General features: G+C 68.7%; 48 protein-coding genes (1 of these 48 running past the window's edge). 27 read left to right on the top strand and 21 right to left on the bottom strand.

The features are described from left to right. Together E0H50_RS39110 and E0H50_RS39115 are read left to right on the top strand one after the other, a co-directional pair. Nucleotides 1-310, top strand: the final stretch of a protein-coding gene (locus E0H50_RS39110) for an ABC transporter permease (protein WP_131296203.1). 1016 nt of this gene lie to the left of the window's left edge; 310 of the gene's 1326 nt are visible here — the last part of the coding sequence; its start codon lies off the left edge, out of view; the stop codon is at nucleotides 308-310. Then, the gene (locus E0H50_RS39115; protein WP_202868528.1) at nucleotides 267-1232 is read left to right on the top strand and encodes a nucleoside hydrolase; all 966 of its coding nucleotides are present in this window, start codon (nucleotides 267-269) and stop codon (nucleotides 1230-1232) included. Before E0H50_RS39110 ends, E0H50_RS39115 begins: the two co-directional genes overlap by 44 nt. Here the strand turns inward: E0H50_RS39115 and E0H50_RS39120 are convergent. Beyond that, nucleotides 1229-1804 (bottom strand): CGNR zinc finger domain-containing protein, encoded by a 576-nt coding sequence (locus E0H50_RS39120; RefSeq protein WP_131296204.1) that lies wholly within the window; start codon nucleotides 1802-1804, stop codon nucleotides 1229-1231. The two genes, E0H50_RS39115 and E0H50_RS39120, sit on opposite strands and share 4 nt — an antisense overlap. Before the next feature lie 86 nt (nucleotides 1805-1890). On the opposite strand from E0H50_RS39120, the gene E0H50_RS39125 reads away from it, so the two are divergent. After that, the gene (locus E0H50_RS39125; RefSeq protein WP_131296205.1) at nucleotides 1891-3054 is read left to right on the top strand and encodes an MFS transporter; all 1164 of its coding nucleotides are present in this window, start codon (nucleotides 1891-1893) and stop codon (nucleotides 3052-3054) included. On the opposite strand, the gene E0H50_RS39130 is transcribed toward E0H50_RS39125, so the two are convergent. After that, on the bottom strand, nucleotides 3051-4256 hold the full coding sequence (locus tag E0H50_RS39130) for a M20 metallopeptidase family protein (protein WP_131296206.1): 1206 nt from the start codon (nucleotides 4254-4256) through the stop codon (nucleotides 3051-3053). The genes E0H50_RS39125 and E0H50_RS39130 overlap by 4 nt on opposite strands. After that, nucleotides 4253-5173 carry a 5'-3' exonuclease gene (locus E0H50_RS39135; RefSeq protein ID WP_131296252.1) on the bottom strand — a complete coding sequence of 307 codons (921 nt, stop codon included), beginning with the start codon at nucleotides 5171-5173 and terminating at the stop codon, nucleotides 4253-4255. The genes E0H50_RS39130 and E0H50_RS39135 overlap by 4 nt, the downstream gene beginning before the upstream one ends. Nucleotides 5174-5253: 80 nt before the next feature. On the opposite strand from E0H50_RS39135, the gene E0H50_RS39140 reads away from it, so the two are divergent. Beyond that, nucleotides 5254-5694, top strand: a complete 441-nt coding sequence (locus E0H50_RS39140) for an Lrp/AsnC family transcriptional regulator (protein ID WP_130385587.1) — start codon at nucleotides 5254-5256, stop codon at nucleotides 5692-5694. After that, a complete protein-coding gene (locus E0H50_RS39145; RefSeq protein ID WP_131296207.1) occupies nucleotides 5691-6353 on the top strand; it encodes an HAD family hydrolase in 663 nt (220 codons plus the stop codon). The genes E0H50_RS39140 and E0H50_RS39145 overlap by 4 nt, the downstream gene beginning before the upstream one ends. On the opposite strand, the gene E0H50_RS39150 is transcribed toward E0H50_RS39145, so the two are convergent. From E0H50_RS39150 to E0H50_RS39160, 3 genes are all read right to left on the bottom strand, one after another. Beyond that, entirely contained in the window at nucleotides 6347-8080 is a 1734-nt protein-coding gene (locus tag E0H50_RS39150) for a DUF8094 domain-containing protein (RefSeq protein WP_131296208.1), read from the bottom strand. The two genes, E0H50_RS39145 and E0H50_RS39150, sit on opposite strands and share 7 nt — an antisense overlap. 111 nt (nucleotides 8081-8191) lie before the next feature. Continuing rightward, complete coding sequence (locus E0H50_RS39155) at nucleotides 8192-9181, bottom strand: DUF8094 domain-containing protein (protein ID WP_131296209.1); 990 nt, start codon at nucleotides 9179-9181, stop codon at nucleotides 8192-8194. Between the two features lie 166 nt (nucleotides 9182-9347). Next, nucleotides 9348-10823 carry a KamA family radical SAM protein gene (locus tag E0H50_RS39160; protein WP_131296210.1) on the bottom strand — a complete coding sequence of 492 codons (1476 nt, stop codon included), beginning with the start codon at nucleotides 10821-10823 and terminating at the stop codon, nucleotides 9348-9350. Between the two features lie 158 nt (nucleotides 10824-10981). On the opposite strand from E0H50_RS39160, the gene kdd reads away from it, so the two are divergent. The 7 genes from kdd (at nucleotide 10982) to E0H50_RS39195 (ending at nucleotide 18994) form a co-directional block, all read left to right on the top strand. Continuing rightward, nucleotides 10982-12025 (top strand): L-erythro-3,5-diaminohexanoate dehydrogenase, encoded by a 1044-nt coding sequence (gene kdd, locus E0H50_RS39165; protein ID WP_131296211.1) that lies wholly within the window; start codon nucleotides 10982-10984, stop codon nucleotides 12023-12025. 3 nt (nucleotides 12026-12028) lie between these two features. Beyond that, the gene (locus tag E0H50_RS39170) at nucleotides 12029-13612 is read left to right on the top strand and encodes an amidohydrolase (protein ID WP_131296212.1); all 1584 of its coding nucleotides are present in this window, start codon (nucleotides 12029-12031) and stop codon (nucleotides 13610-13612) included. Further along, entirely contained in the window at nucleotides 13609-15171 is a 1563-nt protein-coding gene (gene kamD, locus E0H50_RS39175) for a lysine 5,6-aminomutase subunit alpha (protein WP_131296213.1), read from the top strand. Before E0H50_RS39170 ends, kamD begins: the two co-directional genes overlap by 4 nt. Continuing rightward, nucleotides 15168-15938 (top strand): lysine 5,6-aminomutase subunit beta, encoded by a 771-nt coding sequence (kamE, locus tag E0H50_RS39180; protein WP_131296214.1) that lies wholly within the window; start codon nucleotides 15168-15170, stop codon nucleotides 15936-15938. Before kamD ends, kamE begins: the two co-directional genes overlap by 4 nt. A 2-nt stretch (nucleotides 15939-15940) precedes the next feature. Continuing rightward, nucleotides 15941-16330, top strand: coding sequence for a 3-aminobutyryl-CoA ammonia lyase (gene kal, locus E0H50_RS39185; protein ID WP_131296215.1), 390 nt, complete (start codon nucleotides 15941-15943; stop codon nucleotides 16328-16330). A gap of 542 nt (nucleotides 16331-16872) precedes the next feature. After that, nucleotides 16873-18441 (top strand): apolipoprotein N-acyltransferase, encoded by a 1569-nt coding sequence (gene lnt / locus E0H50_RS39190; protein WP_131296216.1) that lies wholly within the window; start codon nucleotides 16873-16875, stop codon nucleotides 18439-18441. Nucleotides 18442-18514: 73 nt separating this feature from the next. Beyond that, the gene (locus E0H50_RS39195) at nucleotides 18515-18994 is read left to right on the top strand and encodes an FxsA family protein (RefSeq protein WP_131296217.1); all 480 of its coding nucleotides are present in this window, start codon (nucleotides 18515-18517) and stop codon (nucleotides 18992-18994) included. Nucleotides 18995-19118: 124 nt separating this feature from the next. Here the strand turns inward: E0H50_RS39195 and E0H50_RS39200 are convergent, their stop codons facing one another. The 3 genes from E0H50_RS39200 to E0H50_RS39210 form a co-directional block, all read right to left on the bottom strand. After that, complete coding sequence (locus E0H50_RS39200) at nucleotides 19119-20273, bottom strand: SGNH/GDSL hydrolase family protein (RefSeq protein ID WP_131296218.1); 1155 nt, start codon at nucleotides 20271-20273, stop codon at nucleotides 19119-19121. A gap of 1 nt (nucleotide 20274) precedes the next feature. After that, entirely contained in the window at nucleotides 20275-20847 is a 573-nt protein-coding gene (locus tag E0H50_RS39205; RefSeq protein WP_131296219.1) for a TetR/AcrR family transcriptional regulator, read from the bottom strand. A 90-nt stretch (nucleotides 20848-20937) separates the two neighbouring features. Beyond that, nucleotides 20938-21309 (bottom strand): RNA polymerase-binding protein RbpA, encoded by a 372-nt coding sequence (locus E0H50_RS39210; RefSeq protein WP_131296220.1) that lies wholly within the window; start codon nucleotides 21307-21309, stop codon nucleotides 20938-20940. Nucleotides 21310-21555: 246 nt separating this feature from the next. Here E0H50_RS39210 and E0H50_RS39215 point away from each other — a divergent pair, with 246 nt between their 5' ends. Genes E0H50_RS39215 through E0H50_RS39230 form a run of 4 tightly spaced genes read left to right on the top strand, consistent with a single transcriptional unit; the run spans nucleotide 21556 to nucleotide 25401 of the window. Next, nucleotides 21556-22920 carry an efflux RND transporter periplasmic adaptor subunit gene (locus E0H50_RS39215; RefSeq protein WP_131296221.1) on the top strand — a complete coding sequence of 455 codons (1365 nt, stop codon included), beginning with the start codon at nucleotides 21556-21558 and terminating at the stop codon, nucleotides 22918-22920. Next, complete coding sequence (locus E0H50_RS39220) at nucleotides 22910-23602, top strand: ABC transporter ATP-binding protein (protein WP_131296222.1); 693 nt, start codon at nucleotides 22910-22912, stop codon at nucleotides 23600-23602. Before E0H50_RS39215 ends, E0H50_RS39220 begins: the two co-directional genes overlap by 11 nt. Beyond that, complete coding sequence (locus E0H50_RS39225; protein WP_131296223.1) at nucleotides 23602-24831, top strand: ABC transporter permease; 1230 nt, start codon at nucleotides 23602-23604, stop codon at nucleotides 24829-24831. The genes E0H50_RS39220 and E0H50_RS39225 overlap by 1 nt, the downstream gene beginning before the upstream one ends. A gap of 12 nt (nucleotides 24832-24843) precedes the next feature. Next, complete coding sequence (locus tag E0H50_RS39230) at nucleotides 24844-25401, top strand: hypothetical protein (RefSeq protein WP_131296224.1); 558 nt, start codon at nucleotides 24844-24846, stop codon at nucleotides 25399-25401. 94 nt (nucleotides 25402-25495) lie between these two features. On the opposite strand, the gene E0H50_RS39235 is transcribed toward E0H50_RS39230, so the two are convergent. After that, a complete protein-coding gene (locus E0H50_RS39235; protein ID WP_131296225.1) occupies nucleotides 25496-26236 on the bottom strand; it encodes a class I SAM-dependent methyltransferase in 741 nt (246 codons plus the stop codon). Between the two features lie 94 nt (nucleotides 26237-26330). Between E0H50_RS39235 and E0H50_RS39240 the strand changes: the two genes are divergently transcribed. The 4 genes from E0H50_RS39240 to E0H50_RS39255 all read left to right on the top strand — a co-directional run bounded on the left by E0H50_RS39240 (nucleotide 26331) and on the right by E0H50_RS39255 (nucleotide 29624). After that, nucleotides 26331-26915: a TetR/AcrR family transcriptional regulator gene (locus tag E0H50_RS39240; RefSeq protein ID WP_131296226.1), complete on the top strand. Its 585-nt coding sequence runs from the start codon at nucleotides 26331-26333 to the stop codon at nucleotides 26913-26915. 216 nt (nucleotides 26916-27131) lie between these two features. Next, the gene (locus tag E0H50_RS39245; RefSeq protein ID WP_131296227.1) at nucleotides 27132-27326 is read left to right on the top strand and encodes a hypothetical protein; all 195 of its coding nucleotides are present in this window, start codon (nucleotides 27132-27134) and stop codon (nucleotides 27324-27326) included. Beyond that, nucleotides 27323-28207, top strand: a complete 885-nt coding sequence (locus E0H50_RS39250; RefSeq protein ID WP_131296228.1) for a helix-turn-helix domain-containing protein — start codon at nucleotides 27323-27325, stop codon at nucleotides 28205-28207. The genes E0H50_RS39245 and E0H50_RS39250 overlap by 4 nt, the downstream gene beginning before the upstream one ends. 10 nt (nucleotides 28208-28217) lie before the next feature. Then, entirely contained in the window at nucleotides 28218-29624 is a 1407-nt protein-coding gene (locus E0H50_RS39255; protein WP_131296229.1) for a polysaccharide lyase 6 family protein, read from the top strand. Nucleotides 29625-29672: 48 nt separating this feature from the next. Here E0H50_RS39255 and E0H50_RS39260 read toward each other — a convergent pair whose 3' ends face one another. Together E0H50_RS39260 and E0H50_RS39265 are read right to left on the bottom strand one after the other, a co-directional pair. After that, the gene (locus E0H50_RS39260; RefSeq protein WP_131296230.1) at nucleotides 29673-31046 is read right to left on the bottom strand and encodes an MFS transporter; all 1374 of its coding nucleotides are present in this window, start codon (nucleotides 31044-31046) and stop codon (nucleotides 29673-29675) included. Between the two features lie 65 nt (nucleotides 31047-31111). Next, nucleotides 31112-31864, bottom strand: coding sequence for a glycerophosphodiester phosphodiesterase family protein (locus tag E0H50_RS39265; RefSeq protein ID WP_202868530.1), 753 nt, complete (start codon nucleotides 31862-31864; stop codon nucleotides 31112-31114). 25 nt (nucleotides 31865-31889) lie between these two features. On the opposite strand from E0H50_RS39265, the gene E0H50_RS39270 reads away from it, so the two are divergent. Beyond that, nucleotides 31890-33017: an aminotransferase class V-fold PLP-dependent enzyme gene (locus tag E0H50_RS39270; protein WP_238151652.1), complete on the top strand. Its 1128-nt coding sequence runs from the start codon at nucleotides 31890-31892 to the stop codon at nucleotides 33015-33017. Beyond that, nucleotides 33014-33643: a class I SAM-dependent methyltransferase gene (locus E0H50_RS39275; protein WP_131296232.1), complete on the top strand. Its 630-nt coding sequence runs from the start codon at nucleotides 33014-33016 to the stop codon at nucleotides 33641-33643. The genes E0H50_RS39270 and E0H50_RS39275 overlap by 4 nt, the downstream gene beginning before the upstream one ends. Here the strand turns inward: E0H50_RS39275 and E0H50_RS39280 are convergent. The 4 genes from E0H50_RS39280 to E0H50_RS39295 are packed head-to-tail and all read right to left on the bottom strand — an operon-like array spanning nucleotide 33633 to nucleotide 39596. After that, a complete protein-coding gene (locus E0H50_RS39280; protein ID WP_131296233.1) occupies nucleotides 33633-34484 on the bottom strand; it encodes a carbohydrate ABC transporter permease in 852 nt (283 codons plus the stop codon). The two genes, E0H50_RS39275 and E0H50_RS39280, sit on opposite strands and share 11 nt — an antisense overlap. Then, nucleotides 34481-35407, bottom strand: a complete 927-nt coding sequence (locus E0H50_RS39285) for a carbohydrate ABC transporter permease (RefSeq protein WP_131296234.1) — start codon at nucleotides 35405-35407, stop codon at nucleotides 34481-34483. The genes E0H50_RS39280 and E0H50_RS39285 overlap by 4 nt, the downstream gene beginning before the upstream one ends. Before the next feature lie 4 nt (nucleotides 35408-35411). Continuing rightward, the gene (locus E0H50_RS39290) at nucleotides 35412-36743 is read right to left on the bottom strand and encodes an ABC transporter substrate-binding protein (protein WP_131296254.1); all 1332 of its coding nucleotides are present in this window, start codon (nucleotides 36741-36743) and stop codon (nucleotides 35412-35414) included. Nucleotides 36744-36797: 54 nt separating this feature from the next. Beyond that, nucleotides 36798-39596 carry an alpha-L-rhamnosidase gene (locus E0H50_RS39295; RefSeq protein WP_131296235.1) on the bottom strand — a complete coding sequence of 933 codons (2799 nt, stop codon included), beginning with the start codon at nucleotides 39594-39596 and terminating at the stop codon, nucleotides 36798-36800. A gap of 180 nt (nucleotides 39597-39776) precedes the next feature. Between E0H50_RS39295 and E0H50_RS39300 the strand changes: the two genes are divergently transcribed. Further along, complete coding sequence (locus tag E0H50_RS39300; protein WP_131296236.1) at nucleotides 39777-40673, top strand: helix-turn-helix transcriptional regulator; 897 nt, start codon at nucleotides 39777-39779, stop codon at nucleotides 40671-40673. On the opposite strand, the gene E0H50_RS39305 is transcribed toward E0H50_RS39300, so the two are convergent. Next, nucleotides 40654-41343 (bottom strand): TetR/AcrR family transcriptional regulator, encoded by a 690-nt coding sequence (locus E0H50_RS39305; protein ID WP_131296237.1) that lies wholly within the window; start codon nucleotides 41341-41343, stop codon nucleotides 40654-40656. The genes E0H50_RS39300 and E0H50_RS39305 overlap by 20 nt on opposite strands. Nucleotides 41344-41427: 84 nt before the next feature. On the opposite strand from E0H50_RS39305, the gene E0H50_RS39310 reads away from it, so the two are divergent. Next, nucleotides 41428-42609 carry an FAD-dependent monooxygenase gene (locus tag E0H50_RS39310; protein WP_131296238.1) on the top strand — a complete coding sequence of 394 codons (1182 nt, stop codon included), beginning with the start codon at nucleotides 41428-41430 and terminating at the stop codon, nucleotides 42607-42609. Here E0H50_RS39310 and E0H50_RS39315 read toward each other — a convergent pair. Together E0H50_RS39315 and E0H50_RS39320 are read right to left on the bottom strand one after the other, a co-directional pair. Continuing rightward, nucleotides 42577-43035 carry a PGPGW domain-containing protein gene (locus E0H50_RS39315; protein WP_131296239.1) on the bottom strand — a complete coding sequence of 153 codons (459 nt, stop codon included), beginning with the start codon at nucleotides 43033-43035 and terminating at the stop codon, nucleotides 42577-42579. The genes E0H50_RS39310 and E0H50_RS39315 overlap by 33 nt on opposite strands. Nucleotides 43036-43055: 20 nt before the next feature. Continuing rightward, nucleotides 43056-45188, bottom strand: coding sequence for a peptidoglycan DD-metalloendopeptidase family protein (locus tag E0H50_RS39320; protein ID WP_131296240.1), 2133 nt, complete (start codon nucleotides 45186-45188; stop codon nucleotides 43056-43058). A 97-nt stretch (nucleotides 45189-45285) separates the two neighbouring features. Here E0H50_RS39320 and lpdA point away from each other — a divergent pair, with 97 nt between their 5' ends. Beyond that, entirely contained in the window at nucleotides 45286-46683 is a 1398-nt protein-coding gene (gene lpdA / locus E0H50_RS39325; RefSeq protein WP_131296241.1) for a dihydrolipoyl dehydrogenase, read from the top strand. A gap of 53 nt (nucleotides 46684-46736) precedes the next feature. On the opposite strand, the gene E0H50_RS39330 is transcribed toward lpdA, so the two are convergent. Continuing rightward, a complete protein-coding gene (locus tag E0H50_RS39330; protein WP_131296255.1) occupies nucleotides 46737-47132 on the bottom strand; it encodes a RidA family protein in 396 nt (131 codons plus the stop codon). Nucleotides 47133-47191: 59 nt separating this feature from the next. Here E0H50_RS39330 and E0H50_RS39335 point away from each other — a divergent pair, with 59 nt between their 5' ends. Next, nucleotides 47192-48175 carry a helix-turn-helix transcriptional regulator gene (locus E0H50_RS39335; RefSeq protein WP_131296242.1) on the top strand — a complete coding sequence of 328 codons (984 nt, stop codon included), beginning with the start codon at nucleotides 47192-47194 and terminating at the stop codon, nucleotides 48173-48175. On the opposite strand, the gene tsaA is transcribed toward E0H50_RS39335, so the two are convergent. Then, nucleotides 48152-48562, bottom strand: a complete 411-nt coding sequence (tsaA, locus tag E0H50_RS39340) for a tRNA (N6-threonylcarbamoyladenosine(37)-N6)-methyltransferase TrmO (protein WP_131296243.1) — start codon at nucleotides 48560-48562, stop codon at nucleotides 48152-48154. The genes E0H50_RS39335 and tsaA overlap by 24 nt on opposite strands. Nucleotides 48563-48665: 103 nt before the next feature. Between tsaA and E0H50_RS39345 the strand changes: the two genes are divergently transcribed. Further along, nucleotides 48666-48868 (top strand): hypothetical protein (locus E0H50_RS39345; protein ID WP_131296244.1); only part of this gene is annotated, 203 nt, incomplete at its 3' end.

A 48868-nucleotide genomic window follows, 5' to 3' on the forward strand; every position in this document is an offset into this window, starting at 1 on the left:
CCGCGCGTGGATCGGGGGTGGGGCGACCGATGCGCGGCTTGCGGAGGTCCTCGACTCGTTTGTGTATCGAGCGGACAACCAGCAGGTAGAGGCGTTGCAGAAGACGTTGGATCGTGCCCAGGTGCCGGAACGTGACCGGCAAGCGATCTGGGAGTCGTACGAGCGGTGCGGGAGCGACAGCGACAAGCGGGTGTTCGTTGAGAATGTGTTCGGCTCGATGCGGAGAGGCGGCGGTGGTGGTGGGCGAGGGCAGGGACGAGGATCCGGTGGACGAGTGGATGGCGCTCGCCTGGACGACCGCGAACGTTGAGGGCCTCGAGGATCTTGCCGACGAGATGATCCTCGCTGGGCCCCCACCCGCGGTCGGTGTGCCCGCTATCGCGAAGGCGCCGATGGTTATTGATACGGATGCTGGTGGGGATCCGGATGACAGTGTTGCGGTGGTGGCGGCGGCTCGGTTGGTGCCTGAGTTGGCGTTGGTGGTCACCAGCGACGAGTACGGCGGGGAGCGGGCTCGGTTCGTGCGGTGGTTGCTGGATCTGGCAGGGCGGTCGGATGTTCGCGTGGTGGCGGGGGCCGATCTGGGGAATCGGAGGGGATTCGTCGTCGGCGGGATGTGTCCGGCGGATGTCCCGCCGCAGGTCACGGACGTGGCGGCGGCGGTCAGTGAGGTCTTCGAGGGGCTGGACGGGCAGGTTCGGTGGGTGGGGATGGGGCCGTTGTCGAATCTGGCGAGCCTGCAGCGGGAGCGGCCGGAGCTGGTGGCGCGGATGGCCGTGACGCAGATGGGTGGGGCGATCAACTACCGGGATCCGTCGCGGGCCGAGCACAACTTCCGGGCGGATCCGGACGCGGTGATCGAGATCCTGCCGACCTTGGAGCGTTGGGGTCCGCCGACGTTCGTGCTGTCCGACGTCACGTTCAACCCGGCCATCGAGATCACGGCGAAGTCGCCGCTCTACCGGAGGTGGGCCGCCCCGGACGCGAGGCCGTGGGAGCGCGTGTTGCGCGAACAGTTCGATCGCTGGACGGCGAAGTACCCGGCCCTGCAGCACGACGCGCTGGCGCTGGCGGCTGCGATGCTTTGGCCGGGGGTGCGGTTCGTGCGGGAGCACGTGGTGCTCGACGACGTCGCGCGGATGAGCCTGAACGCTGACGGCGCCGAGATCAAGATGTCGATCTCGGCCGACTACAGCGCCTTCATGTCCTGGCTGGAGACCGCGCTGGGCTAGCTTTGAGCTGTCCGTCGGGCGTAGGCGCGGGCTGCGCGGACTCGGTCGCCGCAGCGGGTGGAGCACCAGTGGCGGCGGCCGTGGCGGATCAGGTAGCGGTTGCAGGGCGTGGACTCACAGGCCGTGAGAGCTTCCTCGCTGGTGAGGAGGTCCGCGGCACTGGCGGAGATCGTAGCCAAGGCGTGTTCGAGGATCTCGTTCGTGGGGCAGGCGTGGGCTCGATACGGGCCGGTCTTGTCGTCCCAGCGCAGCAGTGCGGCGGTCGGGACCCGGGTGAGGGCGTCGTTCACGGCGTCGAGGGCCGCGGGAAGAGCGGGGGCTCCCGTGACGCGGGCCGCGAAGAGCGAGCGGATGTGTTCGCGGAGGGCGCGGAGCTGTGTCGCGCACATCTCTTGTACGTCGGCGTCCTCGGGCGCGAGGTTACGCGCGATGAGCCAGTGGCTGACGGCGGCAGGGCTGCCCAGCAGGTCGACGTACTGGCCGCCGGGCAGCGCGATCGCCGTGTTGGCGAACTCGAGCGCGAGGTAGTCGTCCGCACCGGGAGCGGGCGGCAGCGGCGGGGTCGGGTCCATGGGATCTCATGGTACAGGTTGCGTTCATCCGTGAGAACGATCTACTGTCTCTCACGGATAACCTGACCTGTAACCGTGAGGACGAGATGAAGCTGACGGCGTTGCTGGTGTGCGTGTTCGGAGTGACCACGGGGGAGTTCGTGGTGGCCGGGATCCTGCCGGCCGTGGCGGGGGATCTCGGGGTCTCGATCCCGGCGGCAGGGCTGCTGGTGACGGCGTACGCGCTGGGCATGATCGTCGGCGGCCCGTTGCTGACGGCAATCACCGCCGGGCGGCCGCGAAAACCTCTCGTCCTCGGGCTGCTCGCGGTCGCCGTGACGGGCAACCTGCTGTCCACGGTCGCGCCCGGGTACGGCGTCCTGTTCGTGGCCCGGATCGTGACGGCGCTGGTCACGTCCACGTTCTTCGCGAACGCGATCGTGATCGCGACCGCCTCCGCGCCACCGGAGAAGAAGGCGTCGACCGTCGCGAAGCTCGCCCTCGGGATGAACCTGGCGATGATCCTCGGCGCACCGCTCGGCACCTGGATCGGTGACGTGTTCGGCTGGCGTACGACGTTCGCCGCGATCACCGCCTGCTGCACGGTCGGCCTGATCCTGGTCGCCCGGTTCATTCCGAACGATCAGCCCGGCGTATGCACCCGCGCGCTGGCGGAGTTCGCCGTCTTCCGGAACCGTGAACTGCTCCTCGCGATCGCGATCACCGCTGTCGCCAACATCGGCGCACTGATGGTGTTCACGTACCTGGCGCCGCTGCTGACCGGCCCCGCGTCGTTCACCGCGGGAGCCATCGCCCCCATGCTGCTGGTGTACGGCGTCGGTGCGACGCTCGGCAACCTTGTGGGTGGCCGCCTCGCCGATCGCGCCCTACTGCCTTCACAACTTGGCGCGCTAGCAGTGCTAGTTCTGCTGCTCGTCGCCCTCCGGCTGAGCTCGGCCACGATCCTCATCGGCGTGCTCGTCTTCGCGCTCGGCGCAGTCGCCTTCTCCGTCATCCCCGGTATGCAAACCCGTGTCCTGACGACAGCCGCCGCGGCCCCGACGTTGGCGATCGCGGTCAACGCCTCGGCGTACCAGGTCGCGGCCGCGTTCGCGGGCTGGCTGGGTGGCCGGGTCATCGCCGGGCCCGGCCTGCCGACGATCTACGTCGTTGCCGCAGGCACCACCGTGCTCGGTGCGTTGCTGACCGGCCTCGCATTGCGCACCACGCGGGAGCGCGCCGCGCCGGAGCACGACACGTCGGTGCGTTAGCGCGTCAAGCGGCGTACGGCGAGTTCGGCGAGGAGGGCGGCGCCGTCGGGGAGGACGGAGTCGTCGAAGTTCGCCAGCGGTGAGTGGTTGTCGGCGGCCGCGTCGGGGTCGGGGGAGGCGCAGGCGCTGAGGTTGAGGTAGACGCCGGGGACCTCCTGCAGGATGTAGGAGAAGTCCTCGGCGCCGCACCGCGGGTTGGGCCGTTCGCGGAAGCGGTCCGGGCCGAAGACGTCGACGATCGTCGCGCGTGCGAAGTCGTACTCCGCCTCGTCGTTGACCGTCACCGGGTACCCGACCTGGTACTCCGCCTCGACCTGGAGCCCGTGCGCCGCGGCGAGACTCTCGACTAGCTGGATCGACACCTCCTGGACCTTCGCCCGCGCCGCCTCGGAGAACGTCCGCACGGTCGCGTCGAAGAACGCGTCGTCCGGGATGATGTTCTCCTTGGTGCCGCCCGCGATTCGCCCGACCGTCAGCACCACCGGGTCGAACACGTCGAACTGCCGCGTGATCATCGTCTGCAACGCGGTCACGATCTCGCACAGCACCGGGATCGGGTCCTTCCCCCGGTACGGCGTGGAGCCGTGGGTACCCGCTCCGATGACGCGCACGTGCAACTGATCCGCCGCGGCCATGAACGACCCGGGCCGGCTGCTCCACATCCCCAACGGCTGCGACGACGACCCGACGTGCAACCCGTACGCCGCATCCGCCCGCCGGCCCGCGGCGTCGAGCACGCCTTCGCGGATCATGATCGGCGCGCCGCCGGACGTCTCCTCGCCCGGCTGGAACATGAACACGACGTCACCGGGCAGCTCGTCCTTCAGCGCGGACAGCACCTTCGCGGCACCGACGAGCCCCGCGACGTGCAGGTCGTGACCGCAGGCGTGCATCATCCCGGGATGCTGGGACGCGAACGGCACGGCGGTCCGCTCGGTGACGGGCAGTGCGTCCATGTCACCGCGCAGCAGTACGACGGGGCCTGGGCCGGCGCCGCCCCGCAGCACGGCGGTCACGGACGACAGCTCCTTGCCGAGGGTGATCTCGAGCGGTAGTCCCTCGAGCGCGTCCAGGATCAGCTGCTGCGTCTTCGGCAGGTCGAGGTCGTACTCCGGGACCTGATGCAGCGCCCGGCGCAGGGCGACGATCTCTTCACGAAACAACTCTGCCAACTGCCGCGTCCGCACGCCGTCGGCGCTCATGCCTTCGGGCCCAGGTCGAGGGCTGCCATCACGCGTTGGGCGCTGCTGCCGAGCTCGAGCAGTTCGACGAGGTCCAGCCAGCGTTCCGGGTCCTTGATCGCGCGCGGCAGCGTCGCGTCGTACGTCCCGACCGGCGCGTCCTTCGCCACCGCGACCACCTTCGGAGCGACGTCGAGGTAGTCGGCCGCCGCCACGATCTTCTTCTTCACCCCGGGCGCCATCGGTGTACTCGGGTCGGCCGCCGCGGCGCGGATCGCGTCCAGGTCGCCGTACGCCGTGACCAGCGAGGCGGCCGTCTTCTCGCCGACACCCTTGACGCCGGGCAGCCCGTCGGACGCGTCACCACGCAGCGTCGCGAAGTCGGCGTACCGCTGGGCCGGGACCTCGTACTTCGCGAGCAGCGCCTTCTCGTCGTACACCTCGGCCCGGCCGACGCCGCGGGCGGCCGTGTAGACGACCCGGATGCCGCGGCTGTCGTCGATCAGCTGGAACAGGTCCCGGTCCCCGGTAACCACATCGACCGGCATCGTCGCCTGGTGCGACAGCGTGCCGATCACGTCGTCCGCCTCGTGGTCGGGGGCGCCGACGACGGTGATGCCGATCGCCTCCAGGCAGGCCCGGATGTACGGGATCTGCACCTCCAGGCGGTCCGGCACGTCCTCGACCTGCTCGCCCTTCGCCGACACGAACTCGACCCGCTGCGCCTTGTACGACGGAATCAGCGCCACCCGCCACGACGGCCGCCAGTTGTCGTCCCAGCACGCCACCAGATGGGTCGGCCGGTGGTTCTCGGCCAGCCGGGCGATGAAGTCGAGCAGCCCGCGGATCGCGTTGGTCGGCGTACCGTCGGCCGCCTTCATCGTGTCCGGCACGCCGAAGAAGGCCCGAAAGTAGAGCGATGCGGTGTCGAGCAGCATCAGCCGCTGTGTCCCTGGAACTGTCTCAGCCATAGGGAGATGCTTTCATGCCCGGCGGTCCCGGCAGTAGGGTCTCCAGGATGGAGGACCTGGACCGCAAGATCGTCGGGCTGCTCGCTTCCGACGGCAGGATGAGCTTCACCGACCTGGGCAAGGCGACCGGCCTGTCCACGTCGGCCGTACATCAGCGGGTGAAGCGCCTCGAGCAGCGCGGGATCATCCAGGGGTACGCGGCCACGGTCGATCACACCGCGCTGGACCTGCCGCTGACCGCGCTGATCTCGATCCGGCCGATCGACCCGTCCCAGCCGGACGACTCGCCGGAGCGGCTCCGGGAGGTCCCGGAGATCGAATCCTGCTACTCGGTCGCCGGCGACTCCAGCTACGTCCTCGTCGTCCGGGTCGCCTCACCGGCCGCCTTGGAGAACCTCCTGGCCGTGATCCGGGCGCGCGCGAACGTCTCCACGACCACGACGATCGTGCTGAGCACGCCGTACGAGCGCCGTCCTCCGGCGCTGTGAGGGTCCTGCTCAGCGACCTGTTCAGCACGCTGATCTCGGGCGGTGACGACGAGCGGGACGTGGTCAACGCACGGATGGGCGCGGCGCTCGGGGTCGACGCCGCGGCATTCCAGGCGGCGTTCGACGCATCGTCGTACGAGCGGTTCATCGGCGCGTACGGCGATTTGCCGAGCACACTCCGCGTGATCGCCGAGCGGTGCGGTGGTACTCCGACCGACGAACAGGTGCAGGAGGCAACGGGCCTGCGCCGGGCACTCGCCCAACGGTTGCTCGGCCGGGCGCCCGCGGCGACCCTCGAGACCTTGGCAGCGTTCAAGGCAGCGGGCTGGCGGATCGGGCTGGTCAGCAACATCACCGCCGAAACCCAACTCCAATGGCCGACCAGCCCGCTCGCCCAGTACTTCGACGCGACGGCCTTCTCCGCCGAGGTAGGCGCCGCCAAACCCGAGCCCGCGATCTACCGCAGCGCCTGCACCGCCCTCGACGCCGACCCCACCGACTGCCTCTACGTAGGCGACGGCAACGACAACGAACTCCCAGCCGCCGCAGCCCTCGGCATGCACACCATCCGCACCACCGAACACGCCAACAGCGACCCGACCTGGGCCGGCCCAACAATCACGACGTACGCCGACCTGACGGCCTACCTGGCTCAGTAACCGCCGGCGTCGACGACCTGGGACTCGAAGGACGCGACCTGGATCTTGCCCTTGCCCTTCGGTGGGATCAGGAGCACGGTGTCGTGGATCGTCTCCGACGTGAGGCCGTTGTAGTACTTGACGGACTTCGGACTGAAGGCGTTCTCGGGCATCCCGTCCCACCAGAAGTGCCAGTTGGGTCCGGGGATCAGCGTGTACTCGTGTGTGAGCGAGACGAACACCACCGCCGTACCGGACTTGGTGACGAACGCGGGGGACTGCGGCGGGGCCGTGAACACGTCGGTCAGGCTTCGCGTGGATCCGCGCATCTTCGCCTTCTCGGCCCTGTTGGTCACGATGCCCGCGAGCATCGTCGTGATGTCCGCGTTCGGCTGGAAGGCGGCGGCGCGGGGCGACTTGGCTCCGCCGGTCAGGTACGTGGCCAGGCTGGTCGCGGCGACCTGCGGGGCGACCGCGAGCCGCTTGTCGTCGGCCTTGGTCGCTGCGCGGAGGCCGGTCAGGTCGGGAAGCTTGACGGTCGTCTTCACCCCCGCGGCGAAAGTGATCAGCCAGGGGCTGCCGGCGGTCGCGCGCTCCCAGACGCCGAGGTGGCGGTATGCCTTGTTGGTGGAGATTGCCGAGTTGCTGACGAAACGCATCGGGTAGCCGGCGGACTGCGGAGCGCCGATCACCGGGCTCGTGTAGACGAACGGAGCGGTCGGCTTGTCCTTGGCGACGCGGTCGATCTCGTACCCGGCCTGGCTCTCGCGGACAAGGTTGCCGCCTTCAACGGTCGCGATGAGCTTGCTGTCGCGGACGCTGTTCGCCTTGTTGTTCACCGCGTTGTAGTGCTTGATCACCGCCACCGCGGCGTCGTCATTGATCGCCGGCCGAGTCAGCGCCGACACGCTGTCCGCCTGCGGCACCGCCGCACAACCACTCACCAGCCCAAGAGCCAACCCACCAACAACCACCCGACGAACCGCCCCACCACCCTGCGTCGGTGCTTGCTGCGGCGGCTGACCGTGGGCGGGCGGGTACTGGACCGGCGCGGGATGAGGTTGTGGGTACTGAGCCTGCGGGAACTGGGAGTTGCCCTGAGGGTCGTGGAACTGGGCCGGCTCGGCCTGCTGAGGCTTGGTGGGGCGGCGGCGAAGGAGGACGAGGAGGATGCCGAGGGCAAGCAGAACGATTCCGACGGCGAACACGGCCAGCGCGGTCGCGAACGCCTTCGGGATCTCGATCCCCAGATCGACCTGTACGTCGGGAGCCGTCTTCCCGTCGGCGTTCATGATGACGACGTCGTACGGGCCGTCCTCGATCGGCCACGCGATCGACTGCGTGCCGGCGCCGTTCGCCTTGGCAACCCACCAGTCGAGCGTGTCCGGCGCGGCGAGCGGACCCGCCGTACCCTTCTCGTCCTGCGTCGACAGCGCGATCGGGTACTGCACCTGCACGAGCTTCGTGTGCGCGAACCCCTTGAGATAACTGCTGACGTCGAAGTCCCGAGCCACCCCGACGAACACCGGCTGATCCTTCGTCGACCGTACGTCGACATGCAGCACCGGACCGTTCCGGTTCAGCAGTTCCGGCGTACTCGCGATCGCCAGTCCCTTGCTGGACAGATGCTGCTCACCGGACTGGACCGTGTCGTCCGGCCCGATCAGCCAGAACGCCGCGACCCCACCGACGACCGCGACAACCAACCCGATCAAAGCCAGCAGTACGCCGAATATCCTGCGGATCACCCGCACCAGAACTCCCGAGATCGCGGCATGCCCCAGACAAACCGCCCGACAAACAGACGCGTGATGCTAACCCCACCCCACTCCACCGAGCCCCGCGGGCCCCAACCAGAGTCAGTAACCGCCGGCGTCGACGAGTTGCGCCGTGAAGGACACCACCTGGATCTTGCCCTTTCCTTTCGGCGGCACCAGGAGCACCGCATCGCGGACCGTCGTCGAGGTGAGAGCGGTCTGGTACTTGACCGTCGGAGGGCTGTACACGCGCTCCGGGAAACTGTCCCACCAGAACTCCCAGTTGTTCCCCACCCCGAGCCTGTACTCGTGCGTGAGCGAGACGAACACCACGGCGGTACCGGACTTCGTGACGAATGCGGCGGAATCCGGTGGTGCTGTGAAGGTGTTCGTGATGCTGCGGACGGACACACGATCCTTCATCTGCTCGGCTTTGTCCTTCGCGAGGTCCGTGAGCATCGTCGTGATGTCCGCGTTCGGCTGGAACGCTGCGGCGCGGGGCGACGTGGATCCACCGGTGAGGTACGTCGCCAGGCTGCTCGCGGCGGCTTGTGTGGGGGTTGCGAGCTTGGCGTCGTCGGCCCGGGTCGCGACGCGCAGGCCGGTCAGATCCGGGATCTTGACGGTTGACTTCACCGCGGTGGCGAAGGTGAGGAGCCAAGGGCTGCCGGCGGTGGCGCGTTCCCACACGCCGAGATGGCGGTACTCCTTGTCTCCGGAGAACCCGGCGGAACTGACGAAGCGCATCGGGTAACTGCCGTACTGCGGCGAGCCGATCACCGGGCTGGTGTAGGAGTACGCCGCTCCTGGCTTGGCCTTGGAGGCCCGCGCGATCTCGAACCACGCCTGACTCTGCTGGAGAAGAGCGCCGCCTTCGACCGTCGCAAGGAGATTGCCGTCCAGGGTGCTGTTCGCCTTGCTGTTCACTTGGTTGTAGTGCGTGATCACGGCCGCCGCGGCGGCCGTGCTGATCGCCGGTCGGGTCGGCGTCTGCACGGTGTCCGGTGGCGGGATGGCCGAGCACCCGGTCGTCAGCACGAACACCGATCCCAGAACCGCGACCCGCCGAAGCGCTCCACTGCTGACCCGCACATGAACTCCCGAGATCGCGCCGTGCCCCAGACACGCCGCCCGACAACGCTCCGTGATGCTAACGGTTGCCTAGCGCATCTGGTGCGTCACGCTGTGGGAGTTGCAGGAAGTTGCAGAGCCTTCGGTGCCATCCCCTGCATCGGTGGCACCGAAGGCGGTTTGGGGGTCAATTGATGTCGAGGAGTTTCTGGGCCTCGGCGGCGGTGCGGGAGGCGGCGGCTCGGGCTTCGGCTTCGGCCAGGTGGTTGCCGGCGTGCTGGGTCCACCAGTCCTGGCCCTCGCGCGGGAGGGTGTCGATCGGGTCGTAGTACTCGTACGTCCGGTTCAGTGCCTCGGGGTCCTGCTGTTCGATGCCGGTGCGGTAGTTCTTCTTCCAGTACGAGATGCCGCGGACCTCGTCGTACTCGGACAGCTGGTGCACCCACCGCTTCCCGACGTACGGGACATCACAGACGATGCGCGGCGTCGCGAAGCCGGGGAGGTACCCGAGGATGCCGTGCTGCAGGTGCTGCGCGTCGCGGACCGACACCCGCCAGTGCTCGGAGAACGGGATCATGTCGCACATGTAGAAGTAGTACGGCGTGATGTTCGCCCCGTCGAGCAACGCGAAGCACAGGTCGAGCAGCTGCGGGATCGAGTCGTTCACGCCGCGCATCAGCACGCCCTGGTTGCGGACGTCACGCAGACCGGCCTCGAGCATCGCCTTGGACGCCTCGGCGACCAGCGGCGTCACGGACTGCGCCGCGTTCACGTGGGTGTGCATGGCAAGCATCACGCCCCGGCTGCGCGCCACCGACGCGACGCGTTCCACGCCCGCGAGGACGTCGGAGGACAGCCAGTGCTGCGGCATCCCCATCAGCGCCTTGGTCGCCAGCCGGATGTCTCGGATGTTCTCGATCTCGAGCAGCGACGTCAGGAACGCCTCGAGCCGCGGCCACGGCATGTTCGCCACGTCGCCGCCGGAGACGACGACGTCCCGGACCCCCGGCGTACGGCGCAGGTAGTCGAGCATGTCGTCGAGCCGGGTCTGCGGCTTCGCGACGAACTTGAGCTTGTCGATCACCGGCGTCGAGTTCCCGACCAGGTCCATGCGGGTGCAGTGGCCGCAGTACTGCGGGCACGTCGGCAGGACCTCCGCAAGGACCTTGGTCGGGTATCGGTGGGTCAACCCCTCCGTGGCCCACATCTCGTGCTCGTGCAGGGAGTCCCGGGTGGCGTGCGGGTGCGACGGCCAGTCGGTACGGCGGTCGCTGAACACCGGGAGCATGTACCGGCGGACCGGATCCGCGTAGAACGCCTCGGTGTAGTCGGCCGCACCGTTCGGGACGATCGTGTTCAGCATCTGCGGCGGCAGCAGCATCGACATCGTCGCGCGCTCGGCCTGGTCGCGGGTCAGGTCGTCGTAGAGCCGGTCCTCGAGCAGATCGCCCATCACGTCGCGCAACTGCTTCACGTTCTTCACGCAGTGCGACCGCTGCCACTGCACCGAACGCCACTCCTCGGCCGTCACGTCCTTCCAGCCGGGCAGCCGGGTCCAGTCCGGCTCGACCAGCTCGGCCCGCCGGTACGCGTACGGCTGGCCTCCCAGATTGTTGCGGCCAGGCTCCGAACGAGCCAGCTCCGGGGTGATCAGGTCGGTCACAGGTCCCTCCGAAAGGCCAGTGGTAGATACCGTTGGGGTGATGCGGTCTGATGTGAGGATAGCGATAGAACTTCCTTCAGAGCCAACAGTACGCCGCAAGAATTCTCGTCAGGGTGCTGTATGAGTAGTATTTGGCCTGACCGCACAGAGGAGGACCCGTGTCATCGAGCCCGGTAGGACTGCACCGTGTACTCGCGCCGTCCGGCGTGTTGCCGCAGGCGGCGGAGAAACTCGACGCCAGTCCCGGGATCTGGCCCGACGAGGTCCGCATCGCGGTCGAGCGGCTGAACCTGGACGCCGCGTCGTACCGCCAGCTCGCCGAAGCGCACGGCGGTGACGGTACGGCGATCCGCCGCGCGGTTCTGGACATCGTCGAAACCCGCGGCAAGATGCAGAACCCGGTCACCGGCTCCGGCGGGATGCTCGTCGGCGTGGTCGACGAGGCCGGCCCGGACTCGCCGCTCGGCGTGAAGCCCGGCGATCGGGTGGCGACCCTGGTGAGTCTCACGTTGACCCCGCTGCAGATCACCGACGGGCTGCGGGACTGGGACGGTAAGGGCGAGCAGGTTCCGGCGCAGGGGCACGCGATCCTGTTCGCGCGGTCGATCGTCGCGAAGCTGCCCGACGACCTGAAGCCGGAGCTGTCGCTGGCCGTCATGGACGTCTGCGGGGCGCCCGCGCTGACCGCCCGCGTGGTGCGATCGTATGTCGACAAAGGCATAAAGCCTGTCGTGTCAGTAATTGGCGGCGCAGGTAAGTCGGGTTCGTTGTCCTTGGCCGCGGCCCGCAACGCCGGCGCGGCCCGGACGATCGGCGTTGTGCCTGTGCAGCAAGAGAAAGAACGACTCGAGAGTGCGGCGCTGGCCGACGTCGTCACGCTCGCCGACGCGCGCGATCCCGTCGCACTGGCGACGGCGGTCGAGGACGCCGGGGGACCCGCGGACATCACCGTGGTGTGCGTCGACGTACCGGGATGTGAGCACGGCGCCGTGCTGTCGACTGCAGCCGGCGGCACCGTGATCTTCTTCTCGATGGCGACGTCGTTCTCCGCCGCCGCGCTCGGCGCCGAGGGGCTGGCCGCGGACGTCACGATGCTCGTCGGCAACGGGTACGTGCCCGGGCACGCCGACTATGCGATGGAGCTGTTGCGGACCGAGCCGGGTGTCCGTGGTCTGTTCGAGAGCAGGCTGGCGGAGGATTAGTCCGTGCGCACACTTCTGACGAACGGTTCCGTCTACTCGCCTGCCGACCCCCACGCGACCGCGGTCGCGTTCGACGACGGGGTGGTGACCTGGCTGGGTGACGACACCGGCGCGACCTCGTACGCCGACGGCGCGGACGAGGTGATCGACCTCGACGGCAAGCTCGTCACGCCCGCCTTCGTCGACGCTCACGTGCATGTCGCCGGAGCTGGCGCGGCGCTGACCGGCCTCGACCTGGCCGGTACGTCGTCCCTCGCCGACGCACTCGGCAAGCTGGCGGCGTACGCGGCTGATCTGCCCGAGGACGCGGTGATCGACAGTGCCGGGTGGGACGAGACCAAATGGCCCGAGGGTCGCCCACCGCTGGCCGAGGAGCTGGACCGAGCCGCTGGCGGGCGGCGGGTCTACTTGTCTCGGGTGGACGGTCACTCGGGCGTGGTGTCGTCCACGCTGTTCGAGGTCGCGCGCGGCGAGGGGTTCGACGAGAGCGGGCGCGTCGAGCGGCACGCCAACCATCTGGTCCGCGACGCGCTGAGTGAGCTGGTCGGTCCGGAGCAGCGGCGGCAGGAGATCCGCGCCGCGCTGCAGGCGATGGCCGCGAAGGGGATCGGCGCATTCCACGAGATGGCCGCGCCGCACATCGGGCCGCTGTGGGAGCTGCCGATCGTCCGGGAGGTTGCGGAGGAGCTCGGGCTGTCCGCGACGCTGTACTGGGGTGAGCCGGGCGCCTTCGAACACCTCGGTACCTACGGGCTCGCCGGTCTCGCCGGTGATCTGAACGCGGACGGCGCCCTCGGCTCGCGCACAGCCGCACTGCGGGAGCCGTACGCCGACCGCGCCGACCACCGTGGTCACGCGTACCTGACGGCGGAGCAGATCGCCGAGCACGTGATCGCCTGCACCGAGCGGAACGTGCAGGCCGGCTTCCACTGCATCGGCGACCAGGCGCTCGACAACATCGCGCGCGGTTTCGAGCGCGCCGCCGAGAAGGTCGGCGTCCAGGCGCTGGTCGCCGCGCGGCACCGGCTCGAGCATGTCGAAATGGTGGATGAGGCAACCATCGCGACCCTCGCGCGCTGCGGCGTGGTGGCGAGTGTGCAGCCGATGTTCGACGCCCTGTGGGGCGGTCCGGACGGCATGTACGCCGAACGCGTCGGCGACCGCTGGCGGGGGATGAACCCGTTCGGCTCGCTGGCCCGCGCGGGCGTCGTACTCGCCTTCGGTTCGGACGCCCCGGTGACCGAGCTCGGCGGTTGGGAGGCGGTGAGGGCGGCTGCGTTCCACCACGAGCAGTCGGAGCGGATCACCGTCCGCGCAGCGTTCCAGGCGCACACGCGGGGCGGGTGGCGGGCCGCAGGGATCGACGACGCCGGAGTGCTCGCGCCCAGCACGGCCGCGACGTACGCGATCTGGCACTCCGACGCCGATCTCGTGGTGCAGACGCCGGACACCCGCGTCGCGGCGTGGTCGACGGACCCGCGGGCCGGCGTACCGGTGCTGCCGGACCTGAGCCAGGGAACACCTACCTGCCTGCGAACTGCCGTCGGTGGTCGTGTGGTCTATGAAGCCGAGGGATGGTCGCAATGAGCAAGAAGCTGGACCTCGATCCAGTCACCGTCCGGAAGGCGCGCAGCCTCGCGCGCAAGGCCGGCAAGCCGATCGTCAACCTGGCCCGGCAGCACACCACGGTGTCGGTCGAGCGGGCGGTACTGCGACTCGCCGGGCTGACCGGTGCTGACACCGAGGGCATCCCGTGGGTGAACCGGCTCGCGGACACGGTGCGCGCGGACGTCGGCCTCGAGCACGGTCTCGCGCTGCCCGTGTGGGACGCGCTGCTCCGCGGCGAGGCCGAGGACCTGGCGGTGCTGGCGCAGAAGGCCGCGTCGGGTTCCGTCACGTTCCGGATGCCCGAAGGCCGCGACGCCGTCCGGGCGCGGTCGGCCGCACGCAAGGCGGCGACCACGGGGATGAAGCGGATCGACGGGCGGCGGCGGGAGCGGGACCGGCTGGTCAAGCGGCACGGCGACCCGGAACAGCGGCCGTGGATCTACCTGATCGTTGCCACCGGCGACATCTACGAGGACATCCCGCAGGCGCAGGCCGCCGCGCGGGAAGGCGCCGACATCATCGCGGTGATCCGGTCGACGGGGCAGTCGCTGCTGGACTACGTACCGGAGGGCGCGACCCGGGAAGGCTTCGCCGGCACCTACGCCACCCAGGAGAACTTCCGCCTGATGCGCGCGGCGCTGGACGAAAGCTCGAAGGAGCTGGGCCGCTACGTCCGGCTCACGAACTACGCGTCCGGGCTGTGCATGCCGGAGATCGCGACGCTGGCCGGGCTCGAACGGCTCGACATGATGCTGAACGACTCGATGTACGGGATCCTCTTCCGCGACATCAACCCGATCCGGACCTTCGTCGACCAGCGCTTCAGCCGCCAGATCCACGCCCGCGCCGGGATCATCATCAACACCGGCGAGGACAACTACCTGACCACCGCGGACGCGGTCGAGGCCGCGCACACCGTCACGGTCTCGCAGCTGCTGAACGAGTACTTCGCCAAGGAGGCCGGGCTCGAGGACTGGCAGCTCGGCCTCGGGCACGCGTTCGAGATCAACCCGGACATCCCGGACTCGTTCCGGCTCGAGCTGGCGCACGCGATGCTGGCGCGGCAGCTGTTCCCGAACGCGCCGCTGAAGTGGATGCCGCCGACCCGGCACATGACCGGTGACGTGTTCCGCGGGTACCTGCTGGACGGGTTCTTCAACCTGGTCGGCGCGATGACCGGGCAGGGCATCCTGCTGGTCGGCATGATGACCGAGGCCGTCGTGACGCCGTGGATCTCGGACCGCGACCTGGCGCTGCAGAACGTCCGCTACGTCTTGGGGGCCGCGGGCAACCTTCACGAGGACTTCCGGCCGGAGCCGAACGGGTTCATCGCGTCCCGCGCCCGCCAGGTCCTCGGCGAGTCGGTGGAACTGCTGGACCGGATCGTCGACGACGGCCTGCTGAACGCGATCGGCGACGGCACCTTCGGGTTGATGAAACGCCCGCAGGACGCCGGCCGTGGGCTGGACGGGGTCGCGCGCAAGTCACCGGCGTACTACAACCCGGCGATCGAGCTGCTCGAGGAGGGCGTGGGATGAGCATCATCCGGCCGTACGGCGACACCACGGGCGACGGCATGGTGCAGCTGTCGTTCACGTTGCCGGTCCCGCACGACAAGCGCGCCGAGGGCGCCGCGGTCCAGCTGGCCAACAAGATGGGCATGGACCCGGCCCTGGTCGTGCACTCGAAGCCGATCGGTCCGGACTTCACGTTCTTCGTGGTCTACGGGCCGGTGAACCACCTGGTCGACACGTCGAAGGTCGAGGTGGTCGAGCGCGACTACCCGTTGCTGTCGCCGAAGGAGGTCAACCTCGCGATCCGCAAGGGGCTGCGCCGCCGGCTGACCGTGGTCGGCGCCTGCATCGGCACCGACGCGCACACGGTCGGTATCGACGCGATCCTGAACATCAAGGGGTTCGCGGGCGAGAAGGGCCTGGAGTACTACCGCGAGGTGAAGGTCGTGAACCTCGGCGCGCAGGTCGCCGTACCGGAGCTGGTCCGGCGGGCCAAGGCCGACAAGGCCGACGCGATCCTGGTGTCGCAGGTGGTGACGCAGCGCGAGGCGCACGTTCTCAACACCAAGGAGATGTCCGCGGCGTTCCGGGAGGCGTACGCCGAGGACGCCCGGCCCGTACTCGTTGCCGGCGGCCCCCGTTTCACCGAGCAGATGGCCGGCGAGCTCGGCGTCGACCGGGTGTTCGGCCGCGGGACGACACCAGGTGAAGTGGCCAGCTACCTCGTCGACGCGCTGGTCACCCGGCGTCATGCCTACAGACAGCACTCAATTCGAAGCGGGGTCGCATAAAGGTGTCGAAGGCAACTATCGGTCTGACCGTCACGCATCGTCGGTATGTTCCCTACAGCCACGCGCACTACGCCGGGAACCTGGTCGACGGCGCCTACGTGCTCGCGCTGTTCGGCGACGTCGCGACCGAGGTCTGTATCCAGGCGGACGGTGACGAGGGCCTGTTCGCGTCGTACTCCGACGTGCAGTTCCTGCAGCCGCTGCGGGCCGGCGACGTCGTCGAGGTGACGGCAACGATCAGCCGCGTCGGCAACCGCAGCCGCGACCTCGACTTCAGCGCGTACGTCGTGTGCCGCGGACGTCCGGACCGATCGGAGTCGGCGGCCGAGGTACTGGCCGAACCGCTGGAGATCACCCGGGCCAAGGGAACCGTCGTCGTACCGGTTGGGTGACGATTGGTTGCCCTGGGTAACGATCACGTGGAGTGCCGATATCGCTCTGTAACGTGACTCGGCTGAAGGATCCTCGTTTTCCCTTGTAGGGCAGGCGATAGTGTTACAACGGGCTCAAAGAGCCGGGGGAGAGGTTGACACCGTCGTCGCCAGCGAGCATCGTTTTGGGAGTCGTCATATCCCGTTTGTTCAACGGTCACATGAAGTTCGGCCGCCGGATGATCCCGCGACGCTGACCAGGTCAAAGCCAGGCTTGAGTCGACGGGGGCTGAGATCACCGGAGGTTAGCCCCCCGCGGGGCAGAGGTGGAAGAGGCTCGGCGGCCAGTAGACAACAGCCGGACAGTGCGCAGCCAGCGCATCGACGGTTGGTCCGAAGGCACGCCGAGCCTCTTTCCTCTGGCCGGGCCACGGACTGTCGACACTCCTTCACTTTGCGCGATCGGTGCCGAATGGCTACCGGCCGGATACATTTGCGTGTCCGGGACGTTGTACGGTCGTTCGACCGGCATCCGTCGGTGCGTGAGGCAGAGGGGTTACCGCGTGGACCGGTTGAAGGCTCTGGGGCGGATCATGCCCCGGGTGGTGGCGGCCGCGGCCGCCGGTGCGCTGCTCGGGTTCGCGTTCGAACCACATGATCATCCCTGGCTGACGATCGTCGCCGTACCGCTGCTCCTGGCCGCCCTGAACGGGATCTCGATGAAGGCCGGCTTCCTGGTCGGCGCCGGCTTCGGGATCGCGTACTACGCCGTCCTGGTGCCCTGGCTGAGCGTGATCGGCGGCGACGCCGCGATCGCGCTGGCGATCCTCGAGGGCCTGTTCTACGCGGTCTTCGGGTTGTTCGCGACCCAGGTCCTGAAGCTTCGGCTGTGGGCGCTGTGGATCCCCTGCCTGTGGGTGGCGACCGAGTTCGCGACCGCGTCGGTACCGTTCGGCGGGTTCCCGTGGGGCCGGCTCGCGTGGGCGTTCTCGGACGAGTCCCTGGGCCGGCTGGCGGCGTACGTCGGCATCCCGGGCCTCAGCTTCCTCGTCGCGTTCGTCGGCGTCCTGCTGTACGCCGTACTGCGCCGGGGGACCACGCTGCGGCTGCGGGCCGTGGCGCTCGTCGCGGGGCTGGCGATCGTCTTCGGGAGTGCACTGATCCACCTGTCGATCGAGGGCGACGGGCAGACCGTGCGGGCCGCGATGGTGCAGGGCAACGTGCCCGGCAAGGGCCTGGAGTTCCTCGGCCGGGCGCGGACCGTGACGCGTAACCATCTCCAGGCGACGCTCGACCTGCAGAAGCGGGTCGAGGCCGGCACCGAGCTGAAGCCGGACCTGGTGATCTGGCCGGAGAACTCGACCGACATCGACCCGTACAAGGACGCGGAGACCCGCGCCGACATCGAGACCGCGGTGAAGGCGGTCGGCGTACCGATCCTGGTCGGCGCCGTCACCGAAGGGCCGGGGGAGAACGAGCGCCAGACCACCGGCATCGTCTGGGATCCCGCCACCGGGCCGGGGCAGCGGTACGCGAAGCGGCACCCTGTGCCGTTCGGTGAGTACATCCCCTTCCGCGACCAGTTGCTGCCCTACATCAAGCGGCTGGAGATGATCGGCGCGCAGACCGTGCCGGGCGTGGGTCCGGGGGTGATGCCGATCCGTGGCGTCACGTACGGCGACGTCATCTGCTTCGAGCTCGCGTACGACAACGTCATCCACGACGTGGTCAAGGGCGGCGCCCAGGTGCTGATCGTGCAGACCAACAACGCGACGTACGGCGGGACGGGTCAGCCGGAGCAGCAGTTCGCGATCACCCGGATGCGCGCGATCGAGACCGGGCGCACCGTGCTGATCGCGTCGACCAGCGGGATCTCCGGCGTCATTCGCCCGGACGGCTCGGTCGAGCACAAGTCGGCGCAGTTCGTGCCGGACGTGTACGTCGCGACCGTCCCCGTGCAGAACGGCCAGACGCTGGCGATGACCCTCGGCGGCTGGCCGGAGTGGATCCTCACCGGCCTCGGACTGCTCGGTCTGGTCCTGGCGGTGGTCGCGCGGCGCCGGCAGCGGGTGGACGAGGATCCGCAGAACCCGCCGGCCGCGACGCCGAGCCGCGAGAAGGTCCCGGTCTGAGTCAGGGTTCAGTCAGGGTTTGTTGTTCCCACTCGTTCCGTACGCTGGTGTCTCAGGCTGGAAGGGGTAGGACATGCCGTGGTTCGTGGCACTGGCGTTGCTGGTAGTGCCGATTGCGGAGATCTTCGTGATCATCCAGGTCGGTCAGGTGATCGGCGGGTGGCCGACGGTCGGTCTGCTGCTGGTGGAGAGCGCACTCGGCGCGTGGCTGATCAAGCGCGAAGGCCGGCGGGCGTGGCGGGCGCTGCAGAGCTCGTTCGAGACCGGGAAGATGCCCGGCCGCGAGCTCGCTGACGCCGCCCTGGTCCTGGTCGGCGGGACGCTCCTGCTCACCCCCGGTTTCCTCACCGACATCTTCGGCTTCTTCTTCGTCCTCCCCTTCACCCGCCCCCTCGCCCGCCGCGCCATGACCGCCTTCTTCGGCCGCCGCGTAGCCACCCAACTAGGCACCCCCGGCTTCACCACCTTCATCCCCGGCCCCACCACCCCCGGCCCCCACCGCCCCACCGACGACGTAATCCAAGGCGAAGTAATCGACCCCGACAAGAAGTAGCCGTCAGGTGGGGTAGCCCACCACTCACCAACCTGGATCGATCCCGAGTGATCAGGCTCAGCCATGGGCCCCGAGCGGCTGATCGCACAGGTTGGTGAGTGGTGCCGGTCCGCGCGCCTCCGTCTCAGTCGGTGAACGGGCCCTTCGGGGTGAAGGCGTGGTGGGTGAAGCGGTTTGCGATGAGTTCGAGGGTGGGGGCGTCGGGGTGGAGGTCGTCGGGGAGGGGGTGGGCCAGGTTGTCCTTCTCGCCGTAGAGCTCGAGGCCGTCGAGGTGGTGGAGGTTGGGGTCGGTGAGGGCTCGTTGGGTGAGGATGCGGGCCAGTTCGGTGCGGATGACCGAGAGGGTGAGTTTGCCGGCTGGGATCTCGTCGGGGTTGCCTGTGGCGGTGAAGCGGAGTTCGCCGGCGGCGAGCGCTGAGAGGTCCCAGTTGGTCGGGCCGGGGGTGTTCTCGTGGATCGGGCAGAGGATGGGGGAGACGACCAGCAGGGGCGTGTCGGGGTGGCCGTCGCGGATGGTGTCGAGGAAGCCGTGGACGGCGGGGGTGAAGCTGCGGAGCCGGAGCCCGTCGCTGTTGACGATGTTGATGCCGAGTTTGAGGCTGATCAGGTCCGCGGGCGTGTCCCGGATCGTGCGGGCGATGAACGGCTGCAGGTACGAGCTGCCGCCGAAGCCGAGGTTGACGAGTTCGACACCGGCCTGAGCGGCGACCAGGGCCGGCCAGGTGCCGGTCGGGTGGGTGGCGTTGGACCCGTGGCTGATCGAGCTTCCGTGGTGCAGCCAAACCCGCCGCGCGACCGGTACCGGCTCGACCGGAGCATCGGTGCGCAGGGCAACGAGTTCGGTGGTCTCGTCGTGCGGCAACCAGATCTCGACCGTCTTCGGTACGTCGGCCAACCCGTCGACTCGCAGCGTCACAGGATGCCCCGCGCGGGTCGACGTGGCGCCCGTCATCAGGTCGATGGTGATCACGTCGCCGCCTACTGCACTGAGTTGCGTGACGAGCTGCCCGTCCACGAGTACGTCGTACACGCCGTCCGGACGTGGGGGAGCGCCGACGTAGTCCCGCTTCGTCGGCACTGTCTCGAACTCGATGACGGTGGCCGACGTACGGAAGACGAGGCGTACGCCGGAGGGCTGCGACTCGACCATCGACATCTGGCCGTCGTCGTACTGCGTTCGCGCCCAGGCCGGAAGGCGGTGCGGAAGGACTCCGCGAGCGGTCTGCTCGAGGTCGAGCGCACCGCGAAGCAGTTCGGTGGTGATGGGGGTGGTGTACATGTCAGCTCCAGCTGCGGAGGAGGGTGTCGAGGGCGTCGATGATGCGTGGCCAGCTGTCGCCGGCGCTCGGCTCGCTGTGCGCGAAGGATCCGGCGAGCTCGAGGGTGATGTAGCCGTGGATCGTGCTGCCGAGGAGGCGTACGGCGTCGGTCTGGGCGGGTTCGCCGAGGTCGTATCCTCGGAGGACCGCGCGGACGAGTTCAGAGTGCCGCCGCCCGGCAGCCACGTACTGCTCGCCCAGAACCGAGGCAGCGGCGGTGTGGCGGGTTGCGGCGTAGCGGCCCGGGTGAGCGCGGGCGTAGTCGCGGTAGACGTCGGCGAGGGCGTGCAGGGCGTCGCGGCCGGCTCGCCCGGCGAGGGCGGCGGCGACCTGGTCGGCCAGCTCGGTGAGGGCGACCGTGGCGATGCGGGCCTTCAGGTCGTCGGAGCTGCGAACGTGCGAGTACAGGCTTGCCACCTGGACGCCGAAGCGCCGGGCCAGCGCCGACACGGTGACCTGCTCGAAGCCGACCTCGTCGGCCAGCTCGGCCCCGGCCTGCGCCAGCCGCGCACCGCTCAACCCCACTCTTGCCATAGCTCATTATGGAATTACCTAAAGGCTTTAGGCAAATCAGATCAAGAAGAAGCCCTCACCGCGCCATTGCGGTGAGGGCTTCCTGATGGATCAGGCGGTGCGCTTGGTCCGGTGCAGGTGCGCCGGGCCGATCTCGCCCTTGCGGAGCAGCTCGACCCGCTCGGCCAGCAGCTCCTCCAGCTCGGAGATACTCCGGCGCTCGCGCAGCATGTCCCAGTGCGTACGCGCCGGCTTCTCCTGCTTCGGCTCCGGCTTCTCGCCGGTGGACCGGGCGGCCTCGCTGCCGCAGTGCGGGCATTCCCAGATCGCGGGAACCTCGGCGTCGTGCGCCATTGTCACCTCGACCACGTGACCGCGGGGGCAGTCGTACGTGATCATCTGGCGCGGCGCGAACTCGACACCGCGGTCATCCTCGAAGCTGACCCCACCCAGCCCCGAACCACGCAGTACGCGATTAGACATGTCAAACCTCCGAGATCGTCATCCGAGCCAACGGTCGGCCGGCCCGGATCATTCCTATTTTGGCATGTCCGAGCAATATGTACGCACCTGACACCGAGGTCGTGACCTGCTGTCATCGACTGTTTACGGACCACGGTGTGTCGCGAGCCGTCCGAAGTACGACGCACCGAATCGATACCTGGTTCACAGCCTGTTGCCAGGATTCGAGGATCTCCTCCTCAGTAATCGTCCCTAGCCTCAGCGTCCATGGTGCTACCCCGCCACAAGCTCCGTGGCCTCAGTTTCGTGAACGTGGCCCTGGTGGCCATCGTCCTCGCCATCGCCCTCACTGCCTACTTCTTGTTCTTCAAGAAGGATCCGCCGGCCGCCAGCGCGACCCGGCCCTCGGTGGCCGTGCAGCGCGGCGAGGTGACCGCGAGCGTCAGCTCTAGCGGCACGCTGCAGAGCTCCCAGACCGCGTCCCCGCAGTTCGAGACGTCCGGCACGGTCACGCAGGTGCTCGTGAAGGTCGGCCAGGTGGTGGCGAAGGGCGCCGCGATCGCGAAGGTCGACCCGGCCGCCGCCGAGCGGCAGTTGCGGATCGCCCAGCAGAACCAGATCGCGTCGGCGAACTCGGTCACCGCGGCCGAGGAGACGCTCAGCGACGCCCAGGAAGCCCTCGAGGCGGCCGAGGAGGCCTCCGCCTCACCCTCGCCGACGCCGACCCCGAGCGACGGCCAGCAACAGCAGACCCAGCAGGCTCAGCAGTCTCAAGGTCAAGGTCAGAGTCAGAGTCCGGAAGTTGCCGTGAGCAACGCCGAGGCGAGTCTGGCGAAGGCGAAGGCGGACAAGGAACAGTCCGACCAGAACGTCGAGGCGGCCCAGGCCGCGGTCGACGCGACCACGCTCAAGGCGCCGATCGCCGGCACGATCACCGCGATCAACGGCGCGGTCGGCTCGGTGGCGGGCGGTTCGAGCTCGAACTCCAGTTCCGGTTCAGCCGGTCAGGGGTCAACCTCAGGTCAAGGTTCAGTCTCAACGTCAACCTCCGCCACCACGTCCGGCACTGGGTTCGTCGACATGGCCGACCTGAAGTCGCTGCAGGTCGTGGCCGCGTTCCCGGAAGCGGACGCGATCAAGATCAAGGCCGGCCAGACCGCGACGGTCACCCTGAACGCCGAGCCCGGTACGACGCTCACCGCCTCGCTGGCGACCGTGTCCCCGACGCCGACCACCACGAACGGCGTGGTCTCGTACTCGGCCACCTTCAGCCTCGCCAAGCTCCCGGCCAACGCCCGGATGGGTCAGACCGCGAACGTCACGGTCCAGACCGCGAAGGCGGCCAACGCCCTGTACGTCCCGAGCACGGCGATCGCGACCAGCGGTACGACGTACACGGTGACGATGGCCGACGGGAGTGGGACGCGTGAGGTGCAGGTCGGCGTCCGCGGCGACAGCTACACCCAGATCACGTCCGGCCTGAACGAAGGCGACCAGGTCGAGCTGCTGCAGGGCGCGATCGGCGGCACCGGGACCCAGAACGGCCAGAACCGGCAAGGTCAGCAGCCGGGCGGCGGCCAGTTCCCGGGCCAGGGCGTCGGTCAGGGCGCCGGAGGCTTCCGTGGCCGCTGAGTCCGTGATCGAGATCCGGGAGGTCACCAAGACGTACGGCCAGGGCGAGACCGCGGTGCACGCGCTCCGGGGCGTGTCGCTGCGGATCGAGGCCGGCGAGTACGTCGCGGTGATGGGCTCGTCCGGATCCGGCAAGTCGACGTTGATGAACATCCTCGGCTGCCTCGACGTACCGTCGCGCGGGGAGTACTGGCTCGACGGCAGCGACGTGGCCCGGCTGAGCGAGGACCAGCAGGCGCTCGTCCGCGGCCGGAAGATCGGGTTCATCTTCCAGTCGTTCAACCTGATCCCGCGGACGACGGCGCTCGCGAACGTCGAACTTCCGCTCACCTACGCCCACCTGCGCCGCGGCGAACGCCGCAAGCGGGCCAACCGGGCGCTCGAACTCGTCGGTCTCGCCGACCGGACCGGGCACCGGCCGAACGAGCTGTCCGGCGGTCAGCAGCAGCGGGTGGCGATCGCCCGGGCGCTGGCCACCGGCCCGCGGATCCTGCTCGCCGACGAGCCGACCGGCAACCTCGACGCCCACTCGACCGACGAGGTACTCGGCATGTTCGACGACCTGCATGCCGACGGCCGCACCATCATCGTGATCACCCACGAGCACGACGTCGCGGCCCGCGCCCGGCGGCTCGTACAGGTCTCCGACGGCCGGATCGTCTCCGACGAGGTGACCCGCTGATGTCTCCCCGCGACCTGATGGGCGCCGCGCTCCGCGGCCTCACGGCGAACAAACTGAGATCGCTCCTCACCGTCCTCGGCGTCTCGATCGGGGTCGGCGCCGTCATCGTGCTGGTTGCGGTCGGCAACGGCTCCGGGAAGGCGGTCCAGGACCGGCTGGAGGCGATGGGCACCAACCTGCTCACGGTCTCCACCACCGGCGGTGGCGGCGGTTTCGTCCGCGGCCAGGCCGGCCCGGCCAACCAGCAGTACAGCCTCACGCTCGACGACGCCACCGCGCTCGCCGACAAGAACCTGGCCCCGGACGTCGCGTCGGTCGCTCCGGTGATGACCAGCTCGGGTACGGCGACCAACGGCGACACCAGCTACACGGTCAACCAGGTGATCGGTACGACGCCGGCGTACATGCCGGCCACCAACACACCGGTGCAGATCGGCAGCTCGTTCACGCAGGCCGATGTGGACACCTCGCAGCGGGTGATCCTGCTCGGGCAGACGGCCGCGACCGAACTGTTCACGCGGCCCGCGAGCGCTGTCGGCCAGACGATCAAGCTCGGGGCGGTCGACTTCACCGTCCTCGGCGTCCTGGCGAGCAAGGACAGCACCGGGTTCAACGACCCGAACGCGACCGCGATCGTCCCGATCACCACGCTCCGGGCGACCCAGGCCGGGTACGGCGCCCTGAGCCAGATCGTGGTCCAGGCGGCCGGGCAGGACCGGGTCGACACGGCGCAGGCCGAGGTCACGCAACTGCTGACCGCCCGGCACCAGGTGCCGGCGACCGAGACGTCGCCGTTCCGGATCACGAACTCCGCGCAGATCCTGCAGACCAGCCAGGACACCGCGGCGACGTTCACCGCGCTGCTCGCGACGGTGGCCGCGATCAGTCTCGTCGTGGGCGGGATCGGGGTCACCAACATCATGCTGGTCACGGTCACCGAGCGGACCCGGGAGATCGGGATCCGCAAGGCGCTCGGCGCCCGGCGGCGGACGATCCTCGGCCAGTTCCTGATCGAGGCGACGCTGCTCAGCCTGATCGGCGGCGCGGTCGGGGTCGGGGCCGCGCTGATCGTCACCCGCTTCCAGCTGGCCGGCGTGCAGCCGGTGCTCGTGCCGTCGTCGATCGGGCTCGCGCTGGGCGTGTCCGCGGCGGTCGGCCTGTTCTTCGGCAGCATGCCGGCGCACCGAGCCGCCGGTCTTCGTCCCATCGACGCACTACGGCACGAGTGAGAGGTCTTTCAGATGAGTAACCAGACGCCCGACGAGTTCGCCCAGATCGGGTCCGACGAGGAAGTCGACGCGGCGCTGAAGCCGAAGAAGACCCTCAGCCTGCCGCTGGCCACAGCGATCCTGACCGGCATCGTCGTACTCGCCATCGGGCTCGGCGGCGGCGCCGGCCTGCATGCGGCGTTCGCGTCCGACAGTTCGTCGAACCAGCCGCAGGCGGGTGGCCGCGGCGCCGGCGGGTACGGCGGGTTCCGCGGCCAGAACGGGTACGGGCAGAACGCGCCCGGTCAGGGACCTGGCGGGGCGCAAGGTGGTGGCGGGACGGTCGGCACGGTCGTCTCGGCGACCGGTTCCGAGCTGGTCGTGAAGACGCAGTCCGGCAACGTCACCGTGAAGCTCACCGGCGACACGACGTACGAGATCACCTCGAAGGGCACCGCGGCGGACCTGAAGGCGGGGGAGCAGGTCGTCGTCAGCGGCCAGAACGCCAACGGCACGATCACCGCGAACACGGTCCGCCAGGGCTCCTTCGGCGGCTTCCGCAACCCGACCGCGACCCCGTCCACGCGCTGAGGATCCCCAGGCCATCACAATCGCGCGCCCACCGGACCGCCAAGCCTGACGTGGGCGGCCTGTGGCCAATTGTGATGGCCTGGCGATCCGCGCGTCACTTGTGGGTGGCGGTGAGGGAGACGGCGACGGAGTCGAGGGTGAACGCGCCGCCGGCGGCGTCGATGGCGGCTCCGGTTCTGGCGAGGAGCGTGTCGAGTTTGCCGGCGGCGGCGAGTGGTTTGGCGATGCCGCTGGTGCGGAGTTGGTCGAGCCACTCGTCGCGGGTGTAGGTGCGGGACCAGGGGAAGGTCGCGCGGGAGATGTCTGTGAAGGCGTCGGTGAGGTTGTCGGCGGTTCGGTCGAGGAAGTGTTCGTACGCGCCGAGGGGCGACGCGGCGGCTGGGTTGTCGGGGAGTACGTCGCGTTGCACCTCCGCGAAGGCTGCGCCGAGGGCGGGCGGCGGTTGCAGGACGTACCAGAAGACGGCGAACGTGCCGCCGGGGCGGAGGAGGCCGGCGGCCTTCGCGGCGCCGACGGCTGGGTCGATCCAGTGCCAGGTCATGCCAGCAACGAGCGCGTCGAAGGTACGGCCGGCAGGATCCCAGGTCTCGAAGGCGGAGACCTCGGCGTCGACGCCGGTCGAGCGCGCGTACGCCGCCATTCGCTCGTCCACGTCGACGCCGAGGACACGGCACCCGGCCGCCTGGAGTTGGCGGGACAGGATGCCGGTCCCGCATCCGACGTCGAGGAAGTCGCGTCCAGGTGCCGCGGCGACGAGCGCGTCGATGAGCGCGGCCGGGTAGGACGGTCGAGCTCGGTCGTAGAGCGCCGCGTCGGCACCGAACGACTCAGCCATCTCACGATGACGATGCGGGGCAGGATTCGAGGGTAGAGTGGGCATGTGCCCACGGTAGTGGGCGGTTGCCCACTTGTGTCAAGGGACGGTGTGAATGCCTACCGGCGTGGCGATGCGGGATGCTCGGGAGCAGTTGTTCGACGCGGCTGAGCGGGTGTTGCTGCGGGAGGGTCCTGAGGCTCTCACGAGTCGTGCGGTGACGACCGAGGCCGGGTGTGCGAAAGGCCTGCTGCACAAGCACTTCACGGACTTCGACGGGTTCCTCGCCGAGCTCGTTCTCGACCGGATCCGCCGCCTCGACGCCCAGGCCGAAACGCTGCTGAAGAGCGCGGGTCAGGGGAGCGTCGTCGACAACCTCACCACCATGCTCACCGACCTGTTCGGCTCGGTAGCCGTCGCGATCGTCAGCCTGACGATCTCCCGCGACGGCCTCCGCGCCCGACTGCGCGAGGCCGTCCCGACCGGAGTGCCGATCCTGAGTGAGGCCGGCCAAGCCATCCGGGACTACCTCGCCGCAGAGCAGACCTACGGCCGGATCCAGCCGGACGCGAGCGCCGACGTACTCGGCCTGACCCTCATCGGCTCGACACACATGATGTTCGCCGACCGCACCGGCGCCCGCCCGACGCCCGCCCAAGTGCGTGCGTTCGTGAGCTCCGTCGTACCGGACAAGCAGTAGGCCGGACTTCCAGCACTCATCAACCCACCGCACGGCCGTCGTGCGGCAACATCTCACGCCTGAATCCACTCGGCATTGTTCGGATAGTGAGTGGTGCAGGTCCGCCCCCAGACGGTGTGCGTCGGCCAGGGATCCGGCGAGCCATTGACGCTTTCGGCCGGAAAGCGCTATCTTCCGACGAAATGAGTCGCAAAAAGTACTAATCGGGAGCAAGGCATGCGTCGTCGTACCTTTCTCGCAGCTAGCGGCCTGATCGTCGCGGCGTCCCGGTCCTACCCCGACGTCGCCCGCGACCTGGGCGGCGACCACCGGACCGGGCGCGCGGCGGATGTCGGCGCGGACGAGTACTCGGTCCGCCGTCCGACGTACCGCCCGCTGATGCCGACCGATGCGGGACCGCACGCGCGATGACGACGGCCCAGAAGAACACGGTGCAGAACACGGTGCAGAAGAACACGGTCCAGGAGAGCGAGCAGGAGATCATCCGGACGTATCTCGACCGGCTTCGCCTGGACCTGGTTGTCGCGGCCCGGATCACCAAGGTGCATCGCGAGTGGTCGCGGCCGCTGATGCCGGATCCGTTCTCCCGCCTGTACCTGATTCTGGAGGGGCAGGGGCGGCTGGTCGTCGGAGACCAAGAGCTGTACCCGCGGCCCGGTGAGCTCGTCTACCTGCCGGCCGATGTGCCGGTGTCGTACGAGACGATCAGCGACGACGTTTTCCGCAAGCACTGGCTGCATTTCAACGCGCTGATCGGCGACCGGGACATCGGCGAGATGCTGACGCTGCCGTACATCGTCCCGAGCAAGGCGCCCGAGGAGGCGGCCGCTCTGTTCGAGCAGGTCGGTGCGGCCGACCGCGACCCTCCCGGTCTCGCGACGCCGCTGCGCCTGCGTTCGGCGCTGACCGCACTGTTCGCGCACTACCTGGACAGTGCGCCGCCTGGCTCGGTGCGGTTGTCGGAGCGGCAGACGAGCGAATCCGGGATCGTGCAGTACATCCAGGACAACCTCGCGACGCTGCCGAGTGTCGAGGAGCTCGCGGCCGTGTTCGGCTACGACCTCCCGAGTTTCCTGCGGCATTTCCGGACCGAGTTCGGGTTGTCGCCCAAGCAGTACATCAAGAGGGCCCGGATCGAATGGGCCCAGCGTGAGCTGACGGCGACCGCGCGCCCGATGGAGGAGATCGCGGCCGCCGTCGGGATGGATCAGTCCTATTTCTCCAAGGTGTTCCGCCAGGTGAGTTCGGTGACCCCGAGCGAGTACCGGAAGTTGTACCGCCCCAACAACTAGGAGCCTCGTCATGGACCGTCGTACGTTTCTCGCCGGCAGTGGTGCCGTCGGCCTGACCTTGGTGGGTGCGCGTGCCGCGCTCGCCTCGGAGCAGGCCACGGTGACCTCGCTGGCCCAATTGCAGCAGGCGATCAACACCGCCACCGCCGGCACCACGATCACGCTGGCGAACGGTTCGTACGCCGTACCGTCCGGGTCACCGATCACGGTCACGAACCGGCAAGGGCCGATCACGATCGTGGCCCAGAGCCGCGGCGGGGTGACGCTCACCGGCGCGCAGAGCTTCGTGCTGAGCGGATCGTCGGACATCACGATCAGCGGGTTCGCGTTCCGGCAGAGTACGACGCTGGAGATCCCGGCGGACTGCCCGCGGATCCGGCTGACCCGCAACGACTTCGCCCTCGCGGCGTCGACCGGCCACTGGGTCGTCGTCCGCGGCGACGACGCGAAGCTCGACCGCAACGTCTTCCACGACAAGTCCACCGTCGGCGTGTACCTGGTGATCGACGGCCCTGGGTCGGAGGCGATGGCGCAACGCACGCACATCCTGCGGAACCACTTCCGCGACCACACGTTCAGCGGCTCGAACGGCGGCGAACCGATCCGGCTCGGCGTGAGCGGCCGGGCGCTCAGCACCGCCGACGCGACGGTCGAGTACAACCTGTTCGAACGGTGCGACGGCGACCCCGAGGCGATCTCGGTGAAGTCGTCGGGCAACACCATCCGGTACAACACGATCCGCTCGTCCCTCGGCGGGCTCGTCCTGCGGCACGGCAACGACAACCGGGTCGAGAGCAACTACCTGCTGTCCGGGGACAACGGGATCCGGATCTACGGCAACGACCATCTGATCGTGAACAACTATGTCAGCGGCATCGCGGGCGCCGGTGTGGTGCTCGGCAGCGGCACGGAGCGGGACCACTACGAGGGCGAGCCGTCCAGTTCCCGGACCGGCAACGACGCGCCGGACCGCGTGACGATCGCACTCAACACGCTCCGGAACAACGGCCAGGCCCTCGTCGGCGAGAGCCAGCGCACCGTGCCTCCGCTGGACTGCGTGATCGCCGACAACCTGATGACCGGCGACAGCGGCGAACTGGTCGACATGCCGTACCTCGACGGTCTGACCTGGTCGGGCAACATCACGTGGGGCGGAGCGTCGGCCGGCAACATCCCTTCGTCCGGCTACACCCGAGCCGATCCGAAGCTGACGGCGGGCACCGACGGCGTGTACCGCCTCGGCTCGGGTAGCGCGGCCATCAACGCCGCCGACATCGACCACTCGGGGCAGGTCACCGACGACGTCGACGGGCACGCCCGCACCGCGCCGTACGACGTGGGCGCCGACGAGTACTCGACAGCTACACCGGTACGTCGTCCGCTCAAAGCGGCCGACGTCGGGCCGAACGCGGCCTGACCCAGGACGCGGGGGCGCCCGTACTCACACCAGGGCGGGCGCCTCCGCTCACACCACGGTCGGCTGGCTGTTGCCGGCCTCGTCGATGCCGCGGCGCATGTCGACGCGGACGAGCAGTGCGAGACCGATGACGAAGAACAGGCCGAGGGCGACGATCGCGGGACGGTACGAGCCCGTCAGCTGGTGGACGAGGCCGAACACCAGCGTGCCGAGCCACGACGTACCGCGCTCGCCCGCCTGGTAGAGCGAGAAGTACTCCGCCTCGCGGCCCTTCGGGATCAGCTGGCTGAACGCCGACCGGGACAGCGCCTGCGTCCCGCCGAGCACGATCCCGATCGCGGTCCCCATCGCCAGGAACGGGACGATCTGGTGCGCGGGCAGCAGGAACCCGGCGATCACGATCACGATCCAGATCACGAGACCGCCGGCGATGGTGCGATGGGCGCCGTACCGCTGGGCGAACCGGCCGAACGCCAGCGCCCCGAAGAACGCGACGAACTGGACCAGCAGGATGGTCGCGATCAGCACCTGCGTCTCGAACCCGAGCTGCTTCTCGCCGTACGTCGACGACACCGAGATGACCGTCTGGATCCCGTCGTTGAAGAACAGGTACGCGATCAGGAACAGCATCGTCATCTTGTAGTTGCGCAGGTGCTTCAAGGTCGCCGAGAGCTGTCCGAAGCTCTGCCGGACCAGACTGCCGCTGCGGACCTGGACGACGCTGACAGGTGGCCGGTCGCGCAGGCGGAGGAACGGGATGAACGTGAACAGGCCCCACCACAGCCCGGCGCTGAGCAAGCTGAGACGCACCGCGGTGCCCTGACTCATCCCGAGGGCGTCATGGGCGGTGACGACGGCCAGGTTGACCAGGAGCAGCAGGAAGCCGCCGGCGTACCCGAACGCCCAGGCGCGGGACGAGACCGCGTCGCGCTGGTCGGGTGGTGCGACGTCGATCAGGATCGAGTCGTAGACCACGAGCGACGAGCCGAGGCACAGGTTGCCGATGAACAGCAGCAGCGCACCGAGTGCCCAGCGTCCGCCGCCGACGAACACCATCGAGCTCGCGGCCAGCGCACCGGCCCAGGCGAACCCGCACATCAGCAGCTTCTTGCGGGTCATCCGGTCGGCGATCGCGCCGACCACCGGCAGGAACAGCGCCGACACCAGAGTTGCCAGCGTCACGACGTAGAACGCGAGCGAACCGGGGGAGATGCCGAGCCCGAGCACGTCCAGATTCGTGTGGCACGGTTTGTCGGCGGTCCCGACGTACCCGCAGGCGGCCGATTCCGCGACCGACGTCAGGTACGGCGCGAACAGGACGGTGCCCACCGTGGTGACGTAGCCGGAGTTCGCCCAGTCGTACAGGCTGAAGCCCCAGTACTCACGCTTGTCCACGCCCGCCGGGGCGGAGAGAAGTCCCATGCGCGGAAGTGTGTCATTTCCGGGGTACGAAGCAACGTACCCGCGGATAACACTTCAGTGGCCGATTACTGCCACTGACCCCGTTCGACCAGCACGTCCTTCAGCAGGTCGGTGCGGTCGGTGATCAGGCCGTCGACGCCGGCGTCGAGCATCCGGCGCATTGCGTTGGGGTCGTCGACCGTCCAGACGTGCACCTGCTTGCCGCGCGAGTGCGCGCGCTTGATCAGACCAGGCGTGAGGACTTGGAGGGATTTGTACCGCTCGGGGATCTGCAGGCAGGCGCCGCGGGCGTTCAGCGCGAACGGCAGGAAACGGATCAGCACGATCTCCAGCTCGCCGTACCCGGTGCACAGCCGGGGGCCGAGCAGCTTGCGGATCCGGTTGACTCGCGACTGGGAGAACGACGACACGCAGATGCGGTCGATCGCGTTCGCCGCCCGCAGGACCGTGGCGGCCGGCTCGAGGCCGCCCTCGGCCTTGATGTCGAGGTTGAACCGGGTGTCCGGGAAGTGCTCGAGCAGTTCGTCGAGGCGGGGGATCGGCTCGTGGCCGTTGATCTTCGCCTGGCTGACCTCCGACCACGGCAGCTCCGCGATCACCCCGGTCCGGTCGGTGACCCGGTCGAGCTTGTCGTCGTGGAACGCGATCACGACACCGTCGCTGGTCGCGTGCAGGTCGGTCTCCAGGTACCGGTACCCGAGGTCGACGGCGTGCTGGAACGCGTGCAGCGAGTTCTCGTAGCCGATCAGGTCAGGGTGCTTCGCGCCGCCCCGATGGGCCATCGCGATCGGTCCGTCGTGGTCGAGGTAGGGGTACACACCCTGAAGTATGTACCGTTGGCTGGTGCTTAGCTCCCGCCCCGATCTCTGGACCCTCGATCCCGATGTCCTGCACCTCAACCATGGTTCGTACGGCGCCGTACCGCGCCGCACGCAGGAGGTGATGGCCGGTCTCCGCGCCGAGATGGACGCCAACCCGATGGTCTGGTTCCGGACCGTCGCCGGCCGGCTCACCGCGAGCCGCCTGGCGCTGGCGGCGTACCTGGAGACCGACCCGGACGGGTTCGCGCTGGTCCCGAACGCGAGCGCCGGCGTGACCGTCGCGCTCCAGACGCTGCCGATCCCGGCGGGCAGCCGGATCGTGCTGACCGACCACGCGTACGGCGCCGTGCGGTACGCGGCCGAGCGATTCGCGAAGGCGCGCGGCGCCGAGGTGGTGATCGCCGAGATCCCGATCGAGGCCGACGACGAGACCGTGGTCGCGCTGATCGCGGACCGGCTGGCCGGCGCGTCCGTCCTGATCGTGGACCAGATCACCTCCGGTACGGCGAAGGTGTTCCCGATCGACGCGCTGGTGGCGACCGCCCACGACCGCGGCGTACCGATCGTCGTCGACGGCGCACACGCCCCGGCGCTGATCGACGCTCCGGCGTCCGCGGGCGCAGACTTCTGGACCGGGAACTTCCACAAGTGGCCGGCCGCGCCGCGGGCGACCGCCGGGCTGGTCGTCGCCGAGCCGTGGCGGACGGCGTCGATGCCGCTGATCGTGTCCTGGTCGGAGTACGACGAGCGGATGCCGGAGCGGTTCGACATGCTCGGCACCTACGACTACGTGCCGTGGATCGCGGCGCCGGAGTCGCTGCGGGTGCTGGCGGAGCTGGACTGGCCGACCCGTCGCCCGCAGTTGACCACGCTGGTCGAGGAGGGCGCGAAGGTGCTGGCGAAGGCGCTCGGGACCGGCGTGGCCGAGGTGGCGCACCCGCCGGCGACGATGCGTCTGGTCGAGCTGCCGTCGTCGGTCGACCTCAGCGGCGGCGACGCGCTGAAGCTGCGCGTGTCCCGTGAGTTGAAGGCCGAGATCACCTTCACCGGGTTCGACGAGCGCAAGTTCATCCGGTTGTCGGCGCACGCGTACAACTCGCTCGCGGACTACGAGAAACTGTCGGCGGGACTTCCTAAGCTCCTGGCGTGAACGATATCCAAGGGTCCTACACCGTTGCCGCCGCCGACTATCACGCGATTCTGAAGGACTACCACCGCGCGGATCCGTTCGAGGCCGGTGCCCTCGACTACTTCGCGCAGACAGTGGCGGAGGGGCCGGTCGGGGATCTCGGGTGCGGCACCGGGCGGATCACGTCGTACCTGGCCGGGCAGGGGATGGACGTGTTCGGCGTCGACCTGACGCCGGGGATGATCGAGGTGGCCCGCCGGGAGTACCCGGAGCTGCGGTTCGAGGTCGGGTCGCTGTACGACCTGGACCTGAAGGACGGTGAGCTGGCCGGGGCCCTCGCGTGGTACTCGCTCGTGCACACTCCACGCGAGGACCTTCCGGCCGTGTTCGCGGAACTCTTCCGCGTGCTGCGCCCCGGCGGCCACCTCGTGCACGGCTTCAAGGTCGGCTCCGGCAGCCGGGAGCTGCGGAACGCCTACGGTCACGACATCGACCTCGAGGTCTACATGTACGACGTCGCGGACGTCGCCGGGCTGCTCGCGAACGCCGGGTTCACCGAGGTGGCGACCCTGACCCGCGCGGCGCTGCCCGGCGAGAAGGACGCGGGCCAGGCGGCCCACCTCGTCCGCAAGCCCGCTACCCCTTGACCGCTCCGGACGTCATACCGGCCACGATCTGCCGGTTGAAGAACAGGAACATGATCAGCGGCGGGATCGTGATCAGCAGGATGTCCATGAACAGCAGGTTGTACTGGGTGCTGAACTGCCCGGAGAAGTTGTAGAGCGTCAGCTGGACGGTGGCGTTCTTGTCGCCGGGCAGGAAGTACAGCGGGTTCACGAAGTCGTTGAACACGTTGACCGACTGCACCACGACGACGGTGATGATGACGGATCTGAGCAGCGGGAAGATGACCCGGAAGAACAGCCGCAACGGTCCGGCCCCGTCGATGATCGCCGCTTCGTCCAGCTCCCGGGGGATGGTGGCCACGAAGGCCCGGAACAACAGGATGCAGAACGACAGCCCGAACGCGATCTCGATCAGGATCAGCCCGGGCATCGTCTTGAACAGCCCGAGTTTCTGCAGCACCCAGATCGTCGGGACGACGGCCGGCGGGATGATCAGCCCGGACAGCACCAGGAAGTTGATGAAGCCGTTCCACCTGCTCTTCCGCCGCTGCAGCACGAACCCGGCCATCGCCGCCAGTACGACCATCCCGGCGACGCTGGCCACCGTCAGGATCGTGCTGTTGATGAACGCGATCACCAGCATGTAGTCGCGGGCCTTGACCACGTCGACGAAGTTCTGCACGAAGTGGAACTGATGCGGCCAGGAGAAGTCGAGGTCCGCGGACTGCTGCCGGTCCTTCACGGCGGTCAGCACGATGAACGCGAACGGGATGATGAAGACCACGATCGAGGACACGATCGCGACCGCGCTGAGCAGGTAGCTCCGGCCCGGCCGGTGGTTGACGAGTTCAGCGGTGCTCACATGTCCACCTCCTTCCGGTTCAGGAACCACGACAGCGGCAGGATGATCGCGGTGACGACCACGAACAGGATCACGTTGCCGGCCGTCGACAGGCCGTAGAACCCGGCCTGGTACTGCTTGTAGATCACCGACGAGATCACGTCCGAGGTGAACCCGGGCCCGCCGCGTGTCATCGCCCAGATCAGCTCGAACGACCGCAGGCCGCCGATCAGGGACAGGATGATCACGGTGACGGTGGCCGGCTTGCACAGCGGCAGCACGATCCGGCGGAACGACTCCCACGACCCGGCGCCGTCCACCCGGGCGGCCTCCATGTACTCGCGCGGGATCGACACGATGCCGGCGATGTAGATCAGGGTCGCCAGCCCTACGCCCTTCCAGACGTCGACGGCGGCGATCGACATCAGCGCCCACTTCGGGTCGGTCAGCCACCCAGGACCGTCGATGCCGAGGACGCCGAGGGCGCCGTTGATGATGCCGCGCTCGGGATTCATCAGCACCTGGAACAGCAGGCCGACGCCGACGGTGCTGACCAGTACCGGGAAGAACACGACCGACCGGAGGTAGCCGCGACCGATGATCCGCGACGTCAGCAGGACCGCGAGCAGCAGGCCGAGCACGACCTTCGAGCCCGACGTCACCACGGCGTAGATCAGCGTGTTGGTGAAGCCCTTGACCAGCGCCGGTTCCTGGAAGAACGTGACGAAGTTGTCGAGGCCGATGAACTTCGACTCGAACAGGCTCCACCGGGTCAGGCTGTAGTAGAACGACGCGAACGTCGGGACCAGGAACAGCACGGCGTAGATCACCGCGGTCGGCAGGTAGAACCAGAACGAGTACGGCGTGTAGACCTTCCCCCCGGCCGCCTTCGCGGCCGGGGTCGAGTCAACGCGGTCCTGAGGATGTGCGGAGGTAACGGTCATAACCTCACCAACCCGCCAGCCCGAGCTGCTGGGCCTGCTTCTTGACGTCCTCGTCGTACCGGGCCGCGCCGTCCTTCGCCTTGCGGATGCCGGACCCGACCTCGACGGTGATCTGCTCCAGCGACGGGCCCTTCACCGGCGAGAGGAACTCCAGCGCCAGGCTGGACCCGCCCGGCTTGTCGAGGTACGGCTGCATGTCCTTGATCGCCTGCGGTACGTCGTCCGGCAGCGTGCAGCCCTTGACCGCGTACGGACCGGTCGGCGCGCCCGCCGCGGACTGGGACTTGCAGCCGTCCGGGCTGGCGACGAAGGCCTGGAACTTCTTGGCCGCGTCCAGCTTGGCGCCCTCGGTGGTCTTCGGGATGTACAGACCGCCCGGCGTCCACAGCGTCAGGCCGTTCTTGCTCGCGTCGTCACCAGGCAAGGCGAACAAGCCGACGGTCTTGGCGGCGTCCGGGTAGGTGGCGATCATGTTCGCGACCACGCCGGACAGGATCGGATAGTGCGCGCCCTTGCCGGTGGCAAGCATCTTCAGGCCGTCGGGCAGTTTGGCGGACGCGAAGTCCTTGTTCTCGTAGCCGGCGTCGTGGACGGCCTGAGTGTGCTCGAAACCCTTCACCGCGGCCGGCGACGTCGCGTACTTCGCCTCGTTCTTGGTGTACTTGTCGGCGAAGTCCGGCTCGGCCGCTGAGACGTTGTGGAAGTCGCCGAGCACGAACAGCTGCGAGGTCCAGGTCTCGCCGTACGTCTGGATCACCGGGGCGACACCGGGGTCGCCGGCCTTGATCTTGGCGTTGTTGGCCATGAACTCGGCCCACGTCGTCGGCACCTTGAGCCCGAGCTTCTGGTAGACCGGGATGCTGTAGAGCACCGCGCCGCCCATGAAGCCGCCGAGCGGCGCGCCGTACACCTGTCCGTCGGCGGTCACGGTCTTCTTGAAGTTCTCGTCCAGGTCCTTGACCCAGGGCTCGTCGTTGACCGAGAGCAGGTTCTTCTGCGGCGCGATCGCGTTGAACAGCGACCCGGTGTTGTAGTTGAAGATGTCGACCATGTCGCCGGTGGACAGCCGGGTCTTGATGATGTTGTCGCCCTCGGTGCCACCCGGACGGGTCTCCACCTTCACGGTGATGTCCGGGTTCTTGGCGTGGAAGTCCTTGGCGAGCTGCTCGGCCTCCTTCACGTCCTGGTCCTGGTTCGTGGTCAGGTACGTGATCTCGACCGCGCCGCTGCCACCGGCGTCGTCGCTGGATCCGAGACTGCCCGCGCTGCACGCGGCAAGGGTTAGGGAACAGACAGCCAGCAGTGCGAGTCCGCTGGCTCCTGGGCGGAACCTCATCATGACCTCCAAGGGATGTACGTCACGGCAGCGGGGCGGTCGGGGTGAGTTGGGTTACTGGGTGAGTCGGGCGTCGAGCTCGGCCTGCAGGGCCGGGGCGGTCGGGTTCTTCCGGAAGCGGCCGAGCACGGCGAGCAGCTCGGCGGCCGGCTTGTCGAGGTAGCGCTCCAGGCGGGTGGCGAGATCGGTGTCGGCGGCAACGACCTGGTCCTCGACGGCGGCCGCGACGATCGCGGTCCACGCCGGTGCGTTGTCGACGAGCTGGCGGATCGTGGCGTCGGCGGGCACGCCCGGCGTCTCGGCGTACGGGTCGGCGGCGGTCCACTCATGGGTTCCGTGACCGACCTCGACCGGCTCGTCCTGTCCGGGTACGGCGACACGGGCCGTGGATCCGACCGGCACCTTCACCGAGAGCGTGACCTGACCGTTGTCACGGACCCACGCGACGGCTGCTTCGCCGTACGGCGTGAGGTGTCTGGCCGAGGCCTTCGTCAGGTGGTCGGTGACGAGTGGGCGCACCTCGAACGTCCGGTAGCCGGGATCGACCGGGGCCAGGCCGGCCACCCGGCGGTGCATCCAGTCGGCGACCGCGCCGAGGGCGTAGTGGTTGAACGACGTCATCTCGCCGGGATTGATGCTGCCGTCGGGCAGCATGCTGTCGTAGCGTTCCCACACCGTCGTGGCTCCCATCGTCACTGCGTACAGCCAAGACGGGCAACCTGTCTGTAGCAGGAGGCGGTATGCCAGGTCAGGATGTCCGGAATCGGCCAGGGCGTCGGCGATCAGCGGCGTTCCGACGAATCCGGTACTGATCCGGAAACTCGACGTCCGGACGAGGTCGGCGAGCCGATCGCCGGCACCGCGCCGTTGGGCGGCGGTAGGCAGCAGCGCCCACTGCAGGGCGAGGGCGTAGGTCGTTGCCGCGTCGCTCAGTACCCGGCCGCCGGCAGTCACGTACTCGGAGGCGAACGCCTTCCGGACACCGTCGGCCAGCGTGGCGTACTGCTGGGCGACATCGGGCCGGCCGACGATCTCGGCGGCCCGTGCGACGACCTCGGCCGAGCGGGCCAGGTGCGCGGTCGCGACCACGTCGGCGTCGGCCTTGGCCTTGAACGCGTTCTCCGGAGGCGCCGTCGGGTCGAGCCAGTCGCCGAACTGGAAGCCGCCGGACCACAGCAGGTTGCTGCCGGCCAGGTCGGCCATCTTGTCGACCCACGCGCGCATGCTCGGCAGCTGCCGGGCGAGCAGGCCGGCATCGCCCGTGCGCTGGTAGATCACCCAGGGCACGATCGTTGCCGCGTCACCCCAAGCCGCCGTCGCCGGGTGCTGGTCCCGCAGCACGTCCGGGATGACGTACGGCACGGAGCCGTCCTTCTGCTGCTCGGCGGACAGATCAGCCAGCCAGTTGGTGAGGAAGCCGGCGGTGTCGAACAGGAAGGTCGCGGTCGGCGAGAAGACCTGGATGTCGCCGGTCCAGCCCAGGCGCTCGTCACGCTGCGGGCAGTCGGTCGGTACGTCGACGAAGTTGCCGCGCATACCCCAGACCACGTTGTCGTGGAACTTGTTGAGCAGCTCGTCGGACGACTCGAACCAGCCGGTGCGGCGCAGGTCGGTGCCGACGACGACCGCGACGATGTCGTCCTTCGAGAGCGCGTTCACGCCGGTGACTTCGGCGTACCGGAAGCCGTGGAAGGTGAGCGGCGAGTCGAGGGTCACCTCGTCCGGTCCGGCCAGGATGTAGGTGTCGGTCGCCTTCGCGGTGCGGAGCGGGCGGACGCCGAGTTCGCCGTTCTCCAGGACCTCCGCGTGCCGCAGGACGATCTCGTCGCCCGCGGCCTGACCGCGGACCGTCAGCTGGACCCGACCGACCAGGTTCTGCCCGAAGTCGATGAGCGTCTTCCCGGACGGCGACGTGGTGATCTCGAGCGCGGGCAGGACCTCGGTGATCCGCACCGGCGGGCCGTCGGGAGCGACGAGCAGGTTCAGGTCGGCGTCGAGAACGTCCACCGGAGACCGCGCTCCGGGTTCTCTGCGCAGGTCCGTGGTCTGGCCGTCGTACAGGTCGTCGGCGACGACGTTGCTCTCCCGGGAGGTCCAGGTACCGTCGCTCGCGAACGTGTGGATCTGCCCGTCCTCGGTGGTGACCTCGAGTTGGGCGAGCACGGCCAGACGCTCGCCGTACAGCTGCTTCTGGTCCTGGAAGCCGATGCGACCGCGGTACCAGGCGTTGCCGACGAGGAACTCGAGCGTGTTCTCACCAGGTCGAACAAGCTCGGTCACGTCGTAGGTCTGGTAGCGGAGCCGGAACTGGTACGACGTCCAGCCAGGCGCCAGCTCCTCGTCCCCGACCCGCTGCCCGTTGAGCTCGGGGATGTAGATGCCGTACGACGTCGCGTACAGGCGAGCCTTGACGACGCCGTCCGGGAGGTCCGCGGTGCCGCCGATCAGCGGAGCGGGGGAGCCGTGCGGGTTGTTCTTCGGGCTGACGAACCGAGCGGTCCAGTCGTCGGGAGCGAGCAGACCGGTCTCGACCGACGCGGGCTCGCTCCACTCGCTCCAGTCGTCCCCCTTGTCATTGCCGCGGACGCGAACGCGCACCTGCGCGGACTCACGCGACGTGAGCGCCGCACCCGGCCAGGGCACCAGGACCTGGTCGGGGGACTGAACGGTGAAGACTTCGGTCGTTCCGGTGGTGATCTCGACCTCGTACGCCGTCTGCGCGTAGCCGGCGTCCGCGGCCGGGACCTGCCAGGAAATCCGCGGGCTCGCGGTGCCGAGGCCTACGACTGTGCCGGATTCTGGTGCCGGCTGATGCTCGAAGCGGAGGGCGGTGGGTGCGGCGAGTTGCGACATGAGACTCCAACCGAGAGTGAAACGATTCATTGGGTGCTCTGACAAAACGCTCGATCTTTGGCTGATGGACCGGCGAGGACGTTTCGCCTGTTCCCCGATCCTGCGACCGGCAGTCGCGAGTCACTAGCCCGATGTGCACTCGATCTAGCACGATCTGCACCTTGGCCCATATCGTGACCTATGGCCGATGAGCCTGTGAGGACCCGCGGTACCGTGCTGCACTTCGTCGAAGGGACGGTGGTGCACGCGGGTACACACCTGCACGAAAAGTCGCATCCGCTGCACACGCACAGCTTCTTCGAGCTGCTGCTCGTCACAGGGGGTGAAGGCGTCCATCACAGCCTCGCCGGACGCCAGCACCTGCGGGCCGGCGACGCGATCCTGCTCCGGCCGGGGGTCTGGCACGAGTACGTCGACTGCGACGGGCTCGAGGTCTACAACTGCTGTTTCTCCGCGGACCTGGTGCGGCGCGAGCTCGCCTGGGCGCGCGAGGATCCCTTGCTGGGTTACCTGTTGTGGACCGGACCGTTCTCGGCGCAGCGCCGCGGCATGATCGCCACCCATCTCGATCCGGCGACGGCGCACGAGGCCGTCGGTCACCTCGACGGATTGCGCCGGCTACGGAACCAGCCGCTGAGCCGGCACCGCGGCGAGCTGATCGGGTGGCTGTCGCTGTACCTGAGTTGCGTCGCGCGCACCGTGGCGGACACCGAGGAACGCGGCGAGTACACCCACCCGGCCGTCGTCGACGCGATGCGGATGATGGAGGCCGACCCGGCCCGGCGCTGGACGCTGACCGATCTCGCGGGGGAGTTGCACCTCGCGCCCGGGTACCTCGTCCGGCTGTTCAAGTCGGTGACCGGGATGCCGCCGATGGCGTACCTGTCGCGGCACCGCGTCGAACTCGCGGCCGACCGGCTGCTGCACACCGACCTGCCGATCAACCGGATCGGGGAGTCGGTCGGCTGGCCCGACCAGAACTACTTCGCCCGCCGGTTCAAGTCCCACTACGGGCTGTCCGCTTCGGTCTATCGGCAACGTTTCAATGGAATCCGGCTCAGCCCGTCCGGTCACTGATCAGCAGCTCCAGGCCGTCCAGGATCCGCGCCAGGCCGAACTCCAGCCCCTGGTTCTCGCTGCCCGCCGAGGTGCGCATCGCGGTGGTCAGGTGCGGGAACCGGGCGGCCTCGGTGGCGAGGATCTCGGCGAGCGACTGCTGCCAGTCCTCCTCGGTCAGTCCGGTCGTGTGCCCGGGGAAGGTCGTGGACTGCTGCGCGATGTTCCGGACGTGGCTCGTGATCACCAGGATCGAGTCCAGTTGCTCGCCGCCGCTCAGCCCGGTGCCGGTCAGCGCCGCGACGCCGCGCTCCATCCAGGCGAGCTCGTTCGGGCCGAGCAGGCGACGGCCGATGGTCGACTGCAGCAGCCACGGGTGCCGGGTGAAGGCGTCGTACAGGTCGATCGCCCAGATGCGGAGCGCCTCGCGCCACGGTAGGTCGGCACGGTCCGGTGGGCTGCCCACCGCCAGGTCGCTCATCACCGCGACCAGTTCGGTCTTGCCGGGCACGTACCGGTAGAGCGCCATCTTCGTGACCGGGAGCTCGCCGGCGATGCGCTGCATCGAGACCGCGTCCAGGCCCTCGGTGTCCGCGATCGCGATGCCGGTCTCGGCGATGGCGGTCAGCGTGATCGCCGGCTTCGGCCCGCGCGTCCGCGCCGGCTCCTTGCCCCAGAGCAGTTCGGTCATCGCGGTCCTTCCATATCGACTTGAACTGTGTCTACCATACACATTACTGTGTCCGGCGGACACAGTTACTCGACGGAGGCGAAGATGAAGGTTCTGGTTTCGGGTGCGAGCGTGGCGGGCCCCTCGGTGGCGCTCTGGCTGGGCCGTGCGGGACACGACGTGACAGTGGTCGAGATCGCGCCCGCGCTCCGGAAGGGCGGGTACGCGGTGGACTTCCGCGGGGAGGTGTTCAAGACCGTCCTGCGGCGTATGGGCGTGCTCGACGATCTGCGGTCGCTCCAGACCGGTGGGAGTGCGATGCGGTTCGTCGACGAGTCCGGCCGCCGGCTGATGCGGCTGCCCGCCGAGTTCGCGGGCGGGGAGCTGGAGGTACTGCGGGCAGACCTGTCGCAGGTGTTGTACGAGCACAGCCGCGAGCAGGCGACGTACTGCTTCGGCGACTCGATCGCGAGCCTGCGGGAGCACGCAGAGGGCGTGGACGTGCGGTTCGAGAGCGGGGTCGAGGAGACGTACGACCTGGTCATCGGCGCGGACGGGATGCATTCCGTCGTACGGCGGCTGGCGTGGCGGGCGGACCAGGTCGTCGAGCGGCACCTCGAGTACTACGTGGGCGGCTGGGAGGTGCCGAACACGCTGGGGATCTCCGGTGACGCGCTGATGTACAACGTGCCCGGCAAGCTCGCGAGCGTCAGCGCGGACCGTCGCGATCCGGCGCTGGCGGGGACGCTGTTCGTGTTCAAGTCGCCGAAGCTGGAGTACAACCGGCGGGACCTCGACCAGCAGAAGGCCATCCTGCGGGAGCAGTTCAGCGGCCTCGGCTGGCACGTCCCGGAGTTGCTGGCCGGGTTGCCCGCGGCAACGGAGCTGTACTTCGACTCGATCAGCCGCGTCCACGTGAAGCGCTGGTCGACCGACCGGATCGTGCTGCTCGGCGACGCGGGGTACGGCGCGACGTTCGGAGCGCTAGGCACCGGTACGGCGGTCGTCGGCGCCTACGTACTGGCGGGGGAGTTGGCGCAAGGCGACCTGCGGACCGCGTTCGACCGGTACGAGGAGCGGATGCGGAAGGCCGTGTCGAAGACCCAGGACGGCAGCCGCTCGGGTCAGTTCATGGCGCCGGCGACCCGGTTCGGGATCGCGGCGCGGAACAAGATCCTCGACCGGCCGTTCTTCCTGAAGCAGATGCTCAAGCTGGCCCAGAACCTGAGCGAACAGGTGGCACTGCCGGACTACTCAGGGCAGCAGGGGCAGCTGGTACAGGAATGACTCCCAGGGGTCAGGCAGCCAGCCCGGCACACCCAGCACGGCCAGGTAGAGCCAGATCGCGACGAGCACGCAGAGGAACAGCGCGAGCGTCCCGAGTGCCTTCAGCCAGGCGGGCTGCTTGCCGGTCCAGGCGGTGAGCGCCTTCACCCAGTCCTTGACCCGGTACAGCAGCCGCTGGGCCCACTCGAACTCGCTCGCGAGCACGGCCAGACCCGCGATGAACAACGGGATCCCGCCCGGCCCCGGCAGCCAGCCGGTGAGCGGCGCGGCGATGATCAGAATTCCGCCGACAACGCCCACGCCGATCCGGTAGAACAGCAACTTCTTGGGATTCTCGCGAATCCGCCTCCGCCACTCCCACCGGTCGTCCGCCGCGTCGAGCGTGATGTTGTGATCGGTGCGGTCGGGACTCTGTTTCTCGGCCACGGACCCAGCGTACCGGGCGCCTAGGCAGCAGCCGGGTTGCCGAACTCCCAATGCCAAGGCTCTTCCCGGTTGCCGCCCTGGTCCGCCCAGGCCGGGTGCAGCCAGCCGTACGCCGAAGCGTGCGACTTCATCCACTGGTACTGGGTGGTGCCGTACTTGTCGACGCCTCCGCAGAGGTCGACCGCGACACCCCAGCCGTGGTTGGAGGTGCCCGGCAGCGCGGCCAGAGACGGCTTGCGCTGGTACAGGCTGACCTGGGACGCGTACGAACGGTAGGAGTCGGTGATGCACAGTGACTTACCGAACTGGCCGCGGTACGCGGCGGCGAGCTTCAGGTACGCCGCGGCGGCGTCACACCTGAGCATGTGGCCGGACCCGATCGCGCACAGCTTGCCGGACGGGATCATGCCGTTGCTGAAGCCGCCCCACCCGGTGCTCGCGGATCCGGTGGCGAGGAACGGCATCGGGTTGACTGGGTCGCCGCCGAGGCGGACCTCGAAGTGCAGGTGCGGCCCGGTCGAGTTGCCTTCGGTGCCGACGGCACCGATCTGCTGCCCGGCGGTCACCTGCTGGCCGTCGGTGACGTCGACCCGGCTCAGATGGGCGTAGAGCGTCTCCAGGCCGTTCCCGTGGTCGATCCGCACCAGGTTGCCGGCCCAGGCGGGGTGCTCGACGCGGACGACGCCCGAGGTCACGGCGCGAACCGTCGTACCGATCGCGGCCGGGAAGTCCTGGCCGGTGTGGGACCCGGTCGACCACATGGATCCGGACTGACCGAACGGCGTACCGATCTCGTAGGTCCCGTCGGGCAGCGGCCAGGTCCAGGAGCCCGAGCCGACGTCGTACGACGTGGCCGTGTTGCCGCACCGGAACGCGTACGCCTCGGACGTCGCGACCGGCGCGACCTGCGGCTTGACCGGGGCGCCGAGCGTCGGGCGGAGCGCGGCGTACAAGTTGTCGGGGATCGTCGTGACGACCACCGAGCCCTTCGACTCGTCGGCGGCGATCATCTCGCCGTTGTCGAGTGCGATGCCGATGTGCACGAGGCCGAGGGACTTGCTGCCCATGACGAGCAGGTCGCCGGGCTGGATCTGCGCGTTCGGGACGGCCTGGTAGCCCGGGTAGACCTTGCCGACCAGGTTCGGGAGGGTCGTGTACGGCTGCCAGGCGACGCGGGCCGCTCCGAGACAGCCGTACGTGTCCGGACCGGTCGCGGCGACGCCGTACGGTTTGCCGACCATGCTGAAGGCTCTGTTGACTGCCCGGATCGTCTCGGCCGACATGACCCGCACGATGCGACCCGCGACCGAGACCGACGCCACACCGGGGACCGCCGCACCACGGCGGGTCAGCGGCGTCAGGCCGGTCGGCAGCGAGGCCGGGTTCTTGAGTACAGCGGCTGCCGGGGGAGTGACCTTCGTGGCTGCCAGCTCGGTCAGGTACGTCTGCCAGCGTGCGAGCGCCTGCTGGTTGCGCGCGAGCTGGAGCTGCTTCGAGAGCGCGGAGGCGACGTCGAGATCGGCAGTCTGGTCGGCCATCGCCGCGGCCGCGCTGGCGGCCTTGTGCTGGACCTGGTTGCTGAGCTCCTGCGCCTTGGCAGCGGCATCGTTCGCGGCGGCGCGCTTCGTGGTCGCGTCGGCCTTGAGCCGGTTGGACTCGGCTTCGGCGGCCATGGCCTTGTTGTACTGCGAGACCTGGGTGCTGCCGAGCTGAGTGATCGCGGTCTGCCGGTCGGCGATCTCCTGGAGGTTCTCGGCGATCGGGGCGAGCGACCACAGCATCGACTCGGTGCCCATCACGGTCGGGATGCCCAGCTGGTACGCCTGCGCGGTGATCACGCCGAGCCGGCGGCGCTCCTCGTCGGACAGGCCCTTGGAGGCGGTCGCGCTGGCTTCCGCCTTCTTCGCGGCCGACTCGGCGGCCTGGGCCTCCTTGAGCGCCTTCGTGTAGGCGATGGTCGCCTTGGCGAAGTCGGCCTGGACGGCGGCGGCCTCGGCCTGGAGCTGCTCGAGCGAGCGGTTCACGTCGGTGACGGAGGCCGGCGGCGGCTCGGTCGCGGACGGCGAGGGATCGGCGTACGCAGGCACGGCAACCGCCGCCAGCAGCGTGCCGATTGCCGCCAGCCGCAGCCCACGGCGTCTGCCCAGATCCATCCGTCCCCCATGCTGCATTCGTCCGTACGGCGCCTCACGCGCCAGCCCAGCGTAGGCGGCGTACGGTCCTTACGGAACCCCGGCTAAAGTTCACACCATGGCCTCGCACTTTGACGTTGTTGTCCTCGGCGCTGGTCCGGGTGGGTACGTCGCGGCGATCCGCGCCGCCCAGCTCGGGCTCAAGACCGCCATCATCGAGAAGAAGTACTGGGGCGGTGTCTGCCTGAACGTGGGCTGCATCCCGTCCAAGGCGCTGCTGCGGAACGCCGAGCTGTCGCACATCTTCCGGACGGAGGCGAAGACCTTCGGCATCAGCGGCGAGGTGACCTTCGACTTCCCCACCGCGGTGCAGCGCAGCCGGAAGGTCGCGGACGGCCGGGTCAAGGGCGTCCACTTCCTGATGAAGAAGAACAACATCACCGAGTTCGACGGCTGGGGCTCGTTCACCGACGCCAACACCCTCGACGTGACGCTGAACGACGGCTCGTCGGAGACCGTCACCTTCGGCTCCTGCATCGTGGCGACCGGCGCGACCACCAAGCTGCTGCCGGGCACCCAGCTCAGCGAGCGGGTCGTGACCTACGAGGAGCAGATCCTCACCGAGGACCTGCCCGGGTCGATCGTGATCGCCGGCGCCGGTGCGATCGGTGTCGAGTTCGCGTACGTGCTGGCGAACTACGGCGTGAAGGTGACGATCGTCGAGTTCCTCGACCGGATGGTGCCGCTGGAGGACCCGGAGGTCTCCAAGGAGCTGGCGCGGGCGTACAAGAAGCTCGGCGTCGACGTCCTGACGTCCACCCGCGTCGACTCGATCGACGACTCCGGCGCCTCGGTCAAGGTGACCGTGACCGGCAAGGACGGCGTACAGAAGACCATCGAGGCCGACAAGGTCATGCAGGCGATCGGCTTCCAGCCGCGCGTCGACGGCTACGGCCTGGACAAGATCGGCGTCCAGCTCACCGAGCGCGGCGCGATCGGCGTCGACGGGTTCTGCCGGACGAACGTGCCGAACATCTTCGCGATCGGTGACGTGACCGCGAAGCTGATGCTCGCGCACGCCGCCGAGGCGATGGGCGTGATCGCGGCCGAGACGATCGCGGGTCACGAGACGATGGAGCTCGACTACGCGATGATCCCGCGGGCGACGTTCTGCCAGCCGCAGATCGCCAGCTTCGGGTACACCGAGGAAGAGGCCAAGAAGCTCGGCCACGACGTGAAGGTCGCCAAGTTCCCGTTCACCGCGAACGGCAAGGCGCACGGCCTCGGCGACCCGACCGGTTTCGTCAAGGTGATCAGCGACAGCAAGTACGGCGAACTTCTCGGCGCGCACCTGATCGGCCCGGAGGTCACCGAGCTCCTGCCTGAGCTGACCCTCGCCCAGAAGTGGGACCTGACCACCAAGGAACTGGCCCGCAACGTCCACGCCCACCCCACCCTGAGCGAAGCCCTCCAGGAAGCCTTCCACGGCCTCGAAGGCCACATGATCAACTTCTAGCCGACTTGGGGAGGATTACTTGCCGTTCTGGGCGTAATCCTCCCCAACCTCGGTCAGGCGACGGCGGTCGCCTCTAGTTCGACCAGTTGGCCTGGGATGGCCAGGCGGGTGACGCCTAGCATCGTGGTGGTGGGGGATGCTCCGGCGGTGGCCAGGCGGGACGCCAGTACGCCGTAGTGGGGGAAGAGCAGGTCTACGTCTGTTGTGTAGACGTTGAGGCGGACGAGGTTCGTGAGGGTCATGCCGGCCTCGGTGAGTACTGCTTCCAGGTTGGCGAGGCTTAGCTCGAGTTGCGCGGGCAGGTCGCCGTCGTGCTGCGGTTTGCCGTCGGCGTCCATCGCGGTCTGGCCGGAGCAGTAGAGGGTTCGGGGCTGGCCGGTGACCAGTTCGCCCTGGTTGAAGCCCAGTGCCAGGGACCAGGGGACCGGATTGACTGCGGTTCGTTCGATCGTCATGGCGGCGAGCTTTCCAAGAAATCACGACACCCTTCGTCACGTATTCTTTTCGAGTGCGTGCTGACCGGTTGGTGTCGCTGGTGTTGCTGCTGCGTCAGCGGGGACAGCTGACCGCGGATGTGCTCGCCACGGAGCTGGAGGTGTCGACGCGGACGGTGCTGCGCGACATTGAGGCGCTGTCGGCGGCCGGCGTGCCGGTGTACGCCGAGCGTGGGCGGCACGGCGGGTTCGCGTTGCTGCCCGGGTTCCGGACCGAGCTCACTGGGCTGAATCATGACGAGGCGCTGGCGTTGCTGACCGCCGGCTCGGGGCGCGGTGAGCAGGTCTTCGGCCTCAGTTCGGCTCTCGCTTCCGCCATGCGCAAAGTGGTCGACGCACTTCCCGAGAGCCATCGGACGACCGCGAGCGAAGCAGCACAGCGAATCCTCGTCGACCCCGAGACCGACTTGCTGTCCCGCCGGCTCATCACCAAGGAAGTCCCCGACGCCACGATGCTCGAGGTCCGCCGTGCGGTGCTCGCCGGCCACAAACTCCGCGTCCTGTACGCCGCCACCGGCCAGGAACCGCAGTGGCGCACGGTCGACCCGATCGGCCTGGTCACCGTCCGCGACCGCGGCTACCTGCTGGCTCGGCGGTCCGGCGAGGACCGCACGTACCGCCTCTCGCGAATGCAGGCCGCCGAAGAACTCCCCGAACCGGCCGAGCGCCCGAACCAGGTCGACCTGGACCGCATCTGGCGCGACCGCTCCGCCCAGTTCCTCGCCGACGGCCACCTCACCGTGCACGTCCGCGTCAACCCGGCCCGCCGCGAAGACCTCCTGAACGCCGCCGTCGCCGTACGCGCCGAAACCCCCGACCCCGACGGCTGCCTCCGCCTGGAGCTCACCTTCCAAGACGCCTGGCACGCCGAATGGTCCCTCTGGCAACTCGGTCCCAACGCCGAAGCCCTCCACCCCCAGTCCCTGCGCACCGCCCTCCACAAGCGCGCAACAGCGATGGCCGCCCGGTACGAGTCAACGGTCGGCGACGTCACCTAGTACCGGTTTGACGTCGACGATCGGCGTCCCGTCGAGAGCTTCCAGATTGCTGACCCGCACCCGGAGACCGTCCACCGCGAGCACAGTCACCCGATGCAGCCCGAGCGGATTGGGCCGGTCGGGGGACCGCGTGCTGAACACCCCTGTCGGCGGGCGCGCCTGATCTCCGCGCGGATGCACCTTCTGCACGCCCCGATCCGCCCGATCGAACCAGCTGACGAGAATCACCTCATCACCGGCCGCAACATCAGCGAGCGCATCCCGCACCGAGCCGTCGAACACCACCCAGGCATCCGGCGCCCCTTCATCCCCCTGCCGCGGCGCCTCCGCCCGCTCCCGCAACTCCGACTCCACCCACCCAACCACCCGCAGCACCAGCTCATCCATACACCGGACAGTACGCTCCACGGCGCCTGAATCCTTTACAGGTAAGGATTTCCGGGCAAGCCTCGATTTGCCCGAGACCTGATCGTGATCTAAACTAGAACACATGTTCGACGAGGATTTGGAGGCGCTCGACACCGCGGACCTGCTGGCCGCGGCGGCTGAGTACGACCAGATCCAGAATCGTGCCGCCGTCCGCATCCTCGAAGTCGCACTGACCTACGCCGACCGGCACGCGGTCGTCGAGGGCTACCAATGGCTGCCGGGCTACGAACAGCTTCGTGTGTATGGCGGTGACGGTTGCCCTGG

It is taken from the genome of Kribbella sindirgiensis (genome assembly GCF_004331435.1).
In the GTDB taxonomy this organism is placed as follows: domain Bacteria; phylum Actinomycetota; class Actinomycetes; order Propionibacteriales; family Kribbellaceae; genus Kribbella; species Kribbella sindirgiensis.

Excerpts from the sequence above, each read along its gene's own strand:
- E0H50_RS39120 (WP_131296204.1), bottom strand. The coding sequence starts at position 1,804 with ATGGACCCGACCCCGCCGCTGCCGCCCGCTCCCGGTGCGGACGACTAC.
- E0H50_RS39125 (WP_131296205.1), top strand. The coding sequence starts at position 1,891 with ATGAAGCTGACGGCGTTGCTGGTGTGCGTGTTCGGAGTGACCACGGGG.
- E0H50_RS39130 (WP_131296206.1), bottom strand. The coding sequence starts at position 4,256 with ATGAGCGCCGACGGCGTGCGGACGCGGCAGTTGGCAGAGTTGTTTCGT.
- E0H50_RS39135 (WP_131296252.1), bottom strand. The coding sequence starts at position 5,173 with ATGCTGCTCGACACCGCATCGCTCTACTTTCGGGCCTTCTTCGGCGTG.
- E0H50_RS39140 (WP_130385587.1), top strand. The coding sequence starts at position 5,254 with ATGGAGGACCTGGACCGCAAGATCGTCGGGCTGCTCGCTTCCGACGGC.
- kamD (WP_131296213.1), top strand. The coding sequence starts at position 13,609 with ATGAGCAAGAAGCTGGACCTCGATCCAGTCACCGTCCGGAAGGCGCGC.
- kamE (WP_131296214.1), top strand. The coding sequence starts at position 15,168 with ATGAGCATCATCCGGCCGTACGGCGACACCACGGGCGACGGCATGGTG.
- E0H50_RS39195 (WP_131296217.1), top strand. The coding sequence starts at position 18,515 with ATGCCGTGGTTCGTGGCACTGGCGTTGCTGGTAGTGCCGATTGCGGAG.
- E0H50_RS39200 (WP_131296218.1), bottom strand. The coding sequence starts at position 20,273 with ATGTACACCACCCCCATCACCACCGAACTGCTTCGCGGTGCGCTCGAC.
- E0H50_RS39205 (WP_131296219.1), bottom strand. The coding sequence starts at position 20,847 with ATGGCAAGAGTGGGGTTGAGCGGTGCGCGGCTGGCGCAGGCCGGGGCC.
- E0H50_RS39210 (WP_131296220.1), bottom strand. The coding sequence starts at position 21,309 with ATGTCTAATCGCGTACTGCGTGGTTCGGGGCTGGGTGGGGTCAGCTTC.
- E0H50_RS39215 (WP_131296221.1), top strand. The coding sequence starts at position 21,556 with ATGGTGCTACCCCGCCACAAGCTCCGTGGCCTCAGTTTCGTGAACGTG.
- E0H50_RS39225 (WP_131296223.1), top strand. The coding sequence starts at position 23,602 with ATGTCTCCCCGCGACCTGATGGGCGCCGCGCTCCGCGGCCTCACGGCG.
- E0H50_RS39230 (WP_131296224.1), top strand. The coding sequence starts at position 24,844 with ATGAGTAACCAGACGCCCGACGAGTTCGCCCAGATCGGGTCCGACGAG.
- E0H50_RS39235 (WP_131296225.1), bottom strand. The coding sequence starts at position 26,236 with ATGGCTGAGTCGTTCGGTGCCGACGCGGCGCTCTACGACCGAGCTCGA.
- E0H50_RS39240 (WP_131296226.1), top strand. The coding sequence starts at position 26,331 with ATGCCTACCGGCGTGGCGATGCGGGATGCTCGGGAGCAGTTGTTCGAC.
- E0H50_RS39245 (WP_131296227.1), top strand. The coding sequence starts at position 27,132 with ATGCGTCGTCGTACCTTTCTCGCAGCTAGCGGCCTGATCGTCGCGGCG.
- E0H50_RS39250 (WP_131296228.1), top strand. The coding sequence starts at position 27,323 with ATGACGACGGCCCAGAAGAACACGGTGCAGAACACGGTGCAGAAGAAC.
- E0H50_RS39255 (WP_131296229.1), top strand. The coding sequence starts at position 28,218 with ATGGACCGTCGTACGTTTCTCGCCGGCAGTGGTGCCGTCGGCCTGACC.
- E0H50_RS39260 (WP_131296230.1), bottom strand. The coding sequence starts at position 31,046 with ATGGGACTTCTCTCCGCCCCGGCGGGCGTGGACAAGCGTGAGTACTGG.
- E0H50_RS39285 (WP_131296234.1), bottom strand. The coding sequence starts at position 35,407 with ATGACCGTTACCTCCGCACATCCTCAGGACCGCGTTGACTCGACCCCG.
- E0H50_RS39290 (WP_131296254.1), bottom strand. The coding sequence starts at position 36,743 with ATGAGGTTCCGCCCAGGAGCCAGCGGACTCGCACTGCTGGCTGTCTGT.
- E0H50_RS39295 (WP_131296235.1), bottom strand. The coding sequence starts at position 39,596 with ATGTCGCAACTCGCCGCACCCACCGCCCTCCGCTTCGAGCATCAGCCG.
- E0H50_RS39300 (WP_131296236.1), top strand. The coding sequence starts at position 39,777 with ATGGCCGATGAGCCTGTGAGGACCCGCGGTACCGTGCTGCACTTCGTC.
- E0H50_RS39305 (WP_131296237.1), bottom strand. The coding sequence starts at position 41,343 with ATGACCGAACTGCTCTGGGGCAAGGAGCCGGCGCGGACGCGCGGGCCG.
- E0H50_RS39310 (WP_131296238.1), top strand. The coding sequence starts at position 41,428 with ATGAAGGTTCTGGTTTCGGGTGCGAGCGTGGCGGGCCCCTCGGTGGCG.
- E0H50_RS39320 (WP_131296240.1), bottom strand. The coding sequence starts at position 45,188 with ATGGATCTGGGCAGACGCCGTGGGCTGCGGCTGGCGGCAATCGGCACG.
- lpdA (WP_131296241.1), top strand. The coding sequence starts at position 45,286 with ATGGCCTCGCACTTTGACGTTGTTGTCCTCGGCGCTGGTCCGGGTGGG.
- tsaA (WP_131296243.1), bottom strand. The coding sequence starts at position 48,562 with ATGGATGAGCTGGTGCTGCGGGTGGTTGGGTGGGTGGAGTCGGAGTTG.